This window comes from Allobosea sp. TAF32 (assembly GCF_052113585.1).
In the GTDB taxonomy this organism is placed as follows: Bacteria; Pseudomonadota; Alphaproteobacteria; order Rhizobiales; family Beijerinckiaceae; genus Allobosea.
The window spans coordinates 165,555-220,204 of the sequence record NZ_JBFRDM010000006.1 but is presented as its reverse complement, the minus strand read 5'-3'; the positions used below and the strand labels follow the sequence as shown (position 1 = coordinate 220,204).

Below are 54,650 nucleotides of genomic sequence, written 5' to 3'. Positions count from 1 at the left end.
CGGGTCCTCCGGCAGTGTCATCGTGGCGTAGTCGTAGCCCGTCGTGCCGGAAACGAAGACGAGATCCCCGTCGACGACAGCGCGCGAATAGCCGAAGGAGCGCTCGAAGGGCGATCCGGTGGAAATCAGGCGGCGTGTCATGCAGGCGTCTCCAGAGGATGTGGAAGAAACGCTTCCCCGAAATGCGTTCCCGGCGCCACCCGATTTCTGGACCTCAAACTCGCCCGCCTTTCAGCGCGCGCAACACTTTCTCGCCAGGCCGCCCGGTCTGCGGCATGCCGAGCTTGCCCTCGATCTCCTTGATCGCCGTCCGGGTCAGCGACCCCACCGCGCCGTCCGGCTCGCCGACATTGTAGCCGCGGGATATCAGCAGGCGCTGGAGCTCGCGCCGCTGCTCGCGCGACAGCGGCAGATCGTCGGTCGGCCACTCGCCCTGCACGCCCGGCTTGCCGCGCAGCCGGTCGGAGAGCAGCGAGATGGCGAGAGCATAAGAGTCCGCACCGTTGTAGCTGTAGGCTGCATCGTAATTCTTGAAGACGAGGAAGGCCGGGCCGTTGCGGCCGGCCGGCATCAGCAGGCCGGCATTGCCGGTGCCGTTGAGCGGCGAGCCGTCATATTTCACGATGCCGCGCCCCGCCCATGTCGAGACCGGCTGCTTGGGGTTGCGTCCGGTCGGGCCGGAATAGCCATCGGGCACGCGCACCTCGTAGCCCCAGGTCGCGCCGGTCACCCAGCCGGCCTTGGCCATGAAGTTCGCGGTCGAATGCAGCGCGTCGGGAACGGAATCCACCAGATCACGCCGTCCGTCACCATCGCCGTCGACGGCGAGCCGCAGATAGGTCGAGGGAATGAATTGGGTGTGGCCAAAGGCACCCGCCCAGGAGCCGAACAGCCGCTCGGGCCGCACGTCGCCGCGCTGGATGATCTGCAGCGTCGCGATCAGCTCGCCCTTGAAGAAGGCGTTGCGGCGCGGCGCGAGGCAAGCGCCAGTCGAGAGCGCCTGCACGAGCGGCATCTTGCCGCGCGCCTTACCGAAATCGCTCTCGACGCCCCAGACAGCGGCAATGGTGTAGCGGTCGACGCCGAAGCGCTGCTCGGCCGCCGCAAGGGTCGAAGCATGCTGTCGCATCATCGAGCGTCCTTCCGCGACCTTCTCGTCGTCGACCAGCGTGCCAAGATAGTCCCAGATCGGCGTCTTGAACTCCGGCTGGTTGTTCATCGCCTCGATGACCTTCATGTCCGGCTCGACGCCGGCCATGGCCCGGTCGAAGGTCGCGCCCGACACGCCCTTGGCCGCCGCCTCCGAGCGCAGGCCCGCAAGGCAGGACTGGAAGCTGCCTTGAGCCGAAGCTGTGGAAGCAAGCAGGATGAGTGGCAAGGCCAGTTGATAGACGCGCATGGTCTCCACCGATTCGGACAGATTCTCGGACAGGCTAGGTTGCTGTGGTTAACGGAGATTAACCGTCGAGAATGGCGGCACGAAGGAACGAATTCCGTTATGGGGAGGCAACACTTCTTCCTGCGATTCGCCGCCATGTCGCCAGCCGCCATCGAGCTCCTCGGCTTCGCCGCAGCCGCGCTGACCAGCCTGTGCTGGCTGCCGCAGGCCTGGCGGACGATCCGCACCCGCGACACCCGCGCGATCTCGCTATGGACGCAGGGGCTCTTTGCCGCAGGCACCGCGCTGTGGCTGAGCTACGGCATCCAGATCCTGTCCTGGCCGGTCATCGCCGCCAATGCGCTCACGCTCCTGCTCGTCCTCGTCATCATCACCATGAAGCTCCGCTTCGGCTGACGGCGGGAACCGCCCTCCGAAGAGCCGGCAATCTGTCGTCATCGATCAGGCCGTCGCGAAGAAAGCCCCCGGCATGCCCTCCCTGACCGCAGCTCATATCCTGCCGATCGCGATGCTGTTCGGCTCGAACATCTTCATGACCTTCGCCTGGTACGGGCACCTCAGCTACAAGAGCACCGCGATCTGGCTCGCCATCCTCGCGGGCTGGATGATCGCCCTGCCGGAATACATGTTGGCGGTGCCGGGCAACCGCATCGGCTCGGGCGTCTATTCGGCCGCCGAACTCAAGACGATGCAGGAAGTCATCACGCTCATCGTCTTCGCCGGCTTCTCCGTGCTCTGGCTCAAGGAAGCCTTGACCTGGAGCCATGCTGTCGGCTTTGCCCTGATCACAGCGGGCGCCTTCTTCATTTTCAACGCCAAGGGCTGAGACACGCCCCACCGCCGCCTTTCCCCAAACTCTCTCGATAGGATTTCCTGCCTTGAAAATGACGGCACTGATTGCCTGCGCCCTCCTGCTCGCTCCTGCGGCAGCCCTGGCCGGCCCTACCTGCAGCCCCAGCGATGAAAGCGCCCGCATCCTCTCGGCCGCCTCGCCGAGCGCCGTCCACCGCGCCTGGCAGGGCGGCAAGCAGGTCAGCTATGGCTGGTCACTCCAGGTCGAGCGCAGCACTCGTGACGCGGCGGGCACCGAGTATTATGTCGGCGATCTCTTCGACGCCAACGGCCACCTCGCCACACGCAAGGTCTTCGTCATGGAGCGCGAATGGGATTGCGGTCCCTGATCCAAAACACATGTGCGGCCATCATTTGGCCGGCCGCACCCGCAGGATCTTGCCGTTGTCCTCGTCCGTGAGCAGGTAGAGGAAGCCGTCCGGCCCCTGGACGACGTCGCGGATACGCTCGCCGATCGTGGTGAGCAGCCGCTCCTCGCCCGTCACGGTCTCGCCCTGCGTCGAGAGCCGGACCAGCATCTGGCCCGCAAGCGCCCCGACGAAGAGCGAGTTCTTCCAGGCCGGCCAGACCGGGCCGGTATAGAAGGCGGCGCCCGAAGGTGCGATCGACGGATCCCAGTAGAACAGCGGCTGCTCCATCCCCGGCTTCGCCGTGCCTTCGCCGATCTTAGCGCCTGAATAATCGACGCCGTAGGTGATGACCGGCCAGCCATAATTCAGCCCGGCCTTGGGCGTGTTGATCTCGTCGCCGCCGCGCGCGCCGTGCTCGGCCGTCCAGAGCTGGCCCGTGTCGGGGTGCAGCGCCGCGCCCTGGACGTTGCGATGACCGATCGACCAGACCTCAGGCGCCCAGCCCTGCTTCTTTGGATTGTCGGCCGGCACGCCGCCGTCTGGGCGGATACGGATGGTCTTGCCGAGATGATTGGCCGGGTTCTGCGCCTGGTCGCGCTGGCTGTAGCGGTCCCCGACCGTGACGAAGAGCGCCCCCGTCCTGTCGAAGACGAGGCGGGAGCCGAAATGCATGTTGGAGCTGATCGTGGGCATCTGCCGGAAGATCACCTCGACATTGGTCAGCGCCGTGCCCTGCTCGTTGAGGCGCCCGCGCCCGACGCTGGTGCCGTTGCCGCCCGAACGCGGCTCCGCGAACGAGAAGTAGACGAGCCGGTTCTGCGCGAAGGCCGGATCGAGCGCCAGGCCGAGCAAACCTCCCTGCCCTCGCGCCATCACGCTGGGGACGCCGGTGATCGGGCGGGACAGCTTGCCATCCGCATCGACGATCCTCAGCCGCCCGGGGCGCTCGCTGACGAGCATGCGCCCATCCGGCAGGAAGGCGAGACCCCAGGGATGCTCCAGCCCGGTGGCGACGGTCTCGACCGCGAGTTCGCCCGCGCTGGACGGGAAACGCTGCTGGGCATCAGCAGCGTCCGTAATGAGTGCCGCCAGCATTGCTGCCGCGAACACTCTGCCCACCAATACGAGCCGCATCGCCATCTCCCTTTCCATCCTCCGAGCCTGTCAGAGATAGAAGGGAACGCCGCCGATCACCAAGCCGTTGCGACGAGCTCACGGCGAAGTGAGACGATCGGCTGGCTGTCGTCGAGCGTGACATCCGCCTCCGTCACCGCCTGGCCGGCTGCGACATCCCGCTTGAGCTTGACGCCATGGGCGAGGCCGATCGGCAGCGCCCCGCAAGCGCGGCTCGCGGCCGCCGGCATCAGCCGTCCATAGACGGTGTAGCCGCCCTCGCCGTCCAGCATCTCGCCAGCCTTGAGCGCCCTCTTGGCGACAGCGACCGCATCGCCGCGCCAGCCGCGAGTCGTACCGGTCGGTTCGGCCCTGAGTGCCGCATTCAGCACCGAGATCGGCAATTCCAGGCCGATGAGGTGAAAGGGCTTGTACATCGCCGCATAGCGGCCGGTCGCGTCTGTCGGCAGGCCATACTGCTTGAAGCAGGCAGCGGCATAATCGTTCGGTGCCTTCAGCACGACATAGACGCCCCAGCGCAGGTCGCGGAAGACCGGCCGCCCGTCGCGCTCCAACGAGGAGACGACCTCGACCATGCCGTCGCGTTCGAGCTGCCCGCCGACGCCGCGCGGGCGCAGCACATGGGCGAGGTCGTCGACGCCGCAGGGCGGAAAGGCAAGGCCCGCCTCCGGCACGTCGAGATCGCAAGCATTGGCGATCGCCGCCATCTCGATGGCCGACTTGGTGCCGTCGAGGAAGGAATTGAACATCTGCGGGTTCATGCCGCCGGCCTTCGCCGCCTCCGGCGTCAGCCCGTAATGCGTCCAGACATCGTCGGGCGTGACGTTGTGATAGGCCGGCAGGTATTTGGTGCCCTTGCCGGCAGCCGCGACGGTGAAGCCGGTCGCCCGCGCCCAGTCGACCATCTCGCAGACCAGCGCCGGCTGGTCGCCATAGGCCATGGAATAGACGACGCCGGCCTCCTGGGCGCGTTTGGCCAGCACGGGCCCGACCAGCACGTCGGCCTCGACATTGACCATGACGACATGGCGCCCGGCCTCGATCGCGGCCAGGGCGTGCCGGGCACCGGCCGCCGGATGCCCGGTCGCTTCCAGCACCACCTCGACGCCATCGGCGCGGGCAGCCTGAACGCCGTCATCGACGAAGCGCGTCCGCGCTATCCGCGCCTCATCCCAACCGACATTGCGGCAGGCCACCTTGGCGCGTTCGGGGTCGAGGTCGGCAATGACCGCGACTTCGAGCCCTTCGATATGCGGCACCTGCGACAGGAACATCGAGCCGAACTTGCCGGCGCCGATCAGCGCCGCGCGGACGGGTTTCCCGGCCTCGCGACGGGCGGCGAGCTTGGGCATCAGGTTCATGATTTCACTCCGTCCGGAGCGCCGTCATGCTCGGGCTCGACCCGAGCATCTCTCCAACGAGATTCCCGGGTCTGCGCTCCGCTCTGCCCGGGAATGACGCTTCAGGCAGGTTATTCCGGCTTCACGCCGGCGTCGGCGATGATCTGCTTCCAGGTCGCGATCTCCTGGGCATGGTAAGGCTTGAACGCGGCGGGATCGCGCACTTTGAGCGTGAAGCCGAGCTTCAGGATGGCCTCGCGCGTCTCGGGCTTGTTCAGCGAGGCGAGCACTGCCTTGGAGAGCGTGCCGAGCACCGCGTCCGGCGTGTTCACGGGGGCGAAGAACGCCGCCCAGGAATCGGCGTCGGCGTTGGTCACGCCCTGCTCGCGCAGCGTCGGGATGTCCTTGGCGCGCGGATTGCGCTCCGGGCTGGCAAGAGCGAGCGCGCGCAGGGCGCCGCCATTGATCTGCTCCAGCACGCTCGGCAGCGTCGAGTTGGCGATGTCGATGCGGCCGGCGACGATCTCCTGCACCAGCGGCGCGGCACCCCGGAAGGGCACATGCGTCATCTTGATGCCGGTGCGCTGCATGAACAGCTCCATGGCGAGATGCGAGCCGGAGCCGACGCCGGTCGAGCCGTAATTCAACTTGCCCGGCTCGGCCTTGGCGAGCGCGATCAGCTCCTGGATGTTCTTGGCCGGCAGGTCGTTGCGAACGACGAAGGCATGCTCGAAGGCACCGACGCCGGCGAGCGGCGCGAAGTCCTTCACCGCATCGTAGCCGGGCTCCTTCAGCAGGAACATGTTATTGCCATGCGTCTGGTTGTTGCCGAAGACGATGGTGTAGCCGTCGGGGGCAGCATGGGCGACGGCGCGGGTGCCGACCGCGCCGGAGGCGCCGGCCCGGTTGTCGACGATGACGTTTTGGCCGAAGGCGGTCGACAGATCCTGTGCGACGAAGCGCGCGATGGCGTCGGTCGGCCCACCCGCCGGATAGGGCACGACCAGGGTGACCACTTTGCTGGGGAAGCTCTGGGCCCGGACGATCGACGGAGCGAAGACGGCGCCGGCCATCAGGCCGAGCGTGGAACGGCGGGTCAACGACATGAGCTTCCTCCGGAGCGCCCGGTTTGGATACGGGCCTTGGTTGCGGCGAGAATTAGGGTGAAACCCCGCCGAGGTCCAGCGCGGCAGGGAATACCGGGATGACATCCCGCCCTGCGCTCGGCGCGCTGTAGCGCGGCTGGCCCCTCGGGTAAGCGTAACGCGGCGGCCGATTCGGGCCGCAGGCGTGGGGGCGTTTTCTGTCTATGGCTAAATCGTTGTTGAGGATGGCCGCGAAGCTTGTCGCGGCCATTTGTGTTTTACCCGGCGTTGCCGCCGCACAGGATGCGGAAGAGCTCTCGAAGAGGCTCCAAAATCCGGTTTCACCGATGATCAGCCTGCCCTTGCAGGGCAATTTCGAGTTCCGCGGAGGGGCCAAGAACGATGGTTTTTCCTCGACGACGAATATCCAGCCCGTCGTCCCGGTTCATCTGAACCAGGACTGGAACCTGATCATCCGAACGATCCTGCCGGTCATCCAGCGCGAGCGCTATGGCGCGGCCGACGCGGTCGGGGTCGGCGACATCACCCAGAGCTTCTTCCTCACGCCGACCTCACCCAAGAACGGCGTGATATGGGCGCTGGGCCCGGTCTTTCTCTGGCCCACGGCCTCGAGCGACAAGCTGGGCTCCGGCAAATGGGGCGCAGGGCCCACCGCGCTCCTGCTGGTGCAGGAAGGGGCGTGGACCGTTGGCGGCCTGGCAAACCACATCTGGTCCTATGCCGGGCCGGATGGTCGCAGCGACGTCAGCACGACCTTGCTGCAGCCATTCCTGTCCTACAGCTTCGGGCAAGGGTTCAGCGTCGGTCTCAACACCGAGACGAACTATGATTGGGTCAACCGCAAATGGACCGTCCCGATCAATGTCAGCGCCTCGCAGGTCTTCAATGTCGGCAAACAGGCGATGAGCGCCAGCATCGGCCTTAAATACTATGCCGTCAGGCCCGATGACGCCCCGCGCTGGGGAGTGCGTGCCGTGCTGACGTTCCTGTTCCCGGAGCGCTGAGACGGGCGCAGGTCAAGGCCTGCGGTCCACATGTCTATCGACTGGCCTGGAAGCCGGCACGCCTGAGGCGCTGGATCGCGAGGTCGAGCGCCTGCAGGAAGGCAGAGCGGTCCTTCGGCGAAAACGGCTTCGGCCCGCCGATGGCTGCGCCCATCGCGCGCAGATCCTCCATCATGTCGCGCGTCGCCAGCGCCATGCCGATCGAGGCTTCGGTGAAGGGCTTGCCGGTCGGTCCGATCACGTCGGCGCCGGCCTTTATGCAGCGATCCGCCAGAGGAATGTCGGCCGTGACGACGATCGCGCCGCGCCCGACGCGCTCTGCGATCCAGTCATCGGCGGCGTCGAAGCCGCCGGAGACCGTCACGCGCTCGAGCCAGGGCTCGCGCGGCACGTTGATGAAGCTGTTGGCGACGACGAAGACCTTGACGCGATGGCGCTCGGCGACGCGATAGATCTCCGGCTTCACCGGGCAGGCGTCGGCATCGACATAGATCGCAATGGTTGCGGCAGCGCTCGTCATGCCCCGCCTTCGCATGCGGTGACCGCAAGGGCAAACCGCCTCGAATTCATGACGCTTCTGCAAAACATCAAGCAGTTGCGCTTGCGATCATTGCCGCCGAGTCATACACCACGCGCGCGCCTGCTCCGGCGCTCAACCTCCCCCTCCCTCGGAGATCAGTCCCATGGCCTTTCTTGCCGATGCCCTGAAGCGCGTGAAGCCCTCAGCGACCATCACGATCACGCAGAAGGCCCGTGACCTGAAAGCCCAGGGCAAGGACGTGATCTCGCTCTCCGTCGGCGAGCCCGATTTCGACACGCCGGACAATATCAAGGAAGCCGCCATCGCCGCGATCCGGCGCGGCGAAACCAAGTACACCCCGGTCTCCGGCATCCCGCAGCTGCGCGAAGCCGTCGCCCGCAAGTTCAAGCGCGAGAACGGCCTCGACTACAAGGCGAGCCAGACCATCGTCTCGACCGGCGGCAAGCACGTCATCTACAATGCGCTGCTCGCCACGCTGAACCCCGGCGACGAGGTCATCTGCGTCTCGCCCTACTGGGTCAGCTACCCCGAGATGGTCGCGCTCTGCGGCGGCACGGCGACCTTCGCCGAGACCTATCTCAAGAACGACTTCAAGCTGCAGCCTGAAGACCTCGAGAAGGCCATCACCCCCAAGACCAAGTGGGTGATCCTGAACTCGCCGTCGAACCCGTCGGGCGCGGCCTACAGCCATGCCGAGATGAAGAAGCTCACGGATGTACTGATGCGCCATCCGCATGTCTGGATCCTGACAGACGACATGTACGAGCACCTCGTCTATGGCGACTTTCAGTTCGTCACCCCGGCGCAGGTCGAGCCCGCCCTCTACGAGCGCACGCTGACCATGAACGGCGTCTCGAAATCCTATGCCATGACCGGCTGGCGCATCGGCTACGCCGCCGGCCCGCAGCATCTGATCAACGCCATGGACCTGGTCCAGGGCCAGCAGACCTCCGGCACCTCGGCGATCTCGCAATGGGCCGCGGTCGAGGCGCTCGACGGCACGCAGGAGCACATCCCGGTCTTCAAGAAGGCCTTCGAACGCCGGCGCGATCTCGTCGTCTCCATGCTGAACCAGACCCGCGGCCTGAAATGCCCAGTGCCGGAAGGCGCGTTCTACGTCTATCCCGACTGCTCGGCCCTGATCGGCAAGACCCTGCCGAACGGCAAGAAGATCGAGACCGACGAAGACCTCGTCATGGGCCTGCTCGAGACGGAAGCCGTCGCGGCCGTGCACGGCTCGTCCTTCGGCCTCGGCCCGAACTTCCGCATCTCCTACGCCACCTCGGACGAGAAGCTGGAAGAGGCCTGCCGCCGCATCCAGCGCTTCTGCGCCGAGCTGCGCTGAGCGTCATGCGCAAGGGCGCCGCAACGCGCCGAATTTTTCTGGCCGGGAGCCTCGTGCTCCCGGCCTCTTTCGTTTTCGGTCAGGACGCGAACACGCTCTCTTCGCGCGAAGCCTTTGAAGCCGCTCAGGCAAAACGGATCCTGCTGATCGATATCCGCAGGGCGGAGGAAAGGGCCGATACCGGCCTGCCGCAGGGCGCGCTGCCATTCGATGCCGATGCGCCGGCCTTCGAGGTCCGCCTCGCCGGGCTTCGCCTCGACAATCCCGGCAAGCGCATCGTGCTGATCGACCGCACCGGCGCGCAGGCCGTGGCCATCGCGCAGAAGCTGGCCGGACGCGGCTGGCGCGATCTCGCGGCCGTACGAGGCGGCGTGCTCGGACCGGGCGGCTGGCTGCCCGAAAAGCTGCCGGTGGCGGCGTATCCATAACAGGCAGCCGTCATGCTCGGGCTTGACCCGAGCATTTCATGCCGAAAAAGGCGTCCCTTCCGAAAGGAATTCTCGGGTCTGCGCTGCGCTTCGCCCGGGAATGACGGCAAGAGCTTAGCCCTCGCCATGCCTCTTCATCAGATCCGGCCGGCGCTCCCGCGTGATCTTTTCCGCCTGCTCGCGTCGCCATTTCGCGATGCGGGCATGGTCGCCGGAGAGCAGCGCATCGGGCAGGCCCCTGCCCTCCCATTCGCGCGGCCGCGTATAATGCGGATATTCGAGCAACCCGTTCTCGAAGCTCTCATCCTCGCCGGAGGCCGCCTTGCCCATCACGCCGGGGATCAGGCGGACGCAGGCGTCGAGCAAGGTCAGCGCCGCCATCTCGCCGCCGGAGAGGATGTAGTCGCCGATGGAGACCTCGATCAGGTTGCGCCCCTCGATCACGCGCTCGTCGACGCCTTCGAAGCGCCCGCAGACGATGACGAGCCCCGGTCCTTCCGCCCAGTCGCGCACCTGGCGCTGCTGGAGCGGTCGGCCCCGCGGCGACATCAGCAGGCGCGGGCGCGCGTCATCCGCCGACACCGCCGCATCGATCGCTGCCGCCAGCACGTCGCAGCGCAACACCATGCCGGCGCCGCCGCCGGCCGGGTTGTCGTCGACATTGCGATGGCGGCCGATGCCGTGGTCGCGGATCTGGTGCGTGTCGAGCGACCACAGCCCCTTGCGCAACCCTTCGCCTGCCAGCGAAATGCCGAGCGGCCCGGGGAACATCTCCGGATAGAGCGTCAGGATCGAGGCGCGGAAGGGCATGCCTTCAAGCAAAGCGCAGCGCCGGGAGCCCGTCCAGCGCCGTGAAATCGCGCGCCGATGCGATCAGATTGTCATAAGCGGCAAAGCCGCTCGCATCGAGCATCGTCAAGAGCGCCACGGCCCGCATGCCGGCGCGCCGCGCGGCCTCGACACCGAGCGGCGCATCCTCGAAGACGATGCAGTCGGCCGGCGCGACCTTCATCCGCTCCGCGGCGGCCAGGAACATGTCCGGATGCGGCTTGCCGCGGAAACCCTGGCTCGGCGAAACGATGGTGGCGAAGCGCTCGCGCAGGCCGAGCGTATCGAGCACGACCTCGATGTTCGCCGGCGGAGCGGCTGTCGCCACCGCCATCGGGATGCCCGCTGCTTCGGCCCGCATGATCAATTCGAGGAAGCCGGCATTCGCCGCGACATGCGGCAGATAGGCTTCCCGATAAAGGGCTTCCTTGGCATCGCTCATGGCATCGAGCTCGGCCACGGCCGCCTGCGGGAAATAGGAGGAAATGATCTCATTGCCGGCCATGCCGGCAGTCCGCGCCGCAAAGGTATTGCGGTCGAACGGCAACTGGTTGCTGACGTGCCAGCTTTCCCAGGCGTCGTCATGGAAGCGCATATTGTCGACGATGGTGCCATCCATGTCGAAGATCAGCGCGCGGGCGGGCCTATTGTTTGTCATCGTCGGGCTCGAACAATCCCAGCGGTGGCTCGGCATCGATCCGGCGCGCGGCAATGTCGATGCGTGGCGCGAAGGCCTTGGTAAAGGGCATCAGGACGAAGCGCCCATCCGGCGTCTCGATGTCGAGCAGATCGCCCGCACCAAAATTCTCAACCGAGGTGACGGTGCCGAGCAGGATGCTGTCCGGCCCGACCACGCTGCAACCGATCAGATCGGCCTGCAGGAACTCGTCCTCGTCCTCGCCTGCCGACAGCTTGTCGCGCGCAACGAACAGCTCGACGCCGTTCAGATCCTCGGCCGCCTCGCGCGTCGCAACGCCCTTCAGGCGAGCGACGACCACTTCCTTGGCGGGGCGGATATCGGTGATCTCGAAGCTGCGGCCCTTGCCGTCGGAGAGCGGGCCGTACTCGGCGATCGCGAGCGGATCGCCGGTAAAGGTCTTGATTCTGACCTCGCCGCGCACGCCATGCGGCGCGCCGACGATTCCGAGCAGGATAAGCTCGGCCATATCAGCACGCCACGCCCGGGCAGCGCCCGAGCGTCCCTCGCGAGAGGTCCCCGGGCCGAAGCTGCGCTTCGCCCGAGACCGACGTGCCGACGGTCAAGCTCACGCCTCGGCTGCTGCTTCGGCAGCCGGAGCAGCGGCCTTCTCGGCCTTCTTCTCGGCGCGCTCCTTGGCCTTCTCGCCCGGAACGGCCTTGTTCGGGTTGTTGCGGGCGGGGCGCTTGACGAGGCCGGCAGCGTCGAGGAAGCGCAGCACGCGATCGGTCGGCTGGGCGCCCTTGGCGAGCCAGGACTGGACCTTCTCGGTGTCGAGCACGACGCGCTCGGCGGAGTCCTTCGGCTTCATCGGGTCATAGGAGCCGACCTTGTCGATGAAGCGGCCATCGCGCGGCGAGCGGGCGTCGGCGACGACGATGCGGTAGTAGGGGCGCTTCTTGGCGCCGCCGCGGGTCAGGCGGATCTTGAGGGACATGGTCTTCTTCCTTTGGTTTGAAGTTTGAAGTCGTGTGTAACGTTGAAAGCTACTTCTTCTTGCCGAACGGGTTGCCGCCCAGCCCTGGCAGGCCGCCGCCGCCGAGGCCCGGCAGTTTCGGCATCATGCCCGCCGGCGGGGTGACGCCCTTCGGCAATCCGGGGAAACCGCCCGGCGGCATCGACGGCAGGCCGCCGCCCGCGCCGAGCTGCTTCTGCAATTCGGCGAGCTGGGCCGGGTCCATCTTGGAGGGATCGGGCATGCCGGCGGGCAATCCGCCGCCGAGCCCGAACATGCTGCCGAGCTTACCGAGCATGCCGCCCTTCTGCTTGCTCATCGCCTTCATGGCGTCGGCCATGCCGCGATGCATCTTGAGCAGCTTGTTGATCGACTCCGCCGAAGTGCCGGAACCGGCCGCGATGCGTTTCTTGCGGCTGTTCTTGAGCAGATCGGGATTCTTGCGTTCGGCCGGCGTCATCGAATCGATCGCGGCGATCATGCGCTTGAACATCTTGTCGCCGACGCCGGCGTTGGCGAGCTGGGACTGAGCCTGCTTCATACCGGGCAGCATGCCCATCACGCCGCCGATGCCGCCCATCTTCTCCATCTGCTGGAGCTGGGCGCGCATGTCGGAGAGGTCGAATTGACCCTTCGCCATGCGCTGCGCGGTCGCCTGCGCCTGTTCGGCATCGATGGTCTCGGCCGCGCGCTCGACGAGGCTGACGATGTCGCCCATGCCGAGGATGCGGTTGGCGACGCGCGAGGGATGGAAATCCTCGAGTTCGCTGACCTTCTCGCCGGTGCCGACGAGCTTGATCGGCTTGCCGGTGACGGCGCGCATCGAGAGCGCCGCGCCGCCGCGCGAATCGCCGTCCATACGGGTCAGGACGATGCCGGTGAGACCGACGCGAGCGTCAAAGGCGCGCGCCGTGTTGACCGCATCCTGACCTGTCAGCGCGTCGGCGACGAGCAGAACCTCATGCGGGCTGGTCGCGGCCTTAACCTGTGCGACCTCTTCCATCAGCGTATCGTCGAGCGTGACGCGGCCGGCCGTGTCGAGCATGACGACGTCGTAGCCGCCGAGGCGGGCCGCCTCGATCGCGCGCCTGGCGATCTGCACGGCCGACTGGCCGGCGACGATCGGCAGCGTCTGCACGCCGACCTGCTGGCCGAGCACGGCGAGCTGTTCCATGGCGGCCGGGCGTCGCGTGTCGAGCGACGCCATCAAGACCTTCTTCTTGTTGCGCTCGGTCAGGCGCTTGGCGATCTTCGCCGTCGAGGTGGTCTTGCCCGAACCCTGCAGACCGACCATCAGGATCGGCACCGGCGGCACGGCATCTAGGGTGATGACCGCGCCCTCGCCGCCCAGCGTATCGATCAGAACGTCGTTGACGATCTTGATGACCTGCTGGCCGGGCGTGACCGACTTCAGCACCTCGGCGCCAACAGCGCGCTCGCGCACCCTGTCCGTGAAGCTGCGAACGACCTCGAGCGCGACGTCGGCCTCGAGCAGCGCGCGGCGAACCTCGCGCAGCGCGGCGTTGACGTCCTCTTCGGTCAGCGCGCCCCGGCGGGTCAGCCCCGAAAGGATGCCTGAGAGTCTGTCGCTGAGCGTGCCGAACATGCGGACCTGCCTGCTTGCCTCAAGGAACCGCCAGCGCCAGAACCTTCCGCCAAACGGTTTCGCGCCCGAGGGCGCAATCGCGCTGTCGGACGTTGACCTCCGGGCTCATGAAAGCGCTTGGCGCGGCCCAGTCGGCGGATGTGGTTTCGGCGATGTCGGCGAAACGAATGCGGTCTTAAAGCGGAAGAATGCGGCGAAAGTCAAGGTTGGGATTGGTTTTGCCTCGGATACGCGTGTCTTTGTGGCGCTGGCCTCCATCGCCGCAGGAAACAGGTCTGGCAGCTTTTTGCCCGGGAGTGCGGGAATCGCGAGCCTTGGCCGCAGAATGGCCCTGATCTGGCCGCATCGCTGCCGCCCCTGATTCGACAGCGATGCCCATGAATATTGCGACCGCCCTGCCTCTGCTGGCCCTCACCCTCTTCCTTGCCGCCTGTGCCGGCGACCCGCGGCGCGAGGGTCCGCTCGATTCCCGCATGGTCGAGAAGCTCAGTGCCGTTTCGCTCGATCCGGCGCAGGCCGGACGCATCCTCAACGCGTATCGCGCCAGCAACGGCCTCGGCCCGGTCCGGCCTGATCCGCGGCTGATGGCGATGGCACAGCGCCAGGCCGATGCGATGGTTGCCGCCAACGCGCTCTCGCACGACGCGGGCGGCAACTTCACCGCCCGCATCCATGCTGCGGGCATCGATAGCGCGCGGGCGGCGGAAAACCTCGGCGGCGGCTATTTCTCGGTCGAGGAGGCTTTCGACGGCTGGCGCAAGTCCCCCGGCCACGATGCCAATCTGCGGATGAAGGAAGCGACCCGCTACGGCATCGCGCTGTCCAAGGACCCGCGTACGAGCTACCGGGCCTGGTGGGTGCTGGTCGTCGCGGCCGACCCGGAGGTTCGCCGCGAGATCGGCGCCGCAGGAACGGGACAGACGGTCTGGTTCGGCAACAATCCCCAGCCGATCCGCTGACCTCTTTACAAACACCCGCTTCTGGTGATGGCTCTGGTTTTTAGCGGAGCCATTACCATGACCTTCGAAGCCTGGGCCGCCTTCGCCGCCGCCACCGCCGTCCTCCTGGTCATCCCCGGACCGACAATCCTCCTCGTCATCTCCTATGCGCTCGGCCAGGGCTGGCGCACGGCCTTCCCGATCGCCGTCGGCGTCGCGCTCGGCGATTTCACGGCGATGACGCTCTCCATGCTCGGTGTCGGCGCCCTGCTCGCCACCTCCGCCATGGTCTTCACCGCGCTGAAATGGATCGGCGCCGCCTATCTCGTCTGGCTCGGCATCAAGCTCTTCCGCGCCGGCGGCTCGCTCGACGCCAGGCCGCGAGAGGATGCCGCCCCCGCCTGGAAGATGCTCGGCCATGCCTGGCTGGTGACCGCGCTGAACCCGAAGAGCATCACCTTCTTCGTCGCCTTCCTGCCGCAGTTCCTCGACACCAAGGGCGATTTCTGGACTCAGATGCTGATCTTCGAGGCGACCTTCATCAGCCTCGCCTTCGCCAATGCCATGGGCTACGCGCTGATCGCTTCGCGCGCCCGGGCCGTGGTCAGCAATCCCCGCGCGATCGGGCTGTTCAACAAGGCCGGCGGCACGCTGCTGATCGGCGCCGGCGTCGCGACGGTCGCGATCCGCTCCGGGAGCAACTGACCCCGGCCATGTCGAGCAAGGATGATCAGACCCTCGGCTTCTATGCCGAGGAAGCCGGCGCCTATGCGGGGCGTGACCGGCCGGCAGAGCACCACCGCATCGACATCTTCGCAGCGGGGCTTGCGCCGGGCGCGCGGATTCTCGAACTGGGTTGCGGCGGCGGCCAGGACAGCGCGGAGATGCTGCGGCGCGGCTTCGATCTGGTCCCGACGGACGGCTCTCCGGAACTTGCACAGCAGGCCGCAGAGCGGCTCGGCCGCGAGGTTCGTGTCCTGCTGTTTGAGGATCTGGACGAGGTCGCGGCCTATGACGGCGTTTGGGCTCATGCCTGCCTGCTGCATGCCCCCCGCGCCGCCCTGCCCGGCATCATCGACCGTATCAATGCCGCGCTGCGGCCGGGGGGCATCTTCTACGCCAGCTTCAAGGCGGGAGAGGCCGAGGGACGCGACAGCCTTGGCCGCTATTTCAACTACCTCTCGGCCGCCGAGCTGCGCGACGCCTACCGTGCCGACGAGCGCTGGCATGACCTGAAAATCGAGGAAGAGATGGGCTCCGGCTACGACCGCATGGCCACACGCTGGCTTCACGCGCTGGCGATCAAGGCGCCGGAGGCTTGACGCTGCGTTGCGGCGGCCTACCTCTTCTGGACCATGACCCGCCGCAAACTTCTCTCTTTCGTCGGTCTCGGTGCGCTGCTGGCCTCGACCGGAGCCGCCTGGGCCACGATCTCCCGCTCACGCAATCCCTACTATCAGGGCCCCGTCAGCGACCATTTCGATGGCGTCGTCTTCAGCGATGGCCGGTCGGTCAGCAAGGGGCTGTTCGACGTCCTGCGCTGGCAGACCGGCAAACGCGAGCGCGAGGCCTTCCCACCGCAATACGCCGCGCCGCCGCAGGACAAGCCGCCGGAGCGCGTCGACGGCGTCCGCATCGTCCATCTCGGCCACGCCTCGTTTCTCTATCAGCTCGGCCGCCTCAACCTGCTTGTCGACCCGGTCTATTCCGAGCGCGCCAGCCCCTTCTCCTTCGTCGGCCCGAAGCGGGTGAACGAACCCGGCGTCGCCTTCGACGAGCTGCCGCGGATCGATGCGGTCCTGATCACGCACAACCACTACGACCATCTCGACATCGAGACGTTGGCGCGCCTGCACGACCGCGACCGGCCACGCATGATCATGCCGCTCGGCAACGACGCCATCGTCAGGGCCCGCATCCCGGACGCCCGCGCCGAGGCGCATGACTGGAACGACCGACTTCAGCTGTCCGATGCGGTCGCGATCACGCTATTGCCGAGCTACCACTGGTCGGCGCGCGGCGCGTTCGATCGGCGCATGGCGCTGTGGTGTTCCTATGTCCTCGAAGCCGCCGGCACCAAGGTCTTCCATATCGGCGACACCGGCTATCACGACGGCTCGCTCTACGAGCGGCTCGGCCGCGAGCACGGGCCGTTCCGCCTCGCCGTGCTGCCGATCGGCGCCTATGAGCCGCGCTGGTTCATGTCGGACAACCACATGAACCCGGAGGAGGCAGTCAAGGTCATGCTGGCTCTGCGCGCCGAGCAGGCGATCGGCCACCACTGGGGCACCTTCCAGCTCACCGACGAGGGCGTAGAGCGCCCGCCCGAAGCGTTGAAAGTGGCGCTTGCCACGGCCGGCCTGCCCGAAGAGCGCTTCAGGCCGATGCGGCCGGGCTTGAGCTGGAGCGCTTGAGGGGCGCACCGCCGTCATTCTCGGGCGAAGCAACGCTTCGACCCGAGAATCTCAGGCCGAAAGAGGTTCCAATACCTGCTGGTCACGAGGCGCCCGGGTCAGGCCCGAGCGTGACGCGTTTGGAAAGCCCTATTTCGGCTGGACGTAGACGTTGATCTCAAGATTCGGGTCGCCGGGATCGTTAAGCTCGCTGACATACTCCTCGAGGAAGGCATCCTTCACGACGATGCTCTTCGCTTCGAGATAGGCGGTGATCGTCTCGTAGGTCGAGTCGATGTCGTCATAAGGCGCCTGATGCAGGAAGCGGAACGCCGGCCCGGCGGGCGACGTCCCCATCCTGAAATCCGGGCCCAGCGACGGCGCCTGCCCACCGGGCGGAATCGCCACCGGCAGCATCGCCTCGAAGCGGAATCCGTCATCGGTGGTCTCGACGAAGAGCGAGAGCGGCCGGCCGGCCACGGCCAGCCCAGCCCTTTGGGCCTCGGCTCGCAGAGCCCTGATGCTGTTGGACAGCTTCTGGAAGCCCTGATCCCAGGTCGCCTGCCCCGACTGCATCAGGACAGGCTTCGGCGCGAGCACGACCTCGCCGACATCGCTGGAATCGGAGCCTTTTCCGGCCAGCGTCGAATTGGGATCGGGCACGCCGGTCTGCTGCTGCGATGGCGCGGGCGGTAGCGGCTGTCCCGGTACAGGCAGCGTCGGCGGCGGCTGGACCGGCTGCGGCTCGATCGGCATCGACGGAGTCGGCGGGGGCTGAACCGGCTGCGGCGTCACCGGCCCTTGCAACGCCGGAGGCGGCTGCACCGGCTGCGGGGTCGCGGGTTGCTCGGGCCCCGGTTGCGCCTGCGCCGGAGCGACAGGAACCTGGGCGGGAGCCGCGCCGGGCGGCGGCGCGAGCGGCACGGACTCGACCGGGCTCGGCGAAGCCACCCGCCCCTGCGCGAAGACCGTTCCGCTGATCACGCTCGCCACACCGGCGAGTGCCAGAACACAAATCCGGGAATACCGCATCGTCACGGTCCTGAGTTTCACGCGATTCGCGCCCTTGCACCGCAACATAGAATGTCCACCTTTCCTCAGGAACCGGGATGAGGGTGGCTTTTTCACGTCGCCTCGGCCATAGACCCACTATTCATGGGACGTGTGACCAAATGAACGCTCTGGCCAATCGCCGGTTCCTGAAGATGAACGGGCTCGGCAACCAGATCACGGTGCTCGACCTGCGCGGCACGAAACATGTCGTCAGCGAGGCCGAGGCCCGCGCCATCGCCGCCGAACCCCGCGCCCGTTTCGACCAGCTCATGGTCCTGCACGATGCCGTGACGCCCGGCACCGATGCCTTCGTGCGCATCTATAACACCGATGGTTCCGAGGCCGGCGCCTGCGGCAACGGCACACGCTGCGTCGCCTGGGCGATGGTCGCAGATCCGCAGATGGGCGATGCCGGCAAGACCCGCCTCGCCCTCCAGACCAAGGCCGGGCTGCTGCCGACGGTGCGCGAGGGCGAAACGCTCTTCACCGTCGATATGGGCGCGCCACGCCTCGCCTGGGATGAAATCCCGCTGGCCGAGCCCTTCGAGGATACCAGCCGCTTCGAGCTGCAGATCGGGCCGATCGACAATCCGATCCTGCACACGCCCTGCGCCGTCAATATGGGCAATCCGCATGCGGTCTTCTTCGTCGAGGATCCCTACGCCTACAATCTCGAGCAAATCGGCCCGCTGCTCGAAAACCACCCGATTTTCCCCGACCGCGCCAATATCGAGCTCGCTGCGGTGAAGGCACCCGATCATATCGTGCTTCGCGTCTGGGAGCGCGGCGCCGGCATCACCCAGGCCTGCGGCTCCGGCGCCTGCGCGGCGCTGGTCGCGGGCGTGCGCCGCGAGCTGACCGCCCGCGAGGCCACGGTCAGCCTGCCCGGCGGCGATCTCGCCATCGAATGGCGCGAGAGCGACGGCCATGTGCTGATGACCGGCCCGGTCGAGTTCGAATGGGAAGGCACGCTCGGCCCGGCGTTGTTCACGAGCGCGGCCTGATGGCCCGGAGCATTTTCAAGCGAAGTGCTGCCGGTTCGCGTGAAGAAAATGCGACCAAACAGTAACCCGGAGCATTTTCGCAGTTCGGAGAAACGCGAAAATGCTCTGGAGGTCGTCACCTTCGGCTGCCGCCTCAACATCGTCGAAAGCGAGGCGCTGAGGCTCCAGGCAGAGGCCGCCGGGCTGAAGGACGCCGCCATCGTCAACTCCTGCGCCGTCACCGCCGAGGCGACGCGCCAGGCGCGGCAAGCGGTGCGCCGCCTCAAGCGCGAGCAGCCGGACCGCCCGGTCATCGTCACCGGCTGCGCCGCGCAGATCGAGCCTGCCCGCTTCGCGGCGATGCCGGAAGCGGACCGGGTTCTCGGCAACGACGAAAAGCTACGTCCCGAAAGTTGGGCCGCGCTCGCGCGGTCGAACAGTCTCGGCAGCGCGGACGTAACGGCCGCGGACAAGCTCGCGGTCGGCGACATCATGGCGCGCACGACGTTGCGCGCGCCGGTCACCGGCCGTTTCACCGGCCATACACGCGGCTTCGTCCAGGTGCAGAACGGTTGCGACCATCGCTGCACCTTCTGCGTCATCCCCTTCGGCCGCGGCAATTCGCGCTCGCTCTCGATCGGCGATGTGCTGGCGCAATGCCGCAAGCTGGTCGAGGCCGGCGCCCTCGAGATCGTGCTGACCGGCGTCGACCTGACCAGCTATGGGCGCGATCTGTCGGAGCAGCCGTCACTCGGCGCTCTCGCGGAGGCAATTCTTCGGGCGCTCCCCGAGGTGCCACGCCTGCGCCTGTCCTCGATCGATGCGGTCGAAGTCGACGACAGGCTGCGCGGCCTGCTCGCGACAGAGGCAAGGCTGATGCCGCATCTGCATCTGTCGCTGCAGGCCGGCGACGACCTCATTCTGAAGCGCATGAAGCGTCGGCACAGCCGCGCCGACGCCATTCGCTTCTGCGCCGAGATTCGGGCCTTGCGCCCCAATATCGTCTTCGGCGCCGATCTCATCGCCGGCTTCCCGACAGAGGACGAGGCGATGTTCGCCCGCTCGCTCGAACTGGTCGAGGAGTGCGGGCTGAGCTTCGTCCATGTCTTCCCCTATTCCGCGCGCCCCGGCACGCCGGCCGCGCGCATGCCGCAACTGCCCGGCGAAGTCGTCGCGGAGCGTGCGGCGCGGCTGCGGGCAGCGGCAGGCGCCGCGCATGAACGGCATCTCGCCGCGCGCGTCGGCCGGCTGCTCAGCGTCCTGACTGAGCGCGGCAACACCGGCCGGGCCGAAGACTTCACGCTGGTGCGTTTCGACCGCGATATCGCCGCCGGCCAGATCGTCAGGACGACCGGCCATGCGGCCGATGGCAAGGCCCTCCTCGCCGCCTGACCTCGGCGCGTCACTTTCGGGCGAGCGGAAGCGCAGACTCGAGAATCTCGGCTCTCGAGAAGCGCAGGAGCGTCATCTTGCAGGAGATGCTCGGGTCAAGCCCGAGCATGACGAGCTTGCACGGGCCAGGATGCGCGCGATCAGGGAAGAATAGCCGCCCCGGTCGCCGATGGGAGGAGGAGGAGAGACCGGGGCGGCGGAGCCTTGCCGGTGCGGCGGGCCCGAACATTAGACGCGGCGAGGGCCGAAAAGGTTCAAAGCTTCAGGCGACGACCGAGCCACGCAGGCGCTGCACCTGATTATTGCAATAGCCACGCGGGTTCCAGGCGACCTCCAGCGGCTGGCTGTTGCCGGCGACATCCCGCGCCCGCGCCGTGATGACGAGCGGTCCGACCCGATCGGCGGATATCTCAGCCTCGAAGCGCCGCCAGGCGAAAGGCCCCTCGCCCTGCAGCAACGGCACGTCCTGCCAATTCTGGCCGTCATCGCAGCAGAGTTCGACCGACGCCAGCGGGATGGCGCCGCTCCAGGCAAAGCCGCCCACCGTCAGCCGCTCGCCCTTTTTCATCGTGAAGCCGTCGACCGGCGTGGTGATCAGCGATTTCACCGGCATATCGGTGATAACAGCGAAATTGGCCGGATCCAGCGCCTCGCCCGGCCTCATCGGCCGGAGCGGCATCCGATAGTCGGTGCCGCGCATTCTCTCGCCGTCATGCTCGACCGGGCGCAGGCTGATTCCGTCGAGCCATTTCTGCCAGGCAGAACCGGGATAGCCGGGCGCGACGATCCGCAGAGGGCCGCCATGGAGGCGAGGCAGCGGCTCGTCATTCATCCCGAACGCGATCAGGGTTTCCGGCGCCAGCGCCTTGGCCATCGGCAGGCCGCGCGAAAGGGCCGCCTTCCCCGGCTTGCCGATCTGCCGGTCGGGCGCATGATGCCCGGTATAGACGGCGCTCGGCTTCGGGCCGGCATGTTCGAGCACATCCGCCAGCCGCACTCCGGTCCAGCGCGCGCAGCCGACGGCGCCGAGCCGCCATTGCAGCCCGTCCGTGGCCGGCGAGAACTGCGAACGCCCATTGCCGGCGCATTCCAGGACAGCGGTGATGGTGACAGTCTCGAAACGCTGCCGCAGGCCCGCAATGGTCCAGACCGTCGGGCGCTCGACCTCGCCGTCGATCGTCAGCGTCCAGTCATGTTCGTCACCAATCTCCGGCAGGTCGCCATTGTTGCGGATGAAGAAGGCATCGATCGGCGTGATCGTCTGGTCGAGCAGCCCGATAGCCGGCTCGGCGTTCAGCGCCTCCTCTTCGTAGACATGGAGCCCAGGCTTCAGCCGGCGCAGCAGCGGAAATTCGACGAGACGGCGAGGCAAATGACGATCTACTCCGTGACGGTCCGCGGCGGCGATTCCCGCCCGCGAACCCGCACAGAAGACACGTTGCTGCCCGGGCTGTCGACCGCGCGGCTGCGTTCCGTCAGCTCTTGGCGACGACCTCCTCGCGCAGCGCGCGGCGTAACACCTTGCCAACATTCGTTTTTGGCAGGGTTTCCCGAAAGAAGATCTGCTTGGGCACCTTGTAGCCGGTCAGGTTCTCCTTGCAGTAGGCGCGCAATTCCTCAGCGGTCAGTGTCGGGTCCTTGCGGACGACAAAGGCGGTCACCGCCTCGCCTGAATGCTCGTCCGGCAGGCCGATCACGGCCGACTCCAGCACGCCGGGATGCGCGGCCAGAACGTCCTCGACCTCGTTCGGATAGACGTTGAAGCCTGAGACCAGCACCATGTCCTTCATGCGGTCGACGATCTTGACCTGCCCGTCCGGCAGCATCACGCCGATATCGCCGCTGCGAAAGAAGCCATCCGCCGTCATCGCCCTTGCCGTCTCGTCCGGGCGGTTCCAGTAACCCGCCATCACCTGCGGCCCGCGGATGCAGATCTCGCCGGATTCGCCCAGCGGCATGTCGTGGCCCTCGGCATCGCGGATAGCGATCTCGGTCGAGGGGATCGGATAGCCGATGGTGCCGGTGAATTCCTGGATGTCCGGCCGGTTGATCGTCGCGACCGGCGAGGTCTCGGACAATCCATAGCCTTCGATGATCGGGCGCCCGGTCACAGCCTTCCACTGCTTGGCGACCGCGGCCTGCGTCGCCATGCCGCCGGCGACGGCGAAGCGCAGCTCGGAGAAATCGACGTTCTTGATATCGGGGTGGTTGGCGAGCGCGTTATAAAGCGTGTTGACGCCGGAAATCAGCGTGAAGCGGCTTGATTTCAGCGTTCTGACGAAGCCCGGAATGTCGCGCGGGTTGGCGATCAGCAGGCTCTTGGCGCCGATCCGCAGCAGGAACATGCAGCAGCAGGTCAGCGCGAAGATGTGGTAGAGCGGGAGCGCGGTGACCATGACGTGCTGGTAGTCGCTGCGGCCCTGCGGCGATTCCAGCACCCATTCGAGCCACAGCCCCGCCTGCTGGACGTTCGCCGCGACATTGCGATGGGTCAGCGTCGCGCCCTTGGCGACGCCGGTCGTCCCCCCCGTATACTGCAGGAAGGCGACATCCTCCGGCGTCACGGTGACCGGCGTCATCCCTCCGCCGCCGTGCAGTATTCGTTGCAGCGGCACCGAGCCGGGCAGGTTGAACGGCTTGACGACCTTCTTGATCCGGCGCGCGACGAAATTGACGATCTTGCCCTTGAAGCCCATCAGGTCGCCGGCCGTCGCGGTCACGATGGCATCGAGCTTCAGGTTCGGCTTCGCCTCCTCGACGACATGCGCGAAATTCTCGATCACCACGAGCACGCGCGCGCCGGCATCGTTGACCTGGTGGGTCAGCTCGCGCGCCGTGTAGAGCGGATTGATGTTCACGACGGCGAAACCGCCGAGGAGCGTGCCGAAGATCGCGGCCGGATAGGAGAGGATGTTCGGCATCATCAGCGCGACACGATCGCCCTTCTTCAGCCCCTTCGCCTGCAGCCACCCGGCGAAGGCCTCAGCCGCACGCAAGGTTTCCGCGAAGGTGATCGTCTTGCCGAAGCTCTCGAAGGCCTGCCTGTCGGCAAAGCGCGCGCAGGACGAGCGGATCAGATCGACCAGCGTCCCGATCTTGGCTTCGTCCAGCTCCGCCGGCACCGCGGGCGGATACTGCGCAAGCCACGGGCGCGCCTCGTGTCTGGCCTGCGTGGCGTCGATCGCCTTCATCATTCCCTCCCGTGTCGCCCGGTTACCCGTCATCGCACGGTTCCAAGCCTTGTCGACATCGTTGGACAGTTATCGTCGTAGAGTGCGGAACGGCGAACCAAGGCGCAAGCGCCGGTTGTTCCGCTCCGCATAACGTTCACATATAAACTGTCCGAACGCCGTGAAGGCAAGCGAAACCGCCAGCGCGGTCGAACGCCAGGCTCGCCGGAACGGCGAAACCGAGCTCTTTCCCCACCGCGACGACTTGACGCTCCTGCCAGCCGGAAAAGTCTTGATGAGGATCGCGGCCCTTCGTCGCGATCGATCGGATGCCTTTCGGAAACATCCCTTCCGACCGCGAGCAGGGAACAAGGTCGATTCCAGCCGGTTCGTGCCAAGGGGCTTCCCGTCGAGGGAGGATGCTTCATGTCACGGACAGTCACACGTTCCTACGAGCACCATGCAGATGCCGAGACGGCGGTAACCCGGCTCGAAGTGGCCGGGCTCTCTTCGGAGGATATCAGCATCATCGGCTATCAAACGGCGACCTTCGCGGACGACGCGGCCGCTGGCGCTGAAGTCGGCGACGCGGTTGGCGGCGGTGCCGGCCTGTTGGCGCGGCTGGCTGCGATGCCGGTTCCCGGAGTCGGCCCGGTCCTGGCAGCCGGCTGGATTTTCGGCACGCTCGCTGTCGGGACGAATTCCGGCGCCACGGCCCGCACTCTGATCGGTGCCATGGCCGGCGCCGGTTTCGGCGATGACGAGGCCCATTATCTGGCAGAGACCATCCGCCGGGGCGGAGCAGTCGTCATGGTCCGCACCAGCGACAGCCACGCTCCGGCCATCGAGAAGATCATGCAAGGGGCCGGCCCGATCGATGACGAGCTGCGCCGCGCCGAATACCGTCGAGAAGGATGGACCCGCTTCGACGAGCAGACCGCCCCCTATCCGCCGTCGGCGTGACCGGAACCGTCCGGAGCCGCGCCGCCATCGCCCTGATGGCCCGGCCCGGGCCGCAACCTGCTGGCCTCGTCCAGCAGGGCGCGAACCTCGTCGTCGCCGGTTTGCGAAAAGTCCGAGTACCAGCTGCCGACGCCCAGGAAGTAATGCGGCATCGTCGCGCACACCACCTCGTCGGCGACGGCCTTCATCGCCTGGCAGATCTCCCGGCTGCCGACCGGCACCGCGACCACGATGCGGGCGGGATGCTTGTCTCGCAGCGCCCTCACCGCGGCCCGCATCGTCGCGCCCGTAGCCAGACCGTCATCGACGATGATGACGGTCTGCCCCTCCAGAGAGAGCGGCGCGCGGCCGCCCCTGTAGAGACGCTCGCGGCGAAGCAGCTCCTGCTCCTCTTTCGCGGTCACCTTGTCGAGGACGTCCTGAGCGATGCCGAGCGCGGCGATGACCTCCCGGTTCAGGACGCGTGCCCCTGTCGTGGCGATCGCGCCCATGGCCATTTCTTCATCTCCGGGAACGCCGAGCTTGCGCACGACGAGAACGTCGAGCGGGGCCTTCAAGGCCCGTGCGACCTCGAAGCCGACGGGTACGCCGCCCCGCGGCAACGCCAGGACGACAACATCGCCCCTCTCGCGATACCGGCGAAGCCTGCTCGCCAGCTTTCGGCCGGCGGCACGGCGATCGGAGAAGACGGTGGCCACGTGTCCGGCCTCTTCATGTGCTTGCAAGCATCGCCTTTCGGGATTGTGTTCCGCGCGCGTTTCTCAGACCCAAGCAACCGCCGCAGGCGCTGGTCGCGCGAGGCCGTGCGGGCGAGCCCTCCAGAGCATCCCCTCCGGTCACCGGGAGGGGATGAACTCGGTCGCAGCTTACTGAACGCTGCCCATCCACGGGGATCGGCCCCGTCAGCGGCCCTGGGCGGAGGCCAGGGCCTGCGCGGAGACGACCGCCTCCGCAGACTTCCCGGCGAGCTCCGCCAGATGGTCGAAGCGTGCATTGAACGAGCCGACGCCCGAGGTTGCCGAGCGCAACTCGACGATCAGGCCGGGCATCTCGGCCTCCGGCACCAGCGCCTTGATCTGGTCCCAACCGCGCCAGCCAGGCCGCGTATCATAGCCGAGGATCTGGCCGCGCCGCGACGAGATCAACGCCGATGCGCGCGACATCGCTTCCGACGGAATCACGACATCGACCGACAGGACCGGCTCGAGCAGAACGGGTTTCGCCTGTGGCATCGCCTCGCTCATCGCCAGCCGCGCAGCCTGCCTGAATGCCATGTCCGACGAATCCACCGTGTGGTAGGAGCCGTCGGTCAGCGTTACCTCGATATCGACGATCGGGAAGCCGAGCGGCCCCTTCTCGCAGAAGTCGCGCATGCCGGCCTCGACCGAACCGATATACTGGCGCGGCACGACCCCGCCGGTGATCTTGTCGACGAAGCGAATGCCGTCCCCGCGCGGCAGCGGCGCGACATCGATCACGACATCGCCATATTGGCCATGGCCCCCGCTCTGCTTGCGATGCCGGCCGCGCGCCCCGGCGTGGCCGCGGATGCTCTCGCGATAGCCGACCTGGGGCGCACGGCCCGCGACAGTCACGCCGTAGCGGCCGGCAAGCTTCTCGAGCGCGACGCGCAGATGCATTTCTCCTTGGCCCGTCAGGCGTGTCTCACCCAGCTCGGGGATCTGCATGACCGAAAGCGCAGTGTCCTCCTCCGTCAGCCGCTGCAGCGCCGCCGCCAGCCGGACATCGTCCTTGCGGTCCTTCACGGAGATCGCGACGGCGTGCACGGCCTCCGGCGGCGCGATCGCGCTGACGACGCTCGCCCGCTGCTTGCCGAGCATGAAGGCTTCGCCCGTGCCGATGCCTTCCAGCTTGGCGAAGGCCGCGACCTCGCCCTCCTCGGCCGCCGGCTTGCGGCTCTGCTCCGCGCCCTTCAGCGCCAGCACGCCGGCGATGCGAGCCTCGACCCCACCCGACGAGGTTACGACGTCGCCTTCCGCCAGCCGGCCGCGCATCACCCGCGCCAGCGAGAGCTTGCCGCCCTGGCTCGAATGCCAGGTCTTCATCACCTGAGCGAGCGGCGGTCCTTCTGCCAGGATTCCGGCGCGCCCGCGTGTCTCCGCGAGCCCCGGCGCCTCGTGCCTGAGCGCCTTGAGCAGCCGCGTCACGCCATTGCCGCGCTCGGCCGCGCCGATCAGCACCGGCACGACGTGGCGATGCTGCAATTCGCGCGCGAGATCATCGAAGATGCGGTCGCGCGGCGGCTCCATGTCGCCGAGCAATTCCTCCATCAGTTCGTCGTCATAGTCGGCAAGGCGCTCGAGCATGGAGAAGCGCGCCTCCTTCTCCCGGCCATTCTCATCCACCGCCAGCGGCACGATCTCGCTCGGCGCGTGCTCCCGGTAGATGAAGGCCCGCTCCAGCGCGAGATCGATGAAGCCGACGGCGATGCCGTTCTTCCAGATCGGTATCTGGCGCAGCAGCAGCGGCGTGCGCGAAGCGCGCTGCAGAATGCCGAGCGTCTCGCGGACCCGGCGCGAGGCCGAGTCGATCTTGTTGAGGAAGAGAAAGCGCGGGATGTCGGCTTCCTCGAGTTCGCGCAGCACGAGTTCCAGTGCCGGCGCCTTGCGGTCATCCGCCTCGCAGACGACGACGGCGGCATCGACCGCCGGCAACACGTGGCGCATCTCGTGCAGGAACTCGACCGAGCCGGGACAGTCGACAAAATGAAAGGTGTCGCCGAGGAATTCGACCGTCGCGACACTGGGTTCCGTGCTCATCTGATGCGCACGCGCCTCGGGCGCCGCATCACCGACCGTATTGCCGTTCTTGACCGAGCCCGTGCGCGAAAGCGCGCCACAGCGCATCAGGATGCTTTCCAGCAAGGTCGTCTTGCCGCTCTGGAAGGGGCCGACGATCGCGATGCATCGCGGCCCCGCCCGCCTGGTGCCGCCGGCGGTGTCTCCTCTGCCGTTTTGTGCTGCCATGACGTCCTCCTTCGGGTTGGACCGCGAGGACGAAAGGTCGAGCCCATCATCGGCGCGGATGGCGGCCGGCGCGGCGGGAAGTAAAGCCCGGAGGCGCCGGTCGGGCGGCGGTCGCACCGGCCCGAGCAGGTCGGGCGGCCGTCGAAGAGGCATGTCGGGGAAGGTTCGCGCCGTTCTGGAGCAGGTGCAAGGGATTTGTCCGCTGCACTGCAGCGGCACGCATCAGCGCTCCTTTTCCTGGCCCTGACAGCAAGGCGCGCTCGGTCCCATACGGTGTGGCTTGCGCTGACCGTTGCGCCTTTTGCTCAGCAAACGCCTGTAAGCGCTAGTTGACGGGTTGCGGCTCGGGGAACGTCCACTTGCCGGACAGGATTTCTGCTCGCGGCCGATAGAGCCGCACCGTGTAATTCCATCCCTTCATGATCGGCAGGCAGTTCGGAATCTTGCCGTCGCAACCACCGAATTGGATCAGGGAGGTGCCGTCGCCGCTCTTGTTTGCGGTGATGCTGTTCAGCGAATAGGCGTTGTAGGGGTTCTTTTCGAAATACCCCTGCGCGTTGTAGACGCTGACCGACCAGAATGCGTTCACCGGCACGTTTCTGACGTTGAGCTTGTAGACGGTGCTGCCGTCATTCTTCGCGGGCGTCACGCTCAGATATTTCGCATCCTTTTCGGGGTTGCCTCCCCATCCTCCGGCCGTGCCCAGGAGGTGACGCACCGGATCGACCTCGGCCTTGGAGCCGAATGCTCCGTCGAAACTGCTTATCGTCGACCCCAGGACCAGCAGGGCGTCGCGCACCTTTTTCTGGCTCCCGGTATCCCAGCGCGGCAACTCCAGCTTGCCGCTGTTCTTTTGACTGACTTTGATCGCGTCCTGCAGCGCGTGAACCTTGCGAACATCTTCGGGATCGTTCGGATTCACGAACGTGCGGACACCCAGCAGAACATAGCGGGTCCCGACCTTGTCGCGGGTGAAACGGTGGGTGCCCGCGCCATAGACCGTCGCGGCATAGTGATCCTGGCTGACGGACATCAGCGACATGAAACGCTGCCCCGCATCCGGCAATGTCACCGTCACGGGCCCGGCATCCAGGTCGAACACGGCCGACGAGTAGAGGGTGTCGCGGTTCAGCCGGATGACGGTCTGCTCATCGACCGAGGCGGGCTCGCGTCGATGAAGGAGCCTGCCCAGCCCACCGCTCTCCTGGGCGAGATTGGCGATGTAGGTGTCGGACTCGGCGCGGATGAAGTTGTCGACGGTAACAGGAGCGGCGCTCTGCGCCGATGCCGCCGAAAGGCCGCCGAGCAGAGAAAAGACGATCATCGACGCACGCATCATGGCCTTCCTCCCGGGTTTCTGCGAGCCTGCGTCCTCATCTGAGCAGCGTCAATCGCTGACAGCCGGAACGGCGCGAAGCGGGATTGGGGAGACAGAGCCGCCGATACGAATGTCAGGGCCTGCCAAGCCGCTCCAAGACCAACCTCAGAGGCGCATCGGACACACGGATGTAGCCGAGATACGGATGGTCCATATCGATGATGAGGACCAGCGCCCCCGCGACGGATATCGCCGACACGAGAAGGAAGACGGTCACAGTCGCATTTCCCGGCGTAAGCAATCCGAAGGAAACGAAGAGGAGCGCCAGCCAGAACACGATGAAGACGATGAAAACGCTCGGAAACCCTCCAGCCTCGGTTTCCGGCCGCGACCATCGCGTCTCCGCGACCTGCCCCGTCAGCTGGAGTGCCCGCGACTGAAGCCAGCGCTGCCCATCCGTATTCGGAACCAAGTCCCGCAGGCGATCCTGAATCGGCTCGACGTCCAGCCCGTCATTGAGCGAGTCGCCGTTCAATATGCTGCTGTCGATCACGAGCCTGCGCTGCTCCACAAGCTTGCGGAGCAACTGGCGCATCTCAGCGGTTTCCGGTCCGTAATGATCCAGGACCCGGTCCAGTACCAGGATGCGCGCCGCGGTCGTCCTCAGCTCGGCCCCCGCATCGTCGAAAGAGCGCTTGGCCGAAGCGATCAGCAGACCGAGCGCCAGCGCCGACAGCGTTCCGATGATCGCCGTGGCCAGCTTGATGGCATCTCTCGAGTCAGGGGTGAGATGGTGCTCGGGAAGCCGGTTCTTCACGAACATGCCGAGCAGGGCCGCGCCGAAGATGACGAAGAACGCGAGAATGCCAATCGTGAACGGTTCCATCGCGGACCAGCCTCTCACATCAGCGTGGCAACGATTCCAGTGTCCCCGGGAACGGCCTGGACCCGATCATTTGGAGGACGCGGCGGGCTCCTGACAATCCCCTCGATTCAGCCTGGATCGTGAGCCCAAGCTCTCCGAATTATCGGCCTCACGCGCGAGGCGGCGCGCAGATCGCGGCCAACTTCACTTCCGCCCCACGGGAGTTCACGCTAAGCCCGAGAAGCTGGGATGGAGTTGGCAGAATGGCGAAACTCGTCTTCGGAATGAACCAGTCGCTGGACGGCTATGTCGACCACCTGAAAATGGAGACAGGTCCAGCGCTCTTCCGTCACTGGACAGAGCACGTACGCGACCTGGCGGGCAGTGTGTACGGTCGCCGCATGTACGAGATCATGCGCTATTGGGATGAAGACGATCCCGAGTGGGACGCGGCGCGGCGCGACTTCGCGGCGGCGTGGCGAAGCCAACCGAAATGGGTCGTGTCACGCTCGCTGAAGTCCGTCGGCCCGAACGCGACACTTGTCGAGCATGGCCTCGAGGCAGTGGTCCGCGGGCTGAAAGCTCGACTTGTTGGAGAGATTGCAGTCGCCGGACCGGATCTGGCCCGGACCCTGACCGACCTTGGTCTCGTCGATGAGTATCGACTCTATTTCCACCCGGTCGTGCTGGGTCAGGGCACGCCATTCTTCGCAGGCGCCCGGCCGCCGCTCCGCCTTGTAGCCAGCGATCAGGTGGGCGAGGACACGATCAGGTTGACATACGTCCCCGCCTGATCGCGCAAAGCGGACTGCGCCGACAGGTCAGGTCCGCCGGGCGAAAGGCAGCGCGGGTCCTCGCCTTCGCGGCGGCGCCCCATGCAAGCTCTCGGGCCGCTCCGAAATGCCGACCAGATCGCCCCCCCGCCCCTAGAGGTTCCGCCTCTCCCCGCGCAGCGTCGCCAGCCCGATGCCGGCGGCGTCGAAGCCGCCATCGACCGCCAGAACCTGGCCAGTGATGTAGCTCGCGCGCTCCGAGCACAGGAAGAAGATCGACTCGGCCAGTTCCTCCTCCAGCCCGTAGCGGCCGAGCGGAATCGCATCGCGATAATCGGCGCGGATCTCGGGGCTGTGCACTGCCTTGGCCATCGCCGTCTCCACCGGGCCCGGCGCGACCGCGTTGACGCGGATCCCCAGGCCCGCGAGCTCCGCCGCCTGCTGCTTGGTCAGATGCGCCAGCGCCGCCTTCGAGGTGCCGTAGGCCACGCGCAGCGTCGAGGCGCGCAGGCCCGAGATCGAGGTGATGTTGACGATGGCGCCGCCGCCATTGTCGGCCATCAGCGGCGCGGCGAGCTGTGTCGCCAGGAACGGGCCGGTGAGATTGACCGCAAGCACCCGCTGCCACTCCTCATAGGTCGTCTCCAGCAGCGGCTTGAACACCGCCGTGCCGGCATTGTTGACGAGCGCGTCGAGCCGCCCGAAGCGCTTGGCGAGCCCGGCGAAGGCCGATTCGAGCTGTGCCGGGTCGGCGACGTCGCAGGTCAGCACCAGCGTGCGCTCCGGCTGCGCGATCTCGGCCGCAGCCCGCTCGAGCCCTGCCCCGTCGATATCGAGCAGGCCGACCTGCCAGCCCTCAGCGAGAAATCGCTTGGCGGTGGCAAGCCCGATGCCCCGCGCGGCACCCGTCACAAGGGCGATCTTGATGGCTTGGTCTGTCATGGCCTGCGTCCGGTCGGTGTGGCGTCTCGGTCCGGGCAAGGCTAAGCATGCCGCATGGATCGCCAACAAGCGGTTCGGCGCCAACGCGCTTTGCCGGCATTGCCGCTCGACAAACCCGCCGGGCTCCTGTAAGGCCCCGCACTCAACTGAAAACAGCGAGCCGTAACGCCCGCGTGTCCACACGCGAAACGGCCATGGAGAGACCCATGAACATCATCGAACAGCTCGATCAGGAGCAGATTGCCAAGCTGAGCGAAGGTCGCGAGATCCCGCCGTTCCAGCCCGGCGACACCGTGCAGGTCAACGTCAAGGTCAAGGAAGGCGAGCGCAGCCGCGTCCAGGCCTATGAAGGCGTCGTGATCGCCCGCAACGGCGGCGGGCTCAACCAGAGCTTCACCGTCCGCAAGATTTCCTATGGCGAGGGCGTCGAGCGCGTCTTCCCGCTGTTCTCGCCGAACCTCGACTCGATCAAGGTCATCCGCAAGGGCAAGGTGCGCCGCGCCAAGCTCTATTACCTGCGCGATCGCCGCGGCAAGTCGGCCCGCATCGCCGAGCGCGTCGAGGCCAGGCCTGCCAAGGGCTCGAAGGCGGCCGGCAAGTAAGCCGCAGCTTCAGCGCAGAGAGTTCGAAACGCGGTCCTTCGGGGCCGCGTTTTTTATTGCCCAATATCTATTCATTCCAAAAACGCATATCGAACCGCAAAATCCTCATTTGATATGCATCTATGTCGGCTATAAGTAAGATAATCATTAGCATGCTATTTATATCGACACATCATGGACCTCTCCCCACTTCAGGCCGCCTTCACCGCCGAGCTTGCCGCCGTCAACCGGAAGCTGAGGGCTCTGGTCGACGAGCGCGCACGCGACATGGGGCTGACGCTCTCGCGCGCCCGGCTGCTGATGGAGCTCGCCAAGGAGGACGGACCGATCCAGTCCGATCTCGCCGGCCTGCTCGACATCGAGCAGCCGACGCTGGTGCGGCTCCTCGATGGCCTCGAACGCAACGGCATGATCGAGCGCCGCGCCGTCGAAGGCGACCGCCGTGCCCGCCGCGTCTTCCTCACCGAGACCGCCCGCGCCCAGGCGCAGGACATCCTGAACTTCCTCGCCGCGCTGCGCGCCGGTATCCTGCAGGGCATCGCTCCGGAGGAACTGGAAGCGGCGCTCGATGTGCTCCGCCGCACCTCGCGCAATATCGCCGCCGGGCGGAGCGCCGCCCCATGAGCGCGCCGGAAGCCATGACCGCACCGCCCGCCCAGCCCTTCGGCCTCACCATGCCGCCGGCCCGCGCGCTCGCCTACATGCTGGCTTCGGTGACGCTGGCGATGACGCAGCAGATCGGCCAGAACATCGTCAACACCAACATCTACCAGATCCAGGGCGAGCTCGGCGCCACCCTAGCCGAGACCAACTGGCTGATCGCCGCCTACATGGCGCCGAACGTCTCGCTCTCGATCGCGCTGATCAAGATCCGGATGCAGTACGGGCTGCGCAATTTCGCCGAGATCAGCCTGGCCGGTTTCGTCTTCGCGACGCTGCTCAACCTCCTCTTCGTCCGCGATCTGCAATCGGCCGTGGTGGTCCGCTTCATGAGCGGCATGGCAGCAGCGCCAATGTCCTCCCTCGCCTTCTTCTACATGATCGAGCCGCTGCCGCCGCCGAAGAAGCTCACCGTCGGAATCTCGCTCGCGCTCACCAACACCACGCTCGGCATACCCGTGACGCGGCTGATCTCGCCCTGGCTGCTCGACATCGGCGGCTTCCATGGCCTGACCCTGTTCGAGATGGGGCTGGCCCTGCTCGCCTTCGGTTTCGTCTACGCGTTGCCGCTGACCTCGCCACCGCGGGTGAAGTGCATTGGCCCGCTCGATCTCGTCAGCTACCTGTTCATCGCCATCGGCTTCGGCTCGATCGCCGTCGTGCTCAGCCTCGGCCGGATCTACTGGTGGTTCGAGGCGCCCTGGCTCGGCTGGCTCGTCGCCTGCGCCATCCTCTGCCTGATGCTGGCCGCGATCATCGAGCTGCATCGCGACAGCCCGCTCATCGACATCCGCTGGCTGACGAGCCCGACGACGCTGCACTTCGCCGGCGCGCTGCTGCTGCTGCGCGTGCTCCTGGCGGAACAGACGGTCGGCGCCTCCAACTTCTTCCAGGCGCTCGGCATCCAGAACGAGCAGACCATGCCGCTCTATGCCGTCATCTTCTGCGCGGTCCTGGCGGGAGGGCTGACCTGCGCGCTGCTGCTGCGGCCCGGCCGCGAGAACTGGTTCTACGGCGTGGCTCTGGCCTGCGTCTCGCTGGGCGCCTGGCTCGACAGCGGCGCCACAAGCCTGACCCGGCCGCATGACATCCATTTGAGCCAGGCGCTCGTCGCCTACGGCTCGGGGCTCTACCTGCCGACTGCGATGGCGCAGGGCATGGGCAGCGCGATTGCGCGCGGCCCTGTCTATATCCTCAGCTTCATCACCGTCTTCCTGTTTACGCAGAGCATCGGCGGCCTGCTCGGCTCGGCCATCTTCGGCAGCTTCGTCACCCTGCGTACCAGCTTCCACTATCATGTGCTGACCGAGCATTTCGCGATGTCCGATCCGCTGGTCGCCCAGCGCATCGGCCAACTCGGCGGCAGCTACGGCCACGTCCTGACCGACACTGCGCTGGCGCGGGCCGAGGGTGTGACGCTTCTCGGCCAGCAGGCTACGCGAGAAGCCCTCGTTCTTGCCTATAACGATGCCTTTCTGCTGATCTCGCTGCTCGCCGGCATGGCCCTCGCCGGACTCCTTCTCCATCTTGCCATCCTGCGCCTCAGGGCGCGCTCCGCCACCGCCCCTGCCCCCGCAGCCGGCTGATCACTGCACCGACCATGACCCGCCTCTTCCGCTCCCTTTCGACCTATGTTGCCCTGGCTATCGGCCTCGTCGGCCTCGCCGTGATCCTCTACGCTTGGCGGCTGCCGCCCTTCGCCAGCGCCATCGAGACCACCGAAAACGCCTATGTCCGCGGCCAGGTCACCGTCATCGCGCCGCAGCTCGCCGGCTATGTCGCCGAGGTGCCGGTGCAGGACTTCGCCACGGTCAAGCAGGGAGACCTGCTCCTGCGCATCGACGACCGCATCTATGCGCAGAAGCTGGAGCAGGCCCGCGCCAGCCTTGCCGCCCAGCGCGCGGCGCTCGCCAATTCGGATCAAGCCCGCGCTTCCGCCGAGGCCAGGCTGCGTGCCGCGGTGGCGAATGTCGCCAGCGCCGAGGCCGCGCTGCGCACCGCCGAGGCGAACTGGGGCCGCATCGAGCCGCTGCGCGAACGCGGCGTCGTCAGCCAGACCAGCACCGACCAGAGCCAGCAAGCGCTCGACCAGGCCCGCGCCTCCCTCGCCGCCAGCAATGCCGCTGCCGAAGTGGCGCGGCAGGATATTCAGACCGCCATCGTCAACCGCCAGTCGCTGGTGGCGGCGGTCGAGGGTGCCGAGGCCACGGTCCATCTCGCGGAGATCGACCTCAGCAACACCCGCATCACAGCCCCGCAGGACGGGCGCCTCGGCGAGGTCTCGGCCCGGCTCGGCCAATACGTCTCGGCCGGCACGCAGCTCATGGTACTCGTTCCCGCCCAGACCTGGATCATCGCCAATTTCAAGGAAACCCAGCTTGCGGGCATGCGGATCGGCCAACCCGTGAGCTTCACCGTCGATGCACTGCGCCATGCCACGCTGACCGGCAAGATCGAGCGCTTCTCGCCGGCCGCGGGCTCGGAGTTCAGCGTCATCCGGCCGGAAAACGCCACGGGCAACTTCATCAAGATCGCGCAGCGCGTGCCCGTCCGCATCGTCATCGATCCGGGCCAGCCCCTGGCGGACGAACTGGTGCCCGGCATGTCGGTGGTGGTCAGCGTCGACACCTCGCGGCGCTGATCCCGTGCGCTTCAGGCCAGCGTCGCCAGCCGCTCCAGCAGCAGCCGCGCATCATCCGCGTTCTGGTAGAGGCCGAAGCCGAGGCGCAATCTGTCGCCGCGCAGGTCGACGGTGATCCCGGCCCGCGCCAGCCGCTCATGCCAGAGCGGCGCATCGGCATGGCGAAAGGTCAGGAAATTGCCGCGCGCCGGCTCGGACAGCGGCAGCATGAGATTCTCCGGCGAGAGCACGCCGCAAGGCCGGCGCACCAGCCCCTCCGCGACGATGGCTTGAAGGGCATGGGCGTGGGCGTGGATCGCCGCCGCGTCCAACCCTCGCGCGTCGAGCCAGTCGAACACCGCGCCCATGCGGTAGAGCCCGGAAGGATCGAAAGTCGCGCCCATGAAGCGCCAGCCCGTCTCTGCATAGCCGACGCCGCCCTGCGGCCCGGAGAGCGCGCCGAAGGAGGCATACCAGCCGGTGTCGCGCGGCCTCATGGCGAAGCCGGGCGGGCAGTGCATGAAGCAGGCGCCCTCCCCCGCCATGGCGTATTTGTAGCCGCCGGCGATGTAGAAGGCCTTGTCGGCGATGGCCGAGAGATCGGTCGGTCGCGCCAGGAAGCCGTGATAGCCGTCGATAACGACCAGGCGCCCAGGCGCGGCGACGCCCGCGACCAGCCCGTCGAGATCGGTCAGCACATAGCCGGAATTGAACTGCACCTGGCTGACGAAGACCATGTCGGGATCGCCCGCCTTCGCCGCCGCGATCAGCCGCTCCGTCAGACCTGCGAAGGGCTCGGCCGGCACGATTGTGAGCGCGATCAGTCCCTCCTCCGCCAGCCGTTCGATCTGCCGCCGGAAGGAATGGAATTCGGCGTCATCGGTCAGGATGCGCGGCACGCGGTCCCGCGGCAGACAGGAAAGCAGCCGATTGACGAATTCATGGGTGTTGTTGGCCGGCACGAGCCCATCGATGCCGGGCAGGTTGAGATGCCCAGCCACGCCTCGCGCCACTTTCGGCCAAACGGAGTCGAGAACCTCTTCCCATTTGCCGTCTACGAGGCGGGCGGCATCGTCCCAATAGCGCAGATGCGCCTCGCGGGTGACGTTCGGCCAGAAATGGTGGCTATGGGCAGCGAAATGCAGCTCATCCGGCCAGTTCTGCCGGAAACGTGAGAATGCCGCGGCAAGATCGAAGGGTGGCTGGCCGAGCCGCGCAGGAGCATGGGTCGCCCGATCGATCGCCATCGTCACGTCCTGCCCGCCTTGCCCACACGGCGAAATACTTTAAGCTTAAAATATAGACCGCCTTCCCTTCGTCAAGGCGGCCAGCGAGGAGGTCGGAGCGATGGGCACCGGATCGGGCGATCATCGGAGCCGGATCGAGCCGGGCATGCAGACCGACTTCAAGGAGCGGATGGATTATGCCTCCTATCTCGGCCTCGATCTCCTGCTGGCGGCACAGAAGCCGCTGAGCGATGCTCCGGACGAACTACTCTTCATTACCATCCACCAAGTCCAGGAACTCTGGCTGAAGCTGGCCGCGCACGAGCTCGACGGCGCCATCGCGGCGATCCGGGACGACCAGTTGCAGCCCGCCTTCAAATCGCTGGCGCGTGTCTCGCGCATCCAGGCCCAGCTTGTTACCGCCTGGGACGTGCTCTCGACAATGACCCCGACCGACTACCTCGCCTTCCGTGACGCGCTCGGCCAGTCCTCAGGCTTCCAGTCCTATCAGTATCGCGCGCTGGAATTCCGCCTCGGCGCCAAGGACCCGCGCATGCTGGCGATGCACCGGCACCATGCCGAGCACCACGCCCACCTGCAGGCGCTGCTGGAAGCGCCGAGCCTCTACGACGAGGCGCTGCGACTGCTCGCCCGGCGCGGCCTGCCGATCCCGGCTGACTGCATCCGGCGCGACTGGAGCGTGCCGCATGCGGCGAGCGAGATGGTGAAGGCCGCATGGCTGACGATATACCGGGACACGCAGCACCATTTCGATCTCTACGAACTTGCCGAAGAGCTGGTCGATCTTGAGGACCAGTTCCAGCAGTGGCGCTTCCGCCATATGAAGACGGTCGAGCGCATCATCGGCTTCAAGCCGGGCACCGGCGGCTCCAGCGGCGTGAAATTCCTGAAGACGGCGCTGGAGCGCTCCTTCTTCCCGGAGCTCTGGCAGTTGCGCAGCGAGCTGTGACGCACCGGCCGTCCTGCCCGCTCTCATGCCAGGCCAGACCTCTGCGTCACGGCGATGACGCTCCTGCGCGGCTTCGATTGTCCACCTTCATTGGAACTGCTACATAGTGGCCATGTCGCCGTGTGAGCATCATTTGCAGCGCTTCAGCGCCGTGCAGGGAGAGGGCCATCTGCCGCCCCTGCCGACGACGCAGGATTTTGCCGCGCTGCATGACCATGCCCGCCTGCCGTGGCGCTTCTTCGGCCGCTTCACCGCCTCCATCGCCGCGGGCCTTACCGGCGCCTGAGACCGGCCGCTTCCGCGCGGCCGGCGACAGGCGACTGATTTGAGCGCGTCGGAATGACCGGCGCGGCAATGCATCGATTTTCCAGATCACAATTCCCAAGACCGAGACCAAGCCATGACTGCGTCAACAGGCCTCCGCACCCTCTACGACAAGATCTTTGACGATCACGTCATCGACCGGCAGGACGACGGCACCTGCCTGCTCTACATCGACCGCCACCTCGTCCATGAAGTAACGAGCCCGCAGGCCTTCGAGGGGCTGCGCATGACCGGCCGCAAGGTCCGCTCGCCGGAGAAGACGCTCGCCGTCGTCGACCACAACATCCAGACGACCGACCGCTCCAAGGGCATCCAGGAAGAGGAAAGCCGCGTCCAGGTCGAGGCTCTCGCGAAGAACGCCAGGGACTTCGGCGTCGAGTACTTCAATGAACTCGACAAGCGCCAGGGCATCGTCCACATCGTCGGCCCCGAACAGGGCTTCACCCTGCCGGGCACCACGATCGTTTGCGGCGACTCGCACACCTCGACGCATGGTGCTTTCGGGGCGCTCGCCCACGGCATCGGCACCTCCGAGGTCGAGCATGTGCTGGCCACGCAGACGCTGATCCAGAAGAAGGCGAAGAACATGCTCGTCCAGGTGGACGGCACGCCTGCTCCCGGCGTCGGCGCCAAGGACATCACGCTCGCCATCATCGGCGAGATCGGCACCGCCGGCGGCACCGGCTCGGTGATCGAGTACGCTGGTGAGGCCATCCGCGGGCTTTCGATGGAAGGCCGCATGACGGTCTGCAACATGTCGATCGAGGGTGGCGCCCGCGCCGGCATGGTCGCGCCCGACCAGAAGGCCTTCGACTACCTCAAGGGTCGCCCCAAGGCGCCGAAGGGCGAGGCCTGGGAAGCCGCCATCCGTTATTGGGAAACGCTGCGCACCGACGAGGGTGCGCATTTCGACCGCATCGTGAAGCTCGACGCCGCCAACCTGCCGCCGATCGTCTCCTGGGGCACGAGCCCGGAGGACGTCATTTCGGTGCTCGGAGCGGTGCCCGATCCGGAGCTGATCGCGGACGAGGTCAAGCGCACCTCGAAGAAGCGTGCGCTGGAATATATGGGCCTCTCGGCCGGCACGAAGATGACCGAGATCCCGCTCGACGTGATCTGGATCGGCTCCTGCACCAATGGCCGCATCGAGGATCTGCGCACGGTCGCGAAGATCGTCGAGGGCAAGAAGATCCATGACAGCCTGGACTACGCCATGATCGTGCCGGGCTCCGGCCTGGTGAAGCAGCAGGCGGAGCTGGAAGGCCTCGACAAGATCTTCCTCGCCGCCGGCTTCGAATGGCGCGAGCCGGGCTGCTCGATGTGCCTCGGCATGAACCCGGACCAGCTCAAGCCGGGTCAGCGCGCGGCCTCGACCTCGAACCGCAACTTCGAGGGCCGCCAGGGCTATCGCGGCCGCACGCACCTCGTCTCGCCGGCGATGGCGGCGGCAGCGGCGCTGACCGGCCATTTCGTCGACGTGCGCACGCTGGGCTGAGACGGACAAGCGGGGAACGCATCATGTCGAACGATCCCCGCGAAACCGCACGCGACGCCGAGGCCAAGGCCGCGCTCGAGCGCGTCAAGCGCGACAGCGAAAGCCTGCTCGGCTCCTCGATGGGCCGGGCGGCACAGCACTTCTCGGGCGCGGACGCGCCCGAAGGCGACAGAATCGAGCTCTGGGGCCGGCGCATCGGCCGCTCACTCTCGCTGCTGGGCGTCGTCGTGCTGGCCTGGTGGCTCGGCCACCAATTGAAGATCTGGTGATGGGCAAGGCTGTGGACGCCAGGGTCACGACAACAGCGGAGATCGACTGGGACGGCGTTAAGGCGCCGTCGCAGGCAGCGTTCGAGGTGCTGGCGCAGGCCGCCTTCGACCGCCTGCCGGAGGAATTCCGCGCGCTCTGCTCGGATGTGATCTTCAACGTAACAGAATTCCCTGAGGACGACGTGCTGAAGGAGCTGGAGGCGGAAAGCCCATTCGACCTGCTCGGCCTATTCAGCGGCGTCGGCCTGCCCCAGCAGGGCTATTCGCCGCAGACCGGCCAGATGCCCAACACCATCCACCTCTATCGCAGGCCGATCCTCGACTACTGGGCGGAGAATGACGAGAGCCTCGGCGCCATCGTCACCCACGTCATGGTCCATGAGATCGGCCACCATTTCGGCTTCTCCGACGAGGACATGGAAGCCATCGAACAGGCGGCCGGCTGAGCCGGCCTTACGCAAGGACAACAACCATGCAGCCCTTCACCACGCTGACCTCGACACCCGCCCCGATGAAGGTGGTCAATGTCGACACCGACATGATCATCCCGAAGCAGTATCTGAAGACGATCAAGCGCACCGGCCTCGGCACCGCGCTGTTCTCGGAGATGCGCTACAAAGAGGACGGTTCGGAGAATCCCGATTTCGTGCTGAACCAGCCGGCCTATCGCAAGGCCGAGATCCTCGTCGCCGGCGACAATTTCGGCTGCGGCTCCTCGCGCGAGCACGCCCCCTGGGCGCTGCTCGACTTCGGCATCCGCTGCGTGATCTCCACGAGCTTCGCCGACATCTTCTACAATAACTGCTTCAAGAACGGCATCCTGCCGATCACGGTCACGCCCGAGCAGCTCGACATGCTGTTCGACGACGCCGAGCGCGGCTCCAACGCGACGCTGACCATCGACCTCGAGAAGCAGACGATCAAGGGGCCGGACGGCGGCGAGATCACCTTCGAGATCGACCCCTTCCGCAAGCACTGCCTGCTCAACGGCCTCGACGACATCGGCCTGACCATGGAGAAGGCCTCGAAGATCGAGGCCTTCGAGGACAAGCTGAAGCAACGCGCCTGGGCTTGATTGCTCCTCCCCTCAGAGGAGAAGGTGTCTGCGAAGCAGACGGATGAGGGAAGGGTCGCGCAAGCGGCCCTTTCTTGTTTTCGGTCGAGGCTCCACCTCATCCGTCGCGGCTTCGCCGAGCCACCTTCCCCCCGACGGGAAGGAGCCTAAACCACCAATCCCTGCATAGGCCTGAGATCCCCCGTACCGGGAAACACCTTCTCGGCCAGGACCGGCCCGGACAGCCCGAAGAGGTCCGCAACCACGCCCTTGGCGACAGCGCGGATATCGGTCGTCGGCGTGAGGTCGCGGTTCTGATAGAGCTGCTCCGGCTTGAGCCCCGGCCAGTCCGCGATCATCCGGCCGCCCTTCGCCGCGCCGCCGACGAGGAAGGCGACCGTGCCGGTGCCGTGGTCGGTTCCGACCGTGCCGTTGACGGCGGCCGTGCGGCCGAACTCGGTCGCGACCATCACCACCGTATCCTTCCAGACCGGCGCCAATCCCTGCTCGAAAGCGGCGAAGGCGCCATCGAGCCCGCCGAGCAGGTTGGCGAGGCGGCCCTTGGCCCCGCCCTCATTGGCATGGGTGTCCCAGCCTTCGAAGGCGAGCGCCGCGATGCGCGGCCCGTCATCGGCGCCAACAAGCCCGGCGACACCCTCGGCGATCCGGCGCATGCCGTCGGCCGTATCAGGCCCGCCGCCGCCCTTCGGCTCAGCCATGCCGCTGCGCCGCGCCACCCCCTCCGTCTCGATCGCCTGCTGCAACGCCGCGGCGAGGCCTGCATCGCGCTGGCCGTAGAGATCGGCGAGCCGCATCGTCAGATCGACGCCCGCTCGCGCCATGCGCGGCGGCGCCCAGCCCAGCACCGGCGCCTGCCCCCGCACCACCAGCGGCGGCACGACGCCAACACCGAGGACGCCCTTGCGCGAAATGCCCTCCCCGGCCGGCAGGCTCGCGATCAGCCGGTTGAGCCAGCCGTTCTCAGTGCGGCCCGGCCCCGGCTGCCCGCTCTCCAGCACATCCTGACCATCGAAATGCGAGCGCTCGCGATAGCCCGTAGCGGCGGCGTGGACGATCGCGGCCCGGCCCTCGCGATAGAGCCGGGCGAGATTCGGCATCGCCGGATGCAGGTAGAAGAAGCCGTCGAGCGGCAGCGCCGCCTCGGGGCCGTCCTTGGCCAGCGCGATGCCCTCGCGCAGGCCGGCATAGTCGGGATCGCCGATCGGGGGCACGGCCGAAAGCCCATCGAGCGCTCCGCGCAGCACCACCAGCAGGAAGCGCGGGTCGCGGCTGCCCGGCGCCGCATAGGCGAATTTCGGCACGAAGGACCAGCCAAAGAGTGCACCCGCCGCGCCGAGCACGGCGCGCCGCGACGGCGTCGTCCGTTCGCAATCATCGTCATCGTCGTGGTGATCCATCGGCCTCACCTCCGCTGGAATTCGGGCGACATCAGCAACAGCGCCAGCGCCTGCGGGCGGCTCTCCGCCCGCGCCACCGCCTGCTTCGTCTCAGGCGAGAGGATCGGACCGAGAACGTCCTCGCTTAGGCCGCGCGGGTCCTGAACCGCATTCGCCGCCTGCCGGCCCCAGCCGGCGGCGACGTCGATGCGTGTCTTGATGCCTTCGGCCGAGGCCCAGGCGGCATTGGTGTCGGCATAGCCGTTCGGCCCGGGGGGCTGCCAGAAGGGCTGCCCCATCGCCGCGAGCGGTCCGACGATCTGCCCGAAATCAGGCTGACGCCCGAGCGCCCGATAGGATGCGAGGAGGAATTCCTGCGGCGAGCGTATCTTGCTTGCAGGCGCTGTCCACGCCTCATTGCTGCCGATCAGCGCTCGATAGACGGAGGGCAGGTCGCCGCCGCTCTGGCGGAAGGTCGCGGCCAAGAGTTCGACGAGCTTGGGCGGCGGCACGTCCGCCACGAAATGCCTTGCGAGCTTGGTCGCGATGAACCGCGATGTCGCCGGGTGGCGCGCAAGGTCGGTCAGCGCGGCGACACCCTGCGCCCGGCCCGGCTGATCGTAGGAGCGGCCGAGCAACGGCGTCACGCCCGGCTCGTGCAGCCCGGCATTGAAGGCGAAGGAGCCGGGAAAGCCAAGCACGCCTTCGCGCCCCACGACGGTCCAGCCGGTGATGATGCGGGCGAGATTGGTGACGTCAGCCTGGCCGTAGCCGCCGGCAACGCCGAGCGTGTGCAGTTCCATGATCTCGCGGGCGAGGTTCTCGTTCAGCCCGCGTCGCTGGCGCCGCCCGGCCGGCGAGTTGGGGCCGACGGACTGGCGATTGTCGAGAAAGTCGAGCATTGCCGGATGGCTCTCGGCCGCGATCAGCATCTCCTCGAAGTGGCCGAAAATGTGCGGGCGGATGGCCTCGCGCTCATAGGTTCCCGCCATGATCCGGGACATGTTGCTCTTGGTCGCACTGACGCAGAAATGGTTCGACCAGAACATCACCAGCCGCTCGGCGAAGCCGGTCTCGGCCGCGAGCGCCAGATCGACACGCGCCTTCACCTCGTCGCGATAAGTCTTGTAGGGCAGCGCCGGCTGGTTCGGCGCCTTCGTTGGCTGAGCCATCTGGTTCTGCGATGCCGCGGGCGGCGTTTCAGCTTGCGCCGCGCTGGCGACCTGCATGCCCTGGGCGGGCTGCTGCATGGCCATGCGCTTGGCCTCGCGCTCCCGCTTCTCATCATCCTCAAAAGCGTAAAGCGCCCTGCCGATCTCGGCCGCGCCTGACAGCAGCGCGCCCTGGGGTTGCGCGACGATCCCGGTCGCGATCTCGGCCAGCAGCCGATCCCGCGCATCACGGCGCACTGCCTCGCCCTGCCCCGGCTTCGGCCCGAGGCCGAAACGCTGGAGGGCGATGGCGCCCGCCTTCAGATCGTCCGGTCCCGCCATGCCGCCGGCCTCCGCTGACCATCCCCACCAGCATCCGCAGCGACTATGGCAAAAAAGCAAAGGGATTCATGACAATTCGGCAATCTTCGACCATGAGACTTCGCTCGTGAAGTATCTAGACCGCCGGCTCCCGGCCCTTTCCAGGCACCGACCCCGCCCGCTCTCGATCAGGCTGCCGCCATTCGAAAACTGGAAGAATTGACGAAACAAACAGCACCTGATCCAACTCGGCCAAGCCGTCGGATTGCCTCGGGAAACAGGACGCCTTCTCCTTGACAGCAAGCAACCGCATCGTCCTCTCCAGCGACCATGCTGCCATTCAACTCCGACGGGCCATTGCCGCTCATATCGCGACGCAGGGCTGGGATGTGGTCGACATCGGACCGACGACACCGGAGAGCACACACTATCCCAAGCACGGAGAAGCAGCGGCGCGGCTCGTCGCTTCCGGCGATTGCCGGCTCGGCATTGTCCTCTGCGGCACCGGCCAGGGCATCATGATGGCAGCGAACAAGGTAAAGGGCATCCGTTGCGGCGTCTGCGCCGACACATTCTCAGCCCGCATGATCCGCCAGCATAATGACGCCAACATGCTGTCGATTGGCGCACGCGTGGTCGGCGAAGGGCTGGCGCTCGATATCGTGGATGCGTTCCTGACCGCCGAATTCCAAGGCGGCCGGCACGCGACGCGGGTGGAGATGATCGAGGCGCTGGAGGGGTAGCGCCGTTCTCGCGCCTCGTTTGGGAGAATGTCCTGTTCGGGCAAGGAAAAATGTCCGGATACGTCCCGGAGCGGACCTGTTGGACGACAGGTTAGCGTGCCCCACCTGCGAGCCTTGGCCAACCTGATGAAGCTGACTCATATTAGCGTGGTTGCCCGCGATGCCGATGCGCTTGCGGGCTTCTACCGAGGTGTTTTCAAACTTGAGCTCCTTCGTGAGCCCACAACGCTCTCGGGCGAAAATGTCTCGCGAGGCAATGGCCTCCCCAACTCGGTGATCCGGTCGGTGTGGTTGAAATTGCCCGGCGCCAACGCCCCGTTTTTAGAGGTACATCAGTACAATACGACGCATGATCGCGCTCTGCCCCAGGTGAATAAGCCGGGCTTCAGCCACCTTTCTTTCGAAGTACCTGACATCAGCGGCACGCTCGCGGCCATAGTCGAAGCTGGAGGGTCCCAAGCTGGAGAAATCACGGACTTCGGATCAAAAGATAAGCCGCTTCTGATCGTTTATGCTCGCGACCTGGAGGGCAACATTCTTGAACTTGAGCAGTTTTCAGCGGCGCCCCGCGGGTGATTGCGGTCGTCCTCCATCCCTCCCCGACGAGGCTCTACATAACCACCGTGATCGTCTCCGCCGCGCGCGTCAGGCCCGTATAGAGCCAGCGCGCCCGGTGCTCGCGGAAGGCGAAGCTCTCGTCGAAGAGCACGACATCGTCCCATTGCGAGCCCTGCGATTTATGCACCGTCAGCGCATAGCCGAAGGTGAACTCGTCGGTGTGCTTGCGCAGCTCCCACGCCACCTCCTCCTCCGTCCCGTCGAAGAAATTCGGTAGCACCGAGACCTTCACCGCCTTGGCGCCGGTGTCGTCCTCCGGCGTGACGCGCATGGTGACCAGCCCCTTCTTCGAGGTCTTGATCTCCTGCACGATCCAGGAGCCGCCATTGAGCAGCCCCTTGCTCTTGTCGTTGCGCAGGCAGACCAGCTTCTCGCCGGCGACGGGGCTGTTGTCCGTGCGGCCCATGAGCTGGCGGATGCGGGCATTGTAGTTACGCCGCGTCTTGTTCATCCCGACCAGCACCTGGTCCGCCGTCATGACGATCTCGGGATTGACCTCGTCGCGCCGGATCACCCGGCTGGGGCCGTACTCGCCATAGTCGAGCCGGCCGCCCTCGCGCACGATCATCGACATCCGTACGATCGGGTTGTCCGCCGCCTGCCGATGCACCTCGGTCAGCATCACGTCGGGCTCCTGCTCGGTGAAGAAGCCGCCACCCTTCACCGGCGGCAACTGCGCGGGGTCGCCCAGCACCAGAACCGGCGTGCCGAAGGAGAGCAGATCGCGCCCCAATTCCTCGTCGACCATCGAGCATTCGTCGATAATGATGAGCTTGGCCTTGGTGGCGGCGCTCTCGCGGTTGAGCACGAAGGTCGGGCTCTCCTCCTCGACCCCACGCGAGCGATAAATCAGCGAGTGGATGGTCTGCGCACCATGACAACCCTTGTTGCGCAGCACGAGCGCGGCCTTGCCGGTATAGGCGGCGAAGACGACGTCGCCATCGACCGCCTCGGCGATATGGCGCGCGAGCGTCGTCTTGCCGGTGCCGGCATAGCCGAACATGCGGAAGAGCTGCGGCTCGCCGGCCTGCAGCCAGCGCGCCACGGCGGTCAAAGCCGCATCCTGCTGGGGCGACCAGCTCATCGCGAAGGAAGCGTCGAAAAGGGCATGGCCCAGATGGGGCAGAGTCGCGCGCCAAAGGCAAGCGCGACGATGCGGGAACCGCTTCAGGCCGCGCGCAGGCGCCGGACGAAGGCGCCGGCCTCAGCCTGCAGCGCATTGATCCGGCGGTCGAGCTCGCCAGCGCTGTGCGCGCCCATATCGGCCTGCCCGACGGTCTGCAGATTAGCCGCGGCGATCTCGGACATCGCAATGGCGGCTGTCGCAGTCACGTCGGAGATCCGCCCGACCGTCTCGCCGAGCGAGCCGAGAAGCTCGACATGCGATCCCACCATCGTCGCGATCTCGGTGCCGGTCTGTTCGACAGCCGCGACGCTCGCTCCAATGGTCGAGACCGCTTGCGCCGCGTGGGACAGCGCTTCGTCGGCTTGCGCGATGCGATGGACAATCCGCGCGGCAGCCTCCGACGCCTGGTTCGCCAGCGTCTTCACCTCGGCGGCGACGACGGCGAAGCCACGGCCATGCGACCCCGCCCGCGCGGCCTCGATCGTGGCGTTGAGGGCGAGCAGATTGGTCTGACGCGCGACCGCCTCGATAATGCCGACGACATCGCGGATCTGCGCCGCGTTCTCCGTCAGCCGCGAGACCAGCGCATGCGTTCCGACGGCTTCGCGGGTCGCGGCCGTCGCCATCTCCGAGACGCGCCTGACCTCGGCATTGATCTGCCCGATGACGTGCTCCATCCGCAGCGCAGCCTCGGTGGAACGAATCGCCTCGACGCCGGCTCCATCGACCGAGGCGGCAGCCGTCTCCGTGCTCTTCGAGACCTGATGGACGCGCACAGCCGAGTCCTGCAGCGCCATGCGCAGCACTTCGCTCTCCCGCCCGATCTCGCCGAGCAGCATGCCGAGCCGCATCTCGAAATCATCGGCGATCCGGGCAAGCTCCGCGCTGCGCATCTGCGCATGGCGTCGGGCGTCGCCGGCTTCCGCCTCTTGCGTGACCAGCGTTGCCCGCACCTCGCTGAACTGGCGCACCACGCGGGCGAGCTGGCCGATCTCGTCGGCCCTCTCGCGATAAGGCACCTCGATGACGCGGTCCGACGCCGCGGCCTCACCGATCGCGGCCATCAGCCGCCGCAGAGGGCGCGTCAGATGGCTGCGCAGCAGCAGGAGCGTGGCAAGCCCACCGCCGAGCGGCAGCAGGCAGGCAAACAGAATGGTCCAGAGGCGGACATCGCCAGCGCGCTCCCCAGCCTGGGCCGTCGCCGCGCTCGCCCGGCGCGCAAGCTGGTCGCGCAACGTCGATGTCGTCGTGATGATCTGGTCGACATTGATGCGTGCGTCCTCCGCCCCCGCTTCCAGGAGCGCCGCCTTCGCCGAAACCCGGTGGCCGATGTCGACGATGCCGCGCTGGAAGGCGATGAAGGTGCGGATCCGCGCATCCAGCGTCGGATTGGCTTCGCGCAAGGCGGCGGGCAAGGCGGACATCAGATGCGCGCGGGCCGCATCGACGAGTTCGATGGCGCCGTCGAGCCGCTCGAGCATGGCTTGGACCTGCTGCGTCGACATCTCGGGATCGACACTGCTCAGCAGCGCCGTGGCAGCGACGCGGCTGGAGAGCAGGGAAGCGCTGCTGGCAAGGCCGATATCGGTGAAGGCCGCAGCATCGATACGCCGGGCCTCGTCGAAACCGCGCAAGGCGCTGACCAGGCCCAGCGCCCCGGCAAGGCTCAGCAACGCGAAGAACGCCATGATCTTCGCCGTCAATCCCAATCGCCTCATGGCCGTCACCACCTCGTAGCCAGGCTCCTTTCGCAGATGCGAACGAACGCAAGGTTAATGCGGATCGGCATACCGGAACAAAATCAATATTTTAGCCGATTACATAAAGCCCCCGACCGCTCCGCTCCGAGCCGGTTCTCCCGCCATTGCTCGCGGCGAAGAGGCAGCCTAGCTTCGCGGCATGAGACCTCGCGCCACCCGGATTCTCCTGCTCTGTCTTGGCCTTGTGCTGGCAGCCTATGCGGCCTTCGTCCTGTCGCCCTGGCCCTCGGCCCTGCTGACGCGGCTTGCCTTCGGCTACGGCGCCTCGAAGACCGATGCCGCCCTCGCCAAACATCTTCCGACCGACATTCGCGAGTTGCTCGACATCCGCTATGGCGCAGCGGAGGAGGCGCGCCTCGACGTCTATCTGCCCCAAGGTGAGGCCAAACCGGGGCGGCCGACCGTCGTCTGGATCCATGGCGGCGCCTTCGTCGCCGGCGACCGCAAGGATGTCGCGCCCTATCTCAAGGTTCTGGCCGGGCGCGGATTTCCTGCCGTCGCGGTAGGCTATACCCGCGCACCGACCGCCCGCTATCCCGAGCCTGTTCGACAGGTGAACGAGGCGCTCGGCTTCCTGCAGCGCGAAGGCCAGAGCCTCGGCATCGATCCTACCCGGATCGTGCTCGCAGGCGACTCGGCCGGCGCCCATATCGCCGCCCAACTCGCCGCCGCGCTGACAGGCGGGGACTATGCCGAATTGCTCGGCCTGAAACCGGCTGTGGACCCGGCAGCGTTGCGGGGCACCATCCTGTTCTGCGGCGCCTTCGACCCGACTGCATTCGAGCTGACCGGCCCCTTCGGCGGCTTCATCCGTTCCGTGCTGCTGGCCTATTTCGGCACGTCGAACCCATTCGACAGCGAACGCATCACCGAGGCGGCGGTGCCCCGCTATGTGACGGAAGCTTTTCCGCGCAGCTTCATCTCGGTCGGCAATGGCGACCCGCTGGCGCCGCAATCAGTGGTGATGGCGCAGGCGCTACGCGACCGCGGCGTCAAGGTCGAGACGCTGTTCTTCCCGCCGGAGACCGAGCCGAAGTTGCCGCACGAATACCAGTTCGATCTCGACCGCCCTGAAGGAAGGCAGGCACTGGACCGGCTGACGGCTTTCCTGAACGACCTGAAGAATTGAACTCCCGGATACGACAATCATGCACGTCACAGTGAACGGGGTTCGCCTTTACGTCGATATCGAAGGAGCCGGGCTGGTCCCCGACGGGCCGCGGATGCGCGAGAAGCCGACACTCGTCCTGCTCCATGGCGGGCCGGGGTTCGACCATAGCATGTACAAGCCTGCCTTCTCGGCTTTGAGCGATATCGCCCAGATCGTCTATTACGATCACCGCGGCTGCGGGCGTAGCGAGAACGGTCCGACAGACCGCTGGACGCTCGACCAATGGGGTGACGATGTCAGGACCCTTTGCGACACGCTCGGTATCGAGAAGCCGATCGTGCTGGGAACGTCCTTCGGCGGCTTCGTCGCGCAAGCCTATGCGACGCGCCATCCCGGCCATACCGCGAAGCTGATCCTGGTCAGCACGGCCGCAAAGTTCGATTTTCAGCAGGTCTATGAGGCCTTCGAACGCATGGGAGGCGCCGAAGCGGAAAACGCGGCAAGGGGCTATTGGTCGGCCCCCTCCGATGCGACCCGGGCGGTCTACGGGAAGGTCTGCGTCCCGCTCTACGCGCCTCGCAACCAGACGGATGACGGGTCATGGATCGCCCGCGCCATCATGCGCAACGAAACCGGCGTCCACTTCAACGGCCCCCGCAACGAGCACGGCCGCTTCGATTTCAGGGATGAACTTGCGCGCATTTCCTGTCCGGTCCTCGTTATGGCCGGAGACAGGGACCCGATCACACCGATCGCGTTCAGCGAGCAGATCGCGGCAAGCCTCCCACCTGAACAAGTCCAATTTCAGCGCTTCGCCGATTGCGGACACGGGATCGTCGCCGATGATCGCGATGGCGCCTTGCAGGCGATCCGTAGCTTCATCCTCGCATAGAGCGAAACCCGCCCCGCCTAAAGCACCAGCCTGAGCAGCGGCCGCCCCGGCTTCTGGCGGGCGACCTCGACGAAGCCAGCGCGCAGGAGCATGGTTTCCGGCCCGACATAGAGCCCTTCCGCGCTGCGCTTGTCCTGATTCGCCATTGCAGCGGCTTCGATCAATCGCGCGCCGCTCGTCCGCGCGAAATCGATCGCTCCATCGAGCAGAGCCCCGGTGACGCCCTTGCCGCGAAAGCCTTTGCGCACGAAGAAGCAGGAAGCCGCCCAGTTCCGCTCGTCGTCCGCCGGCGCATCCGGCAGCGGCGTCGAGGCGCGCTGCGGATTGTTCCATTCGGGGATGTGGGCGCGGGGACCGACCTGCAGCCAGCCGACAGCCTTGCCCTCGGCATAGGCGAGCACGCCGGGCGGCGGCCCCTTCTTCACGCGGTCCTCGAACAATTGCCGCGCGCCCTCGCCTAGCAGGGGCATGCGCAGCCGCTGCGGCATGCGGAAATGGTTGCACCAGCAGCCATAGCAGGGTCCCTGCGGACCGAAGAGATCCTCCAGGTCGTTCCAGCGTTCCGGCGTCAATGGGCACACGAAAAAGCTGGCAGCCCCCATTACGAACCTCCCGTTTCGGCGATGATGTGAAGGGGCTGGACACCCGTCCGACATCGGCAGATCACTAAGCGCCACAGCCGGAGGCCCGCGCCATGTCGCTCGAAGTCTATGCCGCCTATCTCCTCGCCTGCATCGTCATCATCATCGTTCCCGGGCCCACGGTCACGCTGATCGTCGCCAACAGCCTGAAGCACGGTACCCGCGCCGGCCTCCTCAATGTGGCAGGAACGCAGGCTGGGCTTGCGGGCATGGTCGTCATCGCCGGCATCGGGCTGAGTTCGGTCATCGCCGCGCTCGGCCACTGGTTCGAGTGGCTGCGGCTGGCCGGCGCCGCCTATCTGATCTGGCTGGGCTGGAAGATGTTCCGCTCGGCCGGCATTGATCTCGATCGCGGCGCCCCGGCCAAGCCGCCGCGCGGCGGCTTCTTCCTGCAGGGCGCGCTCGTAGCTCTCAGCAATCCAAAAACATTGCTGTTCTTCGGCGCCTTCTTCCCGCAATTCCTCGATCCGTCGCGCGACCACGCCACACAGATCGCGATCATGGGCGCGACGGCGCTAGCCTTCGCCGCGCTCAGCGACGGCACCTATGCGCTGCTATCCGGACGCGCCGGCCATCTGCTCTCGCAGCGGCGCGTCCGGCTTCTGTCCAAGCTCAGCGGCGGCTTTCTGATTGGCGGCGGTCTCTGGCTCGCCTCGACGCGGGCGAACTGAGCCGACGATGCCTCGGCCTCACCAGGCGATCTTCTCGCCTGTGTGGTCGCGGAAGCTGTTGGTCTCGGCCATGCCGGAGGCATCGATGGTTCGGATCAACCCGCGGGCACTCTCGGCCGGCGTGATGTCGGCGCCGCTGCCGCCCATATCGGTCTGAACCCAGCCGGGATGGAACAGCATCACGCTGACATTGCGCTCGCGCACGCTGTTGCCGAACACCACCATCGCCATGTTCACCGCCGACTTCGACGAGCGGTAGATCAGCGCGTTGCCGGGATTGGCGCCGATCGAGCCCATGCGGCTTGAAATCGTCGCGATCTTGCGACCCTGGCCCGCCTCGATGTTCGGCAGGAAGGCCTGCGCGACCCTGACGGGCGCATAGACATTGACTTCGAAGACCTCGCGCCAGGCGTCGAAATCGACGTCGAGCCCGGCCTGCCGGTCGCGCGGGCCGTAGAGGCCGGCATTGTTGAGCAGAACATCGATGGCGCGGCCGGCCAGCGCCTCCTTGGCGGCGGCTACGCTCGCGTCGGAGGTGACGTCGAGCTCGACCAGCGTCAGCGCGCCGGGATGCGCCGCCGCGAGTTCGCCGAGCGCTCCGCCCCAGGGACTGCGCGCGGCGGCGATGACATGGTCGCCACGGCGCAGCAGTTCGATCGTGAGCGCAAGCCCGATGCCGCGATTGGCACCGGTGATCATCCAAGTCTGGGGCATGAGCATTCTCCGTGACGGAGACTGGAGGTAGGGCTTAGCGGCGCCTATTTCCAGACGGATAGTCCGCCTCCGAACATTGGAAAAGGCCGTCGACATGACCGAGCAGCAGATCCGCTTCAACGACGGCGCCGCCTATGAAGAGATGATGGGCAAATGGAGCCGTCTCGCCGGGGACGTCTTCCTCGACTGGCTCGCCGCGCCCGTAGGCCTGCGCTGGGCCGATATCGGCTGCGGCAACGGCGCTTCGACGCAGTTGATCTTCGATCGCTGCGCGCCGGCCGCCCTGAGCGGCATCGACCCGTCGCCGGGGCAACTCGATTATGCCCGCAAGCGCCCCGTCGCCAGCCTCGCCGAATTCACGTTGGGCGATGCCATGGAGCTGCCCTTCCCTGATAGGAGCTTCGATGCGGCGGTCATGGCGCTGGTGATCTTCTTCGTGCCCGCCCCCGCCAAGGGCGTGGCCGAGATGGCGCGCGTCACGCGGCCCGGCGGCCTCGTCGCCGCCTATGCCTGGGACATGCCGGGCGGCGGCTTTCCGCTCGACCCCGTTCTGATCGAACTCAAGGCGCTCGGAATGACGCCGCCACGCCCGCCGAGCGCGGACGTCTCGCGGATCGAGAGCATGGCCCAGCTCTGGACGCTGGCAGGGCTGCGCGATGTCGAGACGCGCGAGATCAGCGTACGCCGCTATTTCGCCGATTTCGATGCGTTCTGGCTCGCAAGCACGCTCGGCGCGACCATCGCCCCCGCCATCGCCGCCTTGCCCTCGCAGGCTGTGGCCCAGCTCAGGGACAAGGTCCGCACGCGTATTACCATCGGTGACGATGGCCGCGCCTCCTATGTCGCGCGGGCCAACGCCGTGAAGGGGCGCGTGCCCATGCCGAGCTGAGGCACGGGACGTCTCAAGCTGCCGCGGCTTCAGTCCTTCGCTTTTCCATAACCGCCCGCCGTCGGCGTGATCACCGTCACCGCCTCGCCGGCCTGAAGCAGCGTCTGGTCGGAGGGCTTCAGCTCCTCGACTGCGCCCGAGAGCCTGCGCACCACGGTCTTGCCGAGTTGACCGGGTTCGCCCCCCTTCACCCCGAAGGGCCGGACCTTGCGGTGCGAGGCGAGGATGGCGCAGTCCATCGTCTTGAGGAAGCGGATGGTGCGGCTGGTGCCGTCGCCCGCTGTCCATTCGCCCTTGCCGCCGGAGCCGAGGCGGATATGGAAATCCTCCAGCACGACCGGGAAGCGCGTCTCCAGAATCTCCGGGTCGGTCAGCCGCGAATTGGTCATGTGGACGTGGACGCCAGAGGTGCCGTTGAAGCCGGGACCGGCCGGCGAGCCCGAGCAGATCGTCTCGTAGTACTGATACTGGTCGTTGCCGAAGGTGAGGTTGTTCATCGTGCCCTGCGAGGCCGACATGGCTTCCAGCGCGCCGAACAGCGTATTCGTCACCGCCTGCGACACCTCGACATTCCCCGCCACCACTGCGGCCGGATAGCGCGGCGCGAGCATGGAGCCTTCCGGCACCACGATCCGGATGGGACGGAGGCAGCCGGCATTCATCGGGATGGCATCGTCGACCATGACGCGGAAGACATAGAGCACAGCGGCGCGCGTCACCGGCGCCGGAGCGTTGAAATTGTCGGGCCGCTGCTCGGAGGTGCCGGTGAAATCGACCGTCGCCTCGCGTTTCTCGCGGTCGATGGTGATCTTCACCTTGATCGCGCAGCCCTGATCCATCGGATAGGTGAACTCGGCATCATGCAGCTTGGTCAAAAGCCGCGCCACACTCTCGGCCGCGTTGTCCTGGACATGGCTCATATAGGCCTGCACGACATCCAGCCCGAAGGAGCCGATCATCTTCTGCAGCTCCGCCAGGCCCTTCTCATTGGCAGCGATCTGCGCCTTCAGATCGTTGACGTTCTGCACGACGTTGCGGACCGGATAGCGCGCACCGGTGAGCAGCTTGACCAGCTCCTCCTCGCAGAAGCGGCCCTGATCGACGATTTTGAAATTGTCGATATAGACGCCTTCTTCCTCGATGTTCGTCGCCAGCGGCGACATCGAGCCCGGCGCCGTGCCGCCGACATCGGCGTGATGGCCGCGGCTCGCCACCCAGAACAGGATCTCCTTGTCCTCGGCATCGAAGACCGGGGTGCAGACCGTGATATCGGGCAGATGCGTGCCGCCATTGTACGGAGCATTGAGGCAATAGACGTCGCCCGGCCGGATGACCGGGTTGTTCGCGATCACCGTCTCGACCGAGCGGTCCATCGAGCCGAGATGAACCGGCATGTGCGGCGCGTTGGCGACGAGTGCGCCGGTCTGGTCGAAGACCGCGCAGGAGAAATCGAGCCGCTCCTTGATGTTCACCGAATAGGCGGTGTTCTGCAGCGTCACGCCCATCTGCTCGGCGATCGACATGAACAGGTTGTTGAAGATCTCGAGCATCACCGGATCGGCCTTGGTGCCGATCGCCGCCTGCTGGACCAGCGCCTTGGTGCGGACGAGGACGAGATGATCCTTGGCCGTCAGCTTCGCCGTCCAGCCGTCCTCGACGACGACGGTCTGGTTGGGTTCGATGATGATCGCTGGTCCCGCGACGCTCTGGCCGGGCTTCATCGCCTCGCGGCGAACGATCGCCGCATCGTGCCATGCGCCCTTGGCGAAGAAGCGCGAGCGCTCGGCCACGGCCGGCTCGCCCGCCTGCTCGGAGGCAGCGGCCTCCTCGAACTTCGCGCCGCCGCCGACGGCCTCGACCTCGACAGCCTCGACGACCAGCGCCTTGGTCTCGTCCATGAAGCCGAAGCGCGCCTTATGCGCCGTCTGGAAAGCCTCCTGCATCGCGGCTCGGGTGCCCGCCGGGACGGCGATGGCGGTGTCGGTGCCGGCATAGCGGATATGGGCGCGGACATGGATGGCGATATCGCCTTCC

At 66.6% G+C, this 54,650-nt stretch carries 57 protein-coding genes (2 of these 57 cut by a window edge); 30 read left to right on the top strand and 27 right to left on the bottom strand.

Annotated features, from left to right (window positions below; all coding sequences use genetic code 11):
* Both AB4Z16_RS14650 and AB4Z16_RS14645 read right to left on the bottom strand, forming a co-directional pair.
* A protein-coding gene (locus tag AB4Z16_RS14650) for a RidA family protein (RefSeq protein WP_441512083.1) crosses the window boundary here: on the bottom strand, positions 1–141 show its start. 249 nt of this gene lie to the left of the window's left edge; only the first 141 of its 390 coding nucleotides appear in the window; the start codon lies at positions 139–141; its stop codon lies beyond the left edge, outside the window.
* 73 nt (positions 142–214) lie between these two features.
* On the bottom strand, positions 215–1,399 hold the full coding sequence (locus AB4Z16_RS14645) for a lytic murein transglycosylase (RefSeq protein WP_441512082.1): 1,185 nt from the start codon (positions 1,397–1,399) through the stop codon (positions 215–217).
* Positions 1,400–1,534: 135 nt separating this feature from the next.
* Here AB4Z16_RS14645 and AB4Z16_RS14640 point away from each other — a divergent pair, with 135 nt between their 5' ends.
* The 3 genes from AB4Z16_RS14640 (at position 1,535) to AB4Z16_RS14630 (ending at position 2,580) form a co-directional block, all read left to right on the top strand.
* Positions 1,535–1,795 carry a SemiSWEET family sugar transporter gene (locus AB4Z16_RS14640; protein WP_441512081.1) on the top strand — a complete coding sequence of 87 codons (261 nt, stop codon included), beginning with the start codon at positions 1,535–1,537 and terminating at the stop codon, positions 1,793–1,795.
* A gap of 73 nt (positions 1,796–1,868) precedes the next feature.
* A complete protein-coding gene (locus tag AB4Z16_RS14635) occupies positions 1,869–2,225 on the top strand; it encodes a DMT family protein (protein ID WP_441512080.1) in 357 nt (118 codons plus the stop codon).
* A 58-nt stretch (positions 2,226–2,283) separates the two neighbouring features.
* On the top strand, positions 2,284–2,580 hold the full coding sequence (locus AB4Z16_RS14630) for a hypothetical protein (RefSeq protein WP_441512079.1): 297 nt from the start codon (positions 2,284–2,286) through the stop codon (positions 2,578–2,580).
* Between the two features lie 21 nt (positions 2,581–2,601).
* On the opposite strand, the gene AB4Z16_RS14625 is transcribed toward AB4Z16_RS14630, so the two are convergent.
* From AB4Z16_RS14625 to AB4Z16_RS14615, 3 genes are all read right to left on the bottom strand, one after another.
* Positions 2,602–3,735, bottom strand: coding sequence for a PQQ-dependent sugar dehydrogenase (locus tag AB4Z16_RS14625; RefSeq protein ID WP_441512219.1), 1,134 nt, complete (start codon positions 3,733–3,735; stop codon positions 2,602–2,604).
* A 56-nt stretch (positions 3,736–3,791) separates the two neighbouring features.
* Positions 3,792–5,096 (bottom strand): NAD(P)H-dependent oxidoreductase, encoded by a 1,305-nt coding sequence (locus AB4Z16_RS14620; RefSeq protein ID WP_441512078.1) that lies wholly within the window; start codon positions 5,094–5,096, stop codon positions 3,792–3,794.
* Between the two features lie 110 nt (positions 5,097–5,206).
* The gene (locus tag AB4Z16_RS14615) at positions 5,207–6,181 is read right to left on the bottom strand and encodes a Bug family tripartite tricarboxylate transporter substrate binding protein (protein WP_441512077.1); all 975 of its coding nucleotides are present in this window, start codon (positions 6,179–6,181) and stop codon (positions 5,207–5,209) included.
* A 326-nt stretch (positions 6,182–6,507) separates the two neighbouring features.
* Here AB4Z16_RS14615 and AB4Z16_RS14610 point away from each other — a divergent pair, with 326 nt between their 5' ends.
* Positions 6,508–7,185, top strand: a complete 678-nt coding sequence (locus AB4Z16_RS14610) for a hypothetical protein (protein WP_441512076.1) — start codon at positions 6,508–6,510, stop codon at positions 7,183–7,185.
* Between the two features lie 34 nt (positions 7,186–7,219).
* On the opposite strand, the gene AB4Z16_RS14605 is transcribed toward AB4Z16_RS14610, so the two are convergent.
* On the bottom strand, positions 7,220–7,705 hold the full coding sequence (locus tag AB4Z16_RS14605) for a YaiI/YqxD family protein (protein WP_441512075.1): 486 nt from the start codon (positions 7,703–7,705) through the stop codon (positions 7,220–7,222).
* Between the two features lie 163 nt (positions 7,706–7,868).
* Here AB4Z16_RS14605 and AB4Z16_RS14600 point away from each other — a divergent pair, with 163 nt between their 5' ends.
* On the top strand, positions 7,869–9,071 hold the full coding sequence (locus AB4Z16_RS14600; RefSeq protein ID WP_441469799.1) for a pyridoxal phosphate-dependent aminotransferase: 1,203 nt from the start codon (positions 7,869–7,871) through the stop codon (positions 9,069–9,071).
* 53 nt (positions 9,072–9,124) lie between these two features.
* Positions 9,125–9,499 carry a rhodanese-like domain-containing protein gene (locus AB4Z16_RS14595; RefSeq protein WP_441512074.1) on the top strand — a complete coding sequence of 125 codons (375 nt, stop codon included), beginning with the start codon at positions 9,125–9,127 and terminating at the stop codon, positions 9,497–9,499.
* A gap of 114 nt (positions 9,500–9,613) precedes the next feature.
* On the opposite strand, the gene trmD is transcribed toward AB4Z16_RS14595, so the two are convergent.
* The 5 genes from trmD to ffh all read right to left on the bottom strand — a co-directional run bounded on the left by trmD (position 9,614) and on the right by ffh (position 13,585).
* Positions 9,614–10,309 (bottom strand): tRNA (guanosine(37)-N1)-methyltransferase TrmD, encoded by a 696-nt coding sequence (gene trmD / locus AB4Z16_RS14590; protein WP_441512073.1) that lies wholly within the window; start codon positions 10,307–10,309, stop codon positions 9,614–9,616.
* Between the two features lie 4 nt (positions 10,310–10,313).
* Positions 10,314–10,985: an HAD family hydrolase gene (locus tag AB4Z16_RS14585; protein ID WP_441512072.1), complete on the bottom strand. Its 672-nt coding sequence runs from the start codon at positions 10,983–10,985 to the stop codon at positions 10,314–10,316.
* Positions 10,972–11,493: a ribosome maturation factor RimM gene (rimM, locus tag AB4Z16_RS14580; RefSeq protein WP_441512071.1), complete on the bottom strand. Its 522-nt coding sequence runs from the start codon at positions 11,491–11,493 to the stop codon at positions 10,972–10,974. The genes AB4Z16_RS14585 and rimM overlap by 14 nt, the downstream gene beginning before the upstream one ends.
* Positions 11,494–11,592: 99 nt before the next feature.
* The gene (rpsP, locus tag AB4Z16_RS14575; RefSeq protein ID WP_441512070.1) at positions 11,593–11,961 is read right to left on the bottom strand and encodes a 30S ribosomal protein S16; all 369 of its coding nucleotides are present in this window, start codon (positions 11,959–11,961) and stop codon (positions 11,593–11,595) included.
* Positions 11,962–12,010: 49 nt separating this feature from the next.
* Complete coding sequence (gene ffh, locus AB4Z16_RS14570) at positions 12,011–13,585, bottom strand: signal recognition particle protein (protein WP_441512069.1); 1,575 nt, start codon at positions 13,583–13,585, stop codon at positions 12,011–12,013.
* A gap of 377 nt (positions 13,586–13,962) precedes the next feature.
* Between ffh and AB4Z16_RS14565 the strand changes: the two genes are divergently transcribed.
* From AB4Z16_RS14565 to AB4Z16_RS14550, 4 genes are read left to right on the top strand one after another with little or no spacing between them, the layout of a single operon-like run.
* Entirely contained in the window at positions 13,963–14,544 is a 582-nt protein-coding gene (locus AB4Z16_RS14565) for a CAP domain-containing protein (RefSeq protein ID WP_441512068.1), read from the top strand.
* 57 nt (positions 14,545–14,601) lie between these two features.
* A complete protein-coding gene (locus AB4Z16_RS14560; protein ID WP_441512067.1) occupies positions 14,602–15,228 on the top strand; it encodes a LysE family translocator in 627 nt (208 codons plus the stop codon).
* An 8-nt stretch (positions 15,229–15,236) separates the two neighbouring features.
* Positions 15,237–15,845: a class I SAM-dependent methyltransferase gene (locus AB4Z16_RS14555; protein ID WP_441512066.1), complete on the top strand. Its 609-nt coding sequence runs from the start codon at positions 15,237–15,239 to the stop codon at positions 15,843–15,845.
* Between the two features lie 33 nt (positions 15,846–15,878).
* Entirely contained in the window at positions 15,879–16,937 is a 1,059-nt protein-coding gene (locus tag AB4Z16_RS14550) for an MBL fold metallo-hydrolase (RefSeq protein ID WP_441512065.1), read from the top strand.
* Positions 16,938–17,066: 129 nt separating this feature from the next.
* On the opposite strand, the gene AB4Z16_RS14545 is transcribed toward AB4Z16_RS14550, so the two are convergent.
* Positions 17,067–17,969, bottom strand: a complete 903-nt coding sequence (locus AB4Z16_RS14545; protein ID WP_441512064.1) for a GyrI-like domain-containing protein — start codon at positions 17,967–17,969, stop codon at positions 17,067–17,069.
* 119 nt (positions 17,970–18,088) lie between these two features.
* Between AB4Z16_RS14545 and dapF the strand changes: the two genes are divergently transcribed.
* Positions 18,089–18,973 carry a diaminopimelate epimerase gene (dapF, locus tag AB4Z16_RS14540; RefSeq protein ID WP_441512063.1) on the top strand — a complete coding sequence of 295 codons (885 nt, stop codon included), beginning with the start codon at positions 18,089–18,091 and terminating at the stop codon, positions 18,971–18,973.
* Between the two features lie 48 nt (positions 18,974–19,021).
* Positions 19,022–20,344 (top strand): tRNA (N(6)-L-threonylcarbamoyladenosine(37)-C(2))-methylthiotransferase MtaB, encoded by a 1,323-nt coding sequence (gene mtaB / locus AB4Z16_RS14535; RefSeq protein WP_441512062.1) that lies wholly within the window; start codon positions 19,022–19,024, stop codon positions 20,342–20,344.
* 262 nt (positions 20,345–20,606) lie between these two features.
* On the opposite strand, the gene AB4Z16_RS14530 is transcribed toward mtaB, so the two are convergent.
* Together AB4Z16_RS14530 and AB4Z16_RS14525 are read right to left on the bottom strand one after the other, a co-directional pair.
* Positions 20,607–21,716 (bottom strand): sulfite oxidase, encoded by a 1,110-nt coding sequence (locus AB4Z16_RS14530; protein WP_441512061.1) that lies wholly within the window; start codon positions 21,714–21,716, stop codon positions 20,607–20,609.
* Positions 21,717–21,819: 103 nt separating this feature from the next.
* Complete coding sequence (locus AB4Z16_RS14525; RefSeq protein WP_441512218.1) at positions 21,820–23,538, bottom strand: AMP-binding protein; 1,719 nt, start codon at positions 23,536–23,538, stop codon at positions 21,820–21,822.
* Positions 23,539–23,940: 402 nt separating this feature from the next.
* Here AB4Z16_RS14525 and AB4Z16_RS14520 point away from each other — a divergent pair, with 402 nt between their 5' ends.
* Positions 23,941–24,477 (top strand): hypothetical protein, encoded by a 537-nt coding sequence (locus tag AB4Z16_RS14520; protein WP_441512060.1) that lies wholly within the window; start codon positions 23,941–23,943, stop codon positions 24,475–24,477.
* Here the strand turns inward: AB4Z16_RS14520 and AB4Z16_RS14515 are convergent.
* The 4 genes from AB4Z16_RS14515 to AB4Z16_RS14500 form a co-directional block, all read right to left on the bottom strand.
* Complete coding sequence (locus tag AB4Z16_RS14515; RefSeq protein WP_441512059.1) at positions 24,459–25,175, bottom strand: phosphoribosyltransferase; 717 nt, start codon at positions 25,173–25,175, stop codon at positions 24,459–24,461. The two genes, AB4Z16_RS14520 and AB4Z16_RS14515, sit on opposite strands and share 19 nt — an antisense overlap.
* 204 nt (positions 25,176–25,379) lie before the next feature.
* The gene (locus AB4Z16_RS14510) at positions 25,380–27,464 is read right to left on the bottom strand and encodes an elongation factor G (RefSeq protein WP_441512058.1); all 2,085 of its coding nucleotides are present in this window, start codon (positions 27,462–27,464) and stop codon (positions 25,380–25,382) included.
* A gap of 325 nt (positions 27,465–27,789) precedes the next feature.
* A complete protein-coding gene (locus AB4Z16_RS14505) occupies positions 27,790–28,803 on the bottom strand; it encodes a DUF1254 domain-containing protein (RefSeq protein WP_441512057.1) in 1,014 nt (337 codons plus the stop codon).
* 112 nt (positions 28,804–28,915) lie between these two features.
* Positions 28,916–29,668, bottom strand: coding sequence for a bestrophin-like domain (locus tag AB4Z16_RS14500; protein ID WP_441512056.1), 753 nt, complete (start codon positions 29,666–29,668; stop codon positions 28,916–28,918).
* Between the two features lie 242 nt (positions 29,669–29,910).
* On the opposite strand from AB4Z16_RS14500, the gene AB4Z16_RS14495 reads away from it, so the two are divergent.
* Positions 29,911–30,441: a dihydrofolate reductase family protein gene (locus tag AB4Z16_RS14495; RefSeq protein WP_441512055.1), complete on the top strand. Its 531-nt coding sequence runs from the start codon at positions 29,911–29,913 to the stop codon at positions 30,439–30,441.
* 132 nt (positions 30,442–30,573) lie between these two features.
* Here the strand turns inward: AB4Z16_RS14495 and AB4Z16_RS14490 are convergent, their stop codons facing one another.
* Positions 30,574–31,362, bottom strand: a complete 789-nt coding sequence (locus AB4Z16_RS14490; protein WP_441512054.1) for an SDR family NAD(P)-dependent oxidoreductase — start codon at positions 31,360–31,362, stop codon at positions 30,574–30,576.
* Between the two features lie 206 nt (positions 31,363–31,568).
* On the opposite strand from AB4Z16_RS14490, the gene rplS reads away from it, so the two are divergent.
* From rplS to AB4Z16_RS14470, 4 genes are all read left to right on the top strand, one after another.
* Positions 31,569–31,964: a 50S ribosomal protein L19 gene (gene rplS, locus AB4Z16_RS14485; protein WP_441512053.1), complete on the top strand. Its 396-nt coding sequence runs from the start codon at positions 31,569–31,571 to the stop codon at positions 31,962–31,964.
* Between the two features lie 174 nt (positions 31,965–32,138).
* Positions 32,139–32,588: a MarR family winged helix-turn-helix transcriptional regulator gene (locus AB4Z16_RS14480; protein ID WP_441512052.1), complete on the top strand. Its 450-nt coding sequence runs from the start codon at positions 32,139–32,141 to the stop codon at positions 32,586–32,588.
* Entirely contained in the window at positions 32,585–34,210 is a 1,626-nt protein-coding gene (locus tag AB4Z16_RS14475) for an efflux MFS transporter permease (protein ID WP_441512051.1), read from the top strand. The genes AB4Z16_RS14480 and AB4Z16_RS14475 overlap by 4 nt, the downstream gene beginning before the upstream one ends.
* A 14-nt stretch (positions 34,211–34,224) precedes the next feature.
* Entirely contained in the window at positions 34,225–35,265 is a 1,041-nt protein-coding gene (locus tag AB4Z16_RS14470) for an HlyD family secretion protein (protein WP_441512050.1), read from the top strand.
* An 11-nt stretch (positions 35,266–35,276) separates the two neighbouring features.
* Here the strand turns inward: AB4Z16_RS14470 and AB4Z16_RS14465 are convergent, their stop codons facing one another.
* Entirely contained in the window at positions 35,277–36,491 is a 1,215-nt protein-coding gene (locus tag AB4Z16_RS14465; protein ID WP_441512049.1) for an aminotransferase class V-fold PLP-dependent enzyme, read from the bottom strand.
* A gap of 100 nt (positions 36,492–36,591) precedes the next feature.
* On the opposite strand from AB4Z16_RS14465, the gene kynA reads away from it, so the two are divergent.
* The 6 genes from kynA (at position 36,592) to leuD (ending at position 40,603) form a co-directional block, all read left to right on the top strand.
* Positions 36,592–37,440 carry a tryptophan 2,3-dioxygenase gene (gene kynA, locus AB4Z16_RS14460; RefSeq protein WP_441512048.1) on the top strand — a complete coding sequence of 283 codons (849 nt, stop codon included), beginning with the start codon at positions 36,592–36,594 and terminating at the stop codon, positions 37,438–37,440.
* Positions 37,441–37,573: 133 nt separating this feature from the next.
* Positions 37,574–37,726, top strand: a complete 153-nt coding sequence (locus tag AB4Z16_RS14455; protein ID WP_156134498.1) for a hypothetical protein — start codon at positions 37,574–37,576, stop codon at positions 37,724–37,726.
* A 114-nt stretch (positions 37,727–37,840) separates the two neighbouring features.
* On the top strand, positions 37,841–39,259 hold the full coding sequence (gene leuC, locus AB4Z16_RS14450; protein ID WP_441512047.1) for a 3-isopropylmalate dehydratase large subunit: 1,419 nt from the start codon (positions 37,841–37,843) through the stop codon (positions 39,257–39,259).
* A gap of 23 nt (positions 39,260–39,282) precedes the next feature.
* Positions 39,283–39,528 carry a hypothetical protein gene (locus AB4Z16_RS14445; RefSeq protein ID WP_441512046.1) on the top strand — a complete coding sequence of 82 codons (246 nt, stop codon included), beginning with the start codon at positions 39,283–39,285 and terminating at the stop codon, positions 39,526–39,528.
* The gene (locus AB4Z16_RS14440) at positions 39,528–39,974 is read left to right on the top strand and encodes a metallopeptidase family protein (protein ID WP_441512045.1); all 447 of its coding nucleotides are present in this window, start codon (positions 39,528–39,530) and stop codon (positions 39,972–39,974) included. The genes AB4Z16_RS14445 and AB4Z16_RS14440 overlap by 1 nt, the downstream gene beginning before the upstream one ends.
* Positions 39,975–40,000: 26 nt before the next feature.
* Positions 40,001–40,603 (top strand): 3-isopropylmalate dehydratase small subunit, encoded by a 603-nt coding sequence (gene leuD, locus AB4Z16_RS14435; protein ID WP_441512044.1) that lies wholly within the window; start codon positions 40,001–40,003, stop codon positions 40,601–40,603.
* A gap of 146 nt (positions 40,604–40,749) precedes the next feature.
* Here the strand turns inward: leuD and AB4Z16_RS14430 are convergent, their stop codons facing one another.
* Together AB4Z16_RS14430 and AB4Z16_RS14425 are read right to left on the bottom strand one after the other, a co-directional pair.
* A complete protein-coding gene (locus tag AB4Z16_RS14430; RefSeq protein ID WP_441512043.1) occupies positions 40,750–42,000 on the bottom strand; it encodes a DUF1501 domain-containing protein in 1,251 nt (416 codons plus the stop codon).
* Positions 42,001–42,005: 5 nt separating this feature from the next.
* Positions 42,006–43,472: a DUF1800 domain-containing protein gene (locus AB4Z16_RS14425; RefSeq protein WP_441512042.1), complete on the bottom strand. Its 1,467-nt coding sequence runs from the start codon at positions 43,470–43,472 to the stop codon at positions 42,006–42,008.
* A gap of 272 nt (positions 43,473–43,744) precedes the next feature.
* On the opposite strand from AB4Z16_RS14425, the gene rpiB reads away from it, so the two are divergent.
* Positions 43,745–44,194 carry a ribose 5-phosphate isomerase B gene (gene rpiB / locus AB4Z16_RS14420; protein WP_441512041.1) on the top strand — a complete coding sequence of 150 codons (450 nt, stop codon included), beginning with the start codon at positions 43,745–43,747 and terminating at the stop codon, positions 44,192–44,194.
* A gap of 126 nt (positions 44,195–44,320) precedes the next feature.
* Positions 44,321–44,770, top strand: a complete 450-nt coding sequence (locus tag AB4Z16_RS14415; protein WP_441512040.1) for a VOC family protein — start codon at positions 44,321–44,323, stop codon at positions 44,768–44,770.
* Positions 44,771–44,804: 34 nt separating this feature from the next.
* On the opposite strand, the gene AB4Z16_RS14410 is transcribed toward AB4Z16_RS14415, so the two are convergent.
* Both AB4Z16_RS14410 and AB4Z16_RS14405 read right to left on the bottom strand, forming a co-directional pair.
* Positions 44,805–45,896: an ATP-dependent DNA helicase gene (locus AB4Z16_RS14410; RefSeq protein WP_441512039.1), complete on the bottom strand. Its 1,092-nt coding sequence runs from the start codon at positions 45,894–45,896 to the stop codon at positions 44,805–44,807.
* A gap of 83 nt (positions 45,897–45,979) precedes the next feature.
* Positions 45,980–47,641 carry a methyl-accepting chemotaxis protein gene (locus AB4Z16_RS14405; protein WP_441512038.1) on the bottom strand — a complete coding sequence of 554 codons (1,662 nt, stop codon included), beginning with the start codon at positions 47,639–47,641 and terminating at the stop codon, positions 45,980–45,982.
* A gap of 196 nt (positions 47,642–47,837) precedes the next feature.
* Here AB4Z16_RS14405 and AB4Z16_RS14400 point away from each other — a divergent pair, with 196 nt between their 5' ends.
* Both AB4Z16_RS14400 and AB4Z16_RS14395 read left to right on the top strand, forming a co-directional pair.
* Positions 47,838–48,827, top strand: coding sequence for an alpha/beta hydrolase (locus tag AB4Z16_RS14400; RefSeq protein WP_441512037.1), 990 nt, complete (start codon positions 47,838–47,840; stop codon positions 48,825–48,827).
* 19 nt (positions 48,828–48,846) lie between these two features.
* A complete protein-coding gene (locus AB4Z16_RS14395) occupies positions 48,847–49,701 on the top strand; it encodes an alpha/beta fold hydrolase (protein WP_441512036.1) in 855 nt (284 codons plus the stop codon).
* Between the two features lie 17 nt (positions 49,702–49,718).
* Here AB4Z16_RS14395 and AB4Z16_RS14390 read toward each other — a convergent pair whose 3' ends face one another.
* Entirely contained in the window at positions 49,719–50,303 is a 585-nt protein-coding gene (locus AB4Z16_RS14390) for a GNAT family N-acetyltransferase (protein WP_441512035.1), read from the bottom strand.
* A gap of 92 nt (positions 50,304–50,395) precedes the next feature.
* On the opposite strand from AB4Z16_RS14390, the gene AB4Z16_RS14385 reads away from it, so the two are divergent.
* Entirely contained in the window at positions 50,396–51,013 is a 618-nt protein-coding gene (locus AB4Z16_RS14385) for a LysE family translocator (protein WP_441512034.1), read from the top strand.
* Positions 51,014–51,031: 18 nt separating this feature from the next.
* Here AB4Z16_RS14385 and AB4Z16_RS14380 read toward each other — a convergent pair whose 3' ends face one another.
* Positions 51,032–51,727, bottom strand: coding sequence for an SDR family oxidoreductase (locus tag AB4Z16_RS14380; RefSeq protein ID WP_441512033.1), 696 nt, complete (start codon positions 51,725–51,727; stop codon positions 51,032–51,034).
* Between the two features lie 94 nt (positions 51,728–51,821).
* Here AB4Z16_RS14380 and AB4Z16_RS14375 point away from each other — a divergent pair, with 94 nt between their 5' ends.
* Positions 51,822–52,616 carry a class I SAM-dependent methyltransferase gene (locus tag AB4Z16_RS14375; protein WP_441512032.1) on the top strand — a complete coding sequence of 265 codons (795 nt, stop codon included), beginning with the start codon at positions 51,822–51,824 and terminating at the stop codon, positions 52,614–52,616.
* Between the two features lie 29 nt (positions 52,617–52,645).
* On the opposite strand, the gene AB4Z16_RS14370 is transcribed toward AB4Z16_RS14375, so the two are convergent.
* On the bottom strand, positions 52,646–54,650 hold the 3' portion of the coding sequence (locus AB4Z16_RS14370) for a hydantoinase B/oxoprolinase family protein (protein WP_441512031.1). It continues 1,595 nt past the right edge of the window; only the last 2,005 of its 3,600 coding nucleotides appear in the window; its start codon lies off the right edge, out of view — the gene reads right to left on this strand; the stop codon is at positions 52,646–52,648.

Coding starts and splice junctions, on each gene's coding strand:
- AB4Z16_RS14645 (WP_441512082.1), bottom strand. CDS start 1,399: ATGCGCGTCTATCAACTGGCCTTGCCACTCATCCTGCTTGCTTCCACA.
- AB4Z16_RS14640 (WP_441512081.1), top strand. CDS start 1,535: ATGTCGCCAGCCGCCATCGAGCTCCTCGGCTTCGCCGCAGCCGCGCTG.
- AB4Z16_RS14635 (WP_441512080.1), top strand. CDS start 1,869: ATGCCCTCCCTGACCGCAGCTCATATCCTGCCGATCGCGATGCTGTTC.
- AB4Z16_RS14630 (WP_441512079.1), top strand. CDS start 2,284: ATGACGGCACTGATTGCCTGCGCCCTCCTGCTCGCTCCTGCGGCAGCC.
- AB4Z16_RS14625 (WP_441512219.1), bottom strand. CDS start 3,735: ATGCGGCTCGTATTGGTGGGCAGAGTGTTCGCGGCAGCAATGCTGGCG.
- AB4Z16_RS14620 (WP_441512078.1), bottom strand. CDS start 5,096: ATGAACCTGATGCCCAAGCTCGCCGCCCGTCGCGAGGCCGGGAAACCC.
- AB4Z16_RS14615 (WP_441512077.1), bottom strand. CDS start 6,181: ATGTCGTTGACCCGCCGTTCCACGCTCGGCCTGATGGCCGGCGCCGTC.
- AB4Z16_RS14610 (WP_441512076.1), top strand. CDS start 6,508: ATGATCAGCCTGCCCTTGCAGGGCAATTTCGAGTTCCGCGGAGGGGCC.
- AB4Z16_RS14605 (WP_441512075.1), bottom strand. CDS start 7,705: ATGACGAGCGCTGCCGCAACCATTGCGATCTATGTCGATGCCGACGCC.
- AB4Z16_RS14600 (WP_441469799.1), top strand. CDS start 7,869: ATGGCCTTTCTTGCCGATGCCCTGAAGCGCGTGAAGCCCTCAGCGACC.
- trmD (WP_441512073.1), bottom strand. CDS start 10,309: ATGCCCTTCCGCGCCTCGATCCTGACGCTCTATCCGGAGATGTTCCCC.
- AB4Z16_RS14585 (WP_441512072.1), bottom strand. CDS start 10,985: ATGACAAACAATAGGCCCGCCCGCGCGCTGATCTTCGACATGGATGGC.
- rimM (WP_441512071.1), bottom strand. CDS start 11,493: ATGGCCGAGCTTATCCTGCTCGGAATCGTCGGCGCGCCGCATGGCGTG.
- rpsP (WP_441512070.1), bottom strand. CDS start 11,961: ATGTCCCTCAAGATCCGCCTGACCCGCGGCGGCGCCAAGAAGCGCCCC.
- ffh (WP_441512069.1), bottom strand. CDS start 13,585: ATGTTCGGCACGCTCAGCGACAGACTCTCAGGCATCCTTTCGGGGCTG.
- AB4Z16_RS14565 (WP_441512068.1), top strand. CDS start 13,963: ATGAATATTGCGACCGCCCTGCCTCTGCTGGCCCTCACCCTCTTCCTT.
- AB4Z16_RS14560 (WP_441512067.1), top strand. CDS start 14,602: ATGACCTTCGAAGCCTGGGCCGCCTTCGCCGCCGCCACCGCCGTCCTC.
- AB4Z16_RS14555 (WP_441512066.1), top strand. CDS start 15,237: ATGTCGAGCAAGGATGATCAGACCCTCGGCTTCTATGCCGAGGAAGCC.
- AB4Z16_RS14550 (WP_441512065.1), top strand. CDS start 15,879: ATGACCCGCCGCAAACTTCTCTCTTTCGTCGGTCTCGGTGCGCTGCTG.
- dapF (WP_441512063.1), top strand. CDS start 18,089: ATGAACGCTCTGGCCAATCGCCGGTTCCTGAAGATGAACGGGCTCGGC.
- mtaB (WP_441512062.1), top strand. CDS start 19,022: ATGCGACCAAACAGTAACCCGGAGCATTTTCGCAGTTCGGAGAAACGC.
- AB4Z16_RS14525 (WP_441512218.1), bottom strand. CDS start 23,538: ATGATGAAGGCGATCGACGCCACGCAGGCCAGACACGAGGCGCGCCCG.
- AB4Z16_RS14520 (WP_441512060.1), top strand. CDS start 23,941: ATGTCACGGACAGTCACACGTTCCTACGAGCACCATGCAGATGCCGAG.
- AB4Z16_RS14510 (WP_441512058.1), bottom strand. CDS start 27,464: ATGGCAGCACAAAACGGCAGAGGAGACACCGCCGGCGGCACCAGGCGG.
- AB4Z16_RS14505 (WP_441512057.1), bottom strand. CDS start 28,803: ATGATGCGTGCGTCGATGATCGTCTTTTCTCTGCTCGGCGGCCTTTCG.
- AB4Z16_RS14500 (WP_441512056.1), bottom strand. CDS start 29,668: ATGGAACCGTTCACGATTGGCATTCTCGCGTTCTTCGTCATCTTCGGC.
- AB4Z16_RS14495 (WP_441512055.1), top strand. CDS start 29,911: ATGGCGAAACTCGTCTTCGGAATGAACCAGTCGCTGGACGGCTATGTC.
- AB4Z16_RS14490 (WP_441512054.1), bottom strand. CDS start 31,362: ATGACAGACCAAGCCATCAAGATCGCCCTTGTGACGGGTGCCGCGCGG.
- rplS (WP_441512053.1), top strand. CDS start 31,569: ATGAACATCATCGAACAGCTCGATCAGGAGCAGATTGCCAAGCTGAGC.
- AB4Z16_RS14480 (WP_441512052.1), top strand. CDS start 32,139: ATGGACCTCTCCCCACTTCAGGCCGCCTTCACCGCCGAGCTTGCCGCC.
- AB4Z16_RS14475 (WP_441512051.1), top strand. CDS start 32,585: ATGAGCGCGCCGGAAGCCATGACCGCACCGCCCGCCCAGCCCTTCGGC.
- AB4Z16_RS14470 (WP_441512050.1), top strand. CDS start 34,225: ATGACCCGCCTCTTCCGCTCCCTTTCGACCTATGTTGCCCTGGCTATC.
- AB4Z16_RS14465 (WP_441512049.1), bottom strand. CDS start 36,491: ATGGCGATCGATCGGGCGACCCATGCTCCTGCGCGGCTCGGCCAGCCA.
- kynA (WP_441512048.1), top strand. CDS start 36,592: ATGGGCACCGGATCGGGCGATCATCGGAGCCGGATCGAGCCGGGCATG.
- leuC (WP_441512047.1), top strand. CDS start 37,841: ATGACTGCGTCAACAGGCCTCCGCACCCTCTACGACAAGATCTTTGAC.
- AB4Z16_RS14445 (WP_441512046.1), top strand. CDS start 39,283: ATGTCGAACGATCCCCGCGAAACCGCACGCGACGCCGAGGCCAAGGCC.
- AB4Z16_RS14440 (WP_441512045.1), top strand. CDS start 39,528: ATGGGCAAGGCTGTGGACGCCAGGGTCACGACAACAGCGGAGATCGAC.
- leuD (WP_441512044.1), top strand. CDS start 40,001: ATGCAGCCCTTCACCACGCTGACCTCGACACCCGCCCCGATGAAGGTG.
- AB4Z16_RS14430 (WP_441512043.1), bottom strand. CDS start 42,000: ATGGATCACCACGACGATGACGATGATTGCGAACGGACGACGCCGTCG.
- AB4Z16_RS14425 (WP_441512042.1), bottom strand. CDS start 43,472: ATGGCGGGACCGGACGATCTGAAGGCGGGCGCCATCGCCCTCCAGCGT.
- AB4Z16_RS14415 (WP_441512040.1), top strand. CDS start 44,321: ATGAAGCTGACTCATATTAGCGTGGTTGCCCGCGATGCCGATGCGCTT.
- AB4Z16_RS14410 (WP_441512039.1), bottom strand. CDS start 45,896: ATGAGCTGGTCGCCCCAGCAGGATGCGGCTTTGACCGCCGTGGCGCGC.
- AB4Z16_RS14400 (WP_441512037.1), top strand. CDS start 47,838: ATGAGACCTCGCGCCACCCGGATTCTCCTGCTCTGTCTTGGCCTTGTG.
- AB4Z16_RS14395 (WP_441512036.1), top strand. CDS start 48,847: ATGCACGTCACAGTGAACGGGGTTCGCCTTTACGTCGATATCGAAGGA.
- AB4Z16_RS14390 (WP_441512035.1), bottom strand. CDS start 50,303: ATGGGGGCTGCCAGCTTTTTCGTGTGCCCATTGACGCCGGAACGCTGG.
- AB4Z16_RS14385 (WP_441512034.1), top strand. CDS start 50,396: ATGTCGCTCGAAGTCTATGCCGCCTATCTCCTCGCCTGCATCGTCATC.
- AB4Z16_RS14380 (WP_441512033.1), bottom strand. CDS start 51,727: ATGCCCCAGACTTGGATGATCACCGGTGCCAATCGCGGCATCGGGCTT.
- AB4Z16_RS14375 (WP_441512032.1), top strand. CDS start 51,822: ATGACCGAGCAGCAGATCCGCTTCAACGACGGCGCCGCCTATGAAGAG.